Source organism: Flavobacterium plantiphilum (assembly GCF_046000495.1).
Classification (GTDB): domain Bacteria; phylum Bacteroidota; class Bacteroidia; order Flavobacteriales; family Flavobacteriaceae; genus Flavobacterium; species Flavobacterium plantiphilum.
On the sequence record NZ_JBELQA010000001.1, the window covers coordinates 576,716 to 634,386 of the forward strand.

Sequence of the window (57,671 nt, forward strand, 5' to 3'; positions counted from 1 at the left end):
AACAGTACTGCTGCTTACTTGAGCGCAAACTAGTTTTTTAGAAGTCACTAAGATTCTAAGTTATTAAGTATCTAAGCTTTTAACTTAAATCTAATCTTCCAAATTACAACTTATAAAAATTAAGTCAAAAGTTTCTAAGTTGCTAAGCCAATATGATTAGAAAACAATTATAAAAATCTTAGCAACTCAGAAACTTAGTAACTTATAAACTCAAAGAAAAATGTTAATAGAATTAAACGAAGATACATTAGCTAATTTAGTTAATGAAAATGAAAAAGTAGTTGTTCAATTTTCAGCTTCATGGTGTGGTAACTGCCGTATTATGAAACCAAAATTTAAAAAACTGGCTACCGAAAATGAAGCTATCACTTTTGCTCTTGTTGATGCTGAAAATTTTCCGGAATCAAGAAAACTGGCTAATGTAAGTAACTTACCAACCTTTGCTACTTTTGTAAACGGAAAACTGGTAAACGAAACACAAACCAACAAGCAAGAAGTACTAATTGATTTAGTAAACGAAATTGTATAATTTGGTAATTTGTTAATTCGGTTAATCGTTATAATTAACTTTCAAATATACGCATCAACAAATAACCAAATAAACAACTTAAAAATGAAGTTACCTGTAATAAAACACCTGACTCAGTTTATTGAAGAAAATGATCAGGATTATATTATCGAAACAATTGAAGTTCTGGAGGCTATGACCGAAATTTCATCTTTAAAAGATGAAGAGCTAGATGTTATAGGCGAATTAATTTCGAATATGTACGGTGCCCTTGAAGTACATAAACTGGTTAAAAACGGAACCGATAAAAAAGAAGCTCTTAATACTTTTATGAAAAGAGTAATGGGTTCCATTGATAAATAATTTTTATTTTTTTTATAGAAACACGCAAGTAAAATGCATCTCAAACAGTTGCATTTTTTTGCTTTTACAGCTCTTTGTATAAAAGAGAACCTCTTAAAAATAACACCCCTTTAACTTAAAATCTTAAAGCAGTAATCCTAATTCTTAAATAAATTTCATACTTTTGAAGCTCATTAAAAAAATTAAATATGGCTTCAATTACATTAGGAGGAAATCCAATAAACACTGCAGGAGAATTACCAAAAGTAGGTTCGAAACTTGCCGATTTTAAATTAGTAAAAAACGATCTTTCTGTTGCTTCTTTGAGCGATTTTAGCGGAAAAAAATTAGTTTTAAATATTTTTCCAAGTATCGATACAGGAACCTGTGCTACATCAGTAAGGAAATTCAATGAAGCTGCTGCCGGACTTGACAACACTGCTGTTTTATGTATTTCAAGAGATTTACCATTTGCTCAAAAACGCTTTTGTGGAGCTGAAGGAATCGAAAATGTAGTTAATTTATCTGACTTTCAGAATGGAAGTTTTGGAAAAGCAAACGGATTAGAAATTGTAGACGGACCATTAGCGGGACTGCATTCCAGAGCTTTAATTGTTACTGATGCTGAAGGAACAATTTTACACACTGAACAAGTAGGTGAAATTGCAAACGAACCAAATTATGAAGCTGCCTTAGCAGTACTTTAATTTCTTATTGAATGGCATTTCAAAAAGACAATACTTTTCTTACCGGAAGATTAAAAAGTGTTAGTTATGCTTTAAAAGGCTGTATCAAACTAATCACTACCGAACACAGTATAATGGTTCAGACTTCTCTGGGAGTTTTACTCACTATTGCTGGATTTTTAGTCGGGATTTCTCATACTGAATGGTTGTTTCAGACATTTGCAATTGGTTTAGTTTTAAGTATCGAAGGACTAAATACAGCAATTGAAAAAGTAGCCGATTTTATTCATCCGGATTATCATGAAAGAATTGGTTTTATAAAAGATATTGCCGCTGGTGCAGTATTTTTTGCTGCAATTACTGCAATAATTATTGGTTTAATCATATACGTACCTCATTTTATATAATAGAGGTTTAGTTACATTATAGAATGGCAAAAACAACAAAAAAAGAAACTTTAGAAAACAAAAACACCAAGGCTAAAGTTTTTAAATCATGGGAAATATCTAAACAGCAAAAAACTATTTTGGGCTGTTTGTTAGTATTATTTTCTATTGCTTTACTGGTTGCTTTTACATCTTTCTATATCCATGGACAAACAGATCAAAGTGCTGTTCTGGAATTATCTGACAGAACAGAAACAGTAAAAAATTGGCTGGGAAAGTTTGGAGCTTTCCTGGCCGATTTAATTATCTATAAAGGTTTTGGTCTGGCCTCTTTCCTATTTGTCCGGTTATTTTTCTTAAGTGGTATCTTTTTGGTACTTGGTATTTCTGGCCGGAAATTAAAAAATATCTGGTTTTGGGATTTATTTGTAATGATTAATTTATCTGTTTTGTTTGGCTTTTTTGCTACTTCATTACCCGAATTAGGCGGAATAATCGGTTACGAATTAAATCTATTTCTTCAGGATTATATTGGAAAAACAGGAACTTTATTGTTGCTTATATTCGGACTGATTGTTTATATTATTTTCAAATTAAAAATATCTCCTGAAAAGATTCAGTCTTTTTTTGAAAATACTAAAAAAGAAATTATTCCTGCCGAAAACAATGACGCCTTTTCAAAAACAGATAATGCCTATAATTTAGAAGAATTTGCCATTACAGAAGAAGAACCTGAATTAAAACAGACAACTGAATCTAAACCATCACAATTCGAAATTAACAAAGAAGCTTTAAAACCTACAATTAGTCATTCATCTGAGATTAATCTGGATCCGGTTTCTAAACCACTTTCCATTGAAAAAACTCCTGCTGTTGTTCCAACTGCAGCTAATGATGAATTTTTGATAGAAACGGCTCCCGAAGAAGAAATTTTAGAAGAAAACCTGGCTTCAAAATTAGTTGCTGACTTTGGATTATTTGATCCTACTTTGGATTTATCTAATTACAAATACCCAACCATTGATTTATTAAAAGAATATTCAACCGGAGGAATTACCATTAATCAGGAAGAATTAGAAGAAAATAAGAACCGCATTGTAGATACACTTCGCAATTATAAAATTGAAATTGCCCAGATTAAAGCAACCGTAGGACCATCGGTAACTTTATACGAAATTGTTCCGGAAGCAGGAATTCGAATTTCTAAAATTAAAAGCTTAGAAGACGATATTGCACTTTCTCTTTCGGCACTCGGAATTCGTATCATTGCACCTATTCCGGGAAAAGGAACTATTGGTATCGAGGTTCCTAACAAGAATCCTACTATGGTTTCAATGAAATCAGTTATAGGTTCTACTAAATTTCAGGAAGCAGAAATGGAATTGCCAATTGCTCTTGGAAAAACCATTTCAAACGAAACTTTTGTTGTTGATTTGGCCAAAATGCCTCACCTTTTAATGGCGGGAGCTACAGGTCAGGGAAAATCGGTGGGTTTAAATGCCGTTTTAACTTCGCTTTTATACAAAAAACATCCTGCAGAAGTCAAATTTGTACTGGTTGATCCTAAAAAAGTAGAACTTACTCTTTTTAATAAAATTGAAAGACATTATTTAGCCAAACTTCCGGATGTAGAAGATGCTATTATTACTGATAATGCTAAAGTAGTCAACACTTTGAATTCCCTTTGTGTAGAAATGGACAACCGTTATTCTTTATTAAAAGATGCAATGGTTCGTAACATTAAAGAATACAACGAAAAATTCAAATCCCGAAAACTGAATCCTGAAAACGGACATCGCTTTTTACCTTATATCATTCTGGTTGTCGATGAGTTTGCCGACTTGATTATGACTGCCGGAAAAGAAGTTGAAGTTCCTATTGCCCGTTTAGCGCAGTTAGCCCGTGCTATTGGTATCCACTTGATTATTGCTACCCAAAGACCTTCGGTAAACGTAATTACAGGTTTGATTAAAGCGAATTTCCCCGCCCGAATTGCTTTTAGAGTAACTTCTAAAATTGATTCCAGAACCATTTTGGATACTCAGGGAGCCGATCAGTTAATTGGTCGCGGAGATTTATTATATACTAACGGAAACGATGTGGTACGTGTACAATGTGCCTTTATAGACACTCCCGAAGTAGAAAAAATTACTGATTTTATAGGCTCACAAAAGGCTTATGCCACAGCGTATTTACTACCGGAATATGTGGGTGGAGAAGAAAATGGCATCAATCTTGATATGGATATTTCTGAAAGAGATACTCTGTTTAGAGAAGCGGCCGAAATTATTGTAAACGCTCAACAAGGTTCGGCATCCTTATTGCAACGCAAGTTAAAATTAGGTTACAACAGAGCTGGTAGATTAATTGACCAATTAGAAGCCGCAGGAATTGTAGGTCCTTTTGAAGGAAGTAAAGCCCGCAGTGTAAACATTCCGGACATGCATGCTCTTGATCAGTTTTTTAATAATGAAGAAAATAATTAACACAATGAAAAAGTTTATCCAAATTGCATTTATTTTATTAATCTCCTTTTCTGTTCAGGCTCAGGATAAAAAGGCAAAAAGCCTTTTGGATCAGGTGACAGCTAAAGTAAAAAGTTATAATAATATTGTAATCGATTTTAAATATTCACTTAATAATGCTAAAGAAAATATTAATCAGGACAGTAAAGGAAATGTAACCTTAAAAGGAAATCAATACGTATTGAATTTTATGGGTATCACAAAAATATATGATGGTAAAAAAACGTACACCATAATTCCTGAAGATGAAGAAATCAATATCTCTACAGTAAATGAAAAAGATGATAGCGCCATTACACCTTCAAAAATGCTGACATTCTTTAATAGTGGTTACAAATATTCGATGAATATTCTGCAAAATGTTAGAGGAAGAAAAATACAATATATCAAATTAATTCCTACAGATCCTAAAGATCAAAGAAAGGAAATATTGTTAGGAATTGATGTTCAGACCAAACACATATATAATTTGATTGAAACTGGCAAAAAAGGAACAAAAACAACTTTAACCGTTAATTCTTTTAAAACCAATCAACCTTTATCAAAAAATCAATTTACCTTTGTAGCTAATAAATATCCTAATTACTACATCAATAAATTAGATTAATTCAGTACGTGAAAATTCTCGATAAATACTTATTAAAAACATTCCTGATTACATTTACTACGGTATTTGTAATCTTGTTTTTTATATTCATACTTCAGACCATCTGGCTTTTTATTGCGGAGCTTGCAGGGAAAGATTTAGACTTGCCTTTAATAGTTAAGTTCCTGATGTTTTCTATGCCTAGGATTGTTCCATTAGTGCTTCCTTTATCGGTTTTACTGGCATCTATTATGACTTTTGGAAATCTTGCCGAAAATTATGAATTTGCTGCCATGAAATCCTCCGGTATTTCTTTACAAAGAGCCATGCGAAGTCTTACCGTATTTATCGTGTTGTTAAGTATTATAGCTTTCTTTTTTGCTAATAATGTGATTCCCTTTGCCGAGTACAAGTTTATTAACTTCAGAAAAAATATTGCACAATTAAAACCTGCAATGGCTATCACAGAAGGTCAGTTTAGCGAAGTAGGATATTACAATATTAAGGTAAATAAAAAATCAGGTGAAAACGGAAACAAATTAACCGGAATTACTATTCATAAAAAAGCTATGAATGGCGACGGAAGTAAAACAGTTATTAAAGCTAAAGACGGAGAACTTATAAGTAGTGAAGAATCAAGTATTTTACAGCTTGTTTTAAACAATGGTAATTATTACGAAGATATTACACCTAAAAAATATACAGATCGAAAAAAACTTCCATTTGCTAAAAGCGCTTTTAAAAAATATACTATAAATATTGACTTGTCACAATTAAATAATGTAGATGTTGATGATGAAAAAGTAAATAACTCTAATACCATGCTTACTGTAAATGAATTGAATTACACCTTAGATTCGCTCAGTAAAAATTACAAAACAGAACTTGCTTCTTATTCCGAAAATATAAACCAGAGAACTACAATAGAAGATAAAACTTTCAATGATGTGGGCGGCAAAGAAGTAGTTAATAAGCGAAAAAAACTTCCTCTGGATATTCTGTCTTTATATGATAAAAATAAAAAATCACAACTATTGAGTACTGCGAGCAGTAATCTAAGCAGTATTGGATACAGCATTGACGGAAGCAAAATCAACTTGCAGGTAAAGCAAAAAAACATCAATAATCACCTGCTGGCTTTGTATGATAAATTTGTTATAGCATATGCCTGCCTTATGATGTTTTTCATTGGGGCACCACTAGGCGCAATTATTAGAAAAGGCGGATTAGGATTACCTATTATTTTTGCTGTGTTAATTTTTATCACTTTTCACTTTATCAATACATTTGGAAAAAGATTTGCTCAGGAAAACGGAATGACTCCTTTTATGGGAGCATGGATGTCTTCGATTGTACTTACACCATTAGCTATATTGTTAACTTACCGTGCAACAAACGACATCGGATTAATCAATATGGATGTAATCCTGTCACCTATTCAAAAAACACTACAAAAACTACTATACAAAATTACACCTAACAAAAAAAATGCAACCGAAAATGGGCGAAAATAAAATAAAACTCAACACAATTGAAGAAGCTATAGAAGATATTCGTCAAGGAAAAATAATTTTAGTTGTTGATGATGAAAACAGAGAAAATGAAGGTGATTTTCTAGCTGCTGCAGAAAAAGCTACTCCAGAAATGATCAACTTTATGGCTACTCACGGACGCGGACTTATTTGTGCTCCCCTGACCGAGAGCCGTTGTAAAGAATTAGGATTAAACGTCATGGTAAATAATAATACCGATCCTATGGAAACAGCTTTTACTGTTTCGGTAGATTTAAGAGGAAAAGGAGTTACAACAGGAATATCAGCTTCTGACCGTGCACAAACTATTGTTGCTCTAACCGATCCTTCTACAAAACCACATGATTTAGCCAGACCGGGACATATTTTTCCTTTAATTGCAAAAGAAGGAGGTGTATTGAGAAGAACAGGTCATACCGAAGCTGCCATAGATTTTGCCCGATTAGCCGGTTTTAAACCCGCTGGTGTGATTGTAGAAGTAATGAATGAAGATGGTACTATGGCTCGCTTACCGGAATTAATCAAAATTGCGAAAAAATTCAATATAAAAACGGTTTCCATTGAAGCTCTTGTCGCTTACAGAATGCAGCATGACAGTATTATTGTAAAAAAAGAAGATTTTGACATTAATACCCGTTTTGGAACTTTCCGTTTAAGAGCTTATGAACAAATTACAAATAAGCAAATTCATATTGCATTAACCAAAGGAAACTGGAATTTAGGAGAACCTATCTTAACCCGGATCCACTCTTCTCAGGTCAATAATGACCTGTTAGGGACATTAACTAATAACGTAGACCAACAACTGGATGCTATGTTTAAAATAATTAATGAAAACGGACGTGGAGCAGTTATTTTCATCAATCAGGATATGTCAGCTGTAAACTTATTAAGCCGTATTACCGAATTAAAAGAATTACAATCCGAAGGAACTATGAAAGCACCTAAAGTAGTAATTGACACTAAAGATTACGGAATTGGGGCACAAATATTACACGATATCGATATTTCAAAAATCCGATTAGTATCCAATACAGAACAAACAAAACGTGTTGGAATGATTGGTTATGGCTTAGAAATAACCGAATATGTAAACTATTAATTATTTATTTAAAAAATATTTAATACGTAACTAACACATAATAAAACCATTAAATCAGCTATCAAAAAATAGCTGATTTTTTTTCTAAAATTGTTTGGATTTAAATAAAAAAAGGTTCTATATTTGCACTCGCAATCACGAATTGATAGAGACATACTGGAGAAATGGCAGAGCGGTCGAATGCGGCAGTCTTGAAAACTGTTGACTGTAACAGGTCCGGGGGTTCGAATCCCTCTTTCTCCGCCAGATGAAGTTTCAAAAGAAACTTTAAAAGTCAAAAAGCCTTTAAATACTAGTATTTAAAGGCTTTTTTGTTTTTTGCAATACGTCAAAAAACACATATTTTATCAAAGAACAGTGACCCTATTAGTGACCCTATTTTATTTTATGCCTTTTTTAGCAAAAATAGGGTCACTAAATCAGAAGAATTCCTCGGGAATTCCCTGTAAACACTGGACACTTTCAAAGTTTTTAAATCAATTTGAATATTAATTTAAAAACAAGAAGTCATGTTAAAAATTATCTTCTATCTTAAATCAGGAAAAGACAACAAAAAAGGAGAGTCTCCTATTTTTGCCCGCATTTCCTACAACCAAAAATCCACAACTATGGCTACTGGTAGATCAATCTTAAAAGAAAGATGGCAGTTCACCAATAACCTAAGAAACGTACTAAAAATTGAAAAGGAAAAAGTTATCAAGCATAGTCTGGATCTTTTTCAACTCAACATTGAAAAAAAATTCAACGAAATGATCAAAGAAGGTTTAGACATTTCATTGCAATTACTAAAAACCGAATTTACGGGTAAAACTGACCCAAAAATCAAGGAAGTAAGTATATTAGAAATTTTAGACAAACATAATAAATACTTTGAACGGAAAGTTAATGGAGATGAACGCTCTAAAGCGTCGCTCCAAAAATATGAACGCTCTAAAGAATTACTTATTACTTTCATGAAAAAACAATATAACATCTCAAACCTTCCATCAAATGAAATTTCCAGCGCTTTTATATATAATCTCGAATCATTCCTAAAATATGAAAGTGATTTTAAAGGCAGAATTGGCATCAAAAACAATTCTGTAGTCAAATACATGAGAATGTATAAAACCTGCTGTAATCACGCCGTCAAAATGGGGCTGATAGATAAAAATCCTTTTGATCTCTATACCGGAAAACTTAACATAAAAGATGCTGTATTTCTTAGCCAACAAGAGCTAGATTGCATTGAAAATAAAAAATTTTCTATTGAACGTCTGGAGAAGGTCAAAGATATATTCTTATTTAGCTGCTATACTGGATATGCGCCTGTAGATGCTTTAAATCTTACCTCAAGTAATATTTTCCAAGATAACAATGATAATTTTTGGATTATGACCAACAGAGCGAAAACAGCAATTAAGGCCAACGTACCTCTTCTGCCACCGGCTCTTAAAATAATAAACAAATACAAAAACCAACAGATTGGATTAATTCCTCAAATATCCAATCAAAAAATGAATGCTTATCTCAAAGAGATTGGCGATTTATGCGCAATAGACAAAAAACTGACCTGGTATGTTGCAAGACATACATTTGCGACTACCGTTACACTGGCAAATGGTGTCAGAATAGAAAATGTTTCATCAATGTTGGGGCATACCAATATTAAGCAAACTCAACATTATGCTAAAGTCTTAGATGAAAATGTAATGGAAGACATGTCAAGACTAAAACAAAAATATAGCTGATAAGCGTATTTACTAAGTAATTAATAAGCCTGCACTAGTGTTATACAAAAACAATTAGATGAAAAATGTTTGTTATTATGAACATAAATATTAATTTTGTTTATAATAACGAACATTTAATCAAAATGAACAGAAAAAAGCAAACCATTTTTCCTCAGTATCAAAAGACTTTAGAACAAATGGGAGAAAACATAAAGTTAGCCAGAAAAAGAAGAAAATTAACTACTATTCAAGTAGCTGAAAGAGCTGGCATTGTTAGGACTACTTTATATCAAATAGAAAAAGGAAATCCTAGCGTTGCTATTGGTGCTTATTTTAATGTTCTAAGAGTATTAGGGTTACAAGATGATTTTCTTAAACTCGCTTCAGATGATGAACTAGGAAGAAAACTGCAAGATCTTGAATTACTAAAATAACAGCTTGATGTGAAACGAAGTATACTCCCTAAATAATCCAATAATTTAAATTAGCTAAAATGTCCACCAACAAAACCAATATATACGTTTATGCACATTGGGAAGAAATGTCTGAACCAAAAATCATTGGCATCTTATCTGCACAACAGGCAAAAGGTAAAAAAGCATTCAGTTTTGAATACGATAAAGAGTGGCTTAAATCAGAACAAAAATTTATACTCGACCCAGATATTCAATTATACGGTGGTAAACAATATCCCAATCAAAAAGAAAATTTTGGTATATTTCTGGACAGCATGCCCGACACTTGGGGACGGACTTTAATGAAACGAAGAGAAGCCCAGCTTGCAAGGAAAAATAACAAAAAACCGAAAACGCTCTACGATATTGATTTTCTTTTAGGTGTGTATGACGAAAGCCGAATGGGTGCATTACGTTTTAAAACGGACCCTAATGGTGATTTTTTGGATAACAATCAAACCACACCGACCCCTCCTTGGTCCTCAATACGGGAATTACAAAATGCGGCATCTCTTTTCGAAAATGACAACGACAATGAAGAAGTCAGTAAATGGCTAACAATACTTATGGCTCCAGGTTCTTCATTAGGTGGAGCAAGACCTAAAGCTAACATTTTAGACAGTGATAAAAGCCTTTGGATTGCTAAATTTCCTTCTAAAACAGATACCATAGACAAAGCAGCCTGGGAATTTTTAGCTTATCAACTAGCTACCAATGCAGGAATTAACATGGCACCTAGCCGTATAGAAAAAATTATAGGCAACCATCATACTTTCTTTACCCAGCGTTTTGATAGAGAAAATGGAAAACGCATTCATTTTGCATCAGCAATGACCCTAACTGCGAATAATGAAGATACTATTCGAGATCATCAGGCAAGCTATTTAGACATTGCCGAGTTTATCAGTAATCATGGCGCAAATGTAGAAGCTAATCTCCACCAACTATGGCGTAGAATTGTTTTTAATATTGTAATTTCCAATACTGATGACCATTTAAGAAATCATGGTTTCGTACTAACTAAAGAAGGCTGGACACTATCACCAGCATATGATCTTAACCCATCAATTGACAAAGACGGCTTAGCTTTAAACATTGATATGGACAATAATGACCTTGATCTTGAACTGGTAAAAAGTGTAGGCGAATATTTCCGTTTAAACAAACAACAAATGGAAATTATTATACAGGAAGTTCTTCAAGCAACAAGTAACTGGAAAACCATAGCCAAAGGAATAGGGATTTCAAAAAGTGAGCAGGAGTTGATGAGTAAAGCCTTTTTTCAAATATAAGGCTAGCATTTTCTTTATGGCGAATATCCTTCGCAATCATACTCAATATTTATTGCTTATTTTCATTAAGTATTTTTTCTATAACAGCCGTATCATACAAATAAATATCTCCCAATTTAGTATATGGCAGCACTCCTGTTTGACGGTATTTAATAATAGTATTATTCGACAGTCCGAATATTTTCTTTAAGTCCTCATTCCTATAATATCGAACAGACCTTCTTAGATCCTGAGCTTTTATTTTAAAATCGATTTTTTCCAGTCGGACATACAATGGATCTAATAATTGCTTCATTGCAGTTATAGTAGAAATTTTATCTTTGTTCGTTTGTTTTGACATGATGAAAAGTTTTATCGTAATAAAAGTTAAAAATAATTCATTTTGAAATTTCAAGGCTAAAAGCTATCTAGCTGCTACGTTTTCTCTTCGTCTTTGAAATATCCCAATAATTTTATCCAAAAATCGTAATTGTTTTTCTCGGTAGGTAAAGCCCTTCGATTCAGAGAATTGTTTACTAATGGTCTCTATTTTAGTCTGCAAGCCCGCATCCCCACTATAGGTAAAATTCTCTTCGATAAACTGTTGCATTTTGCTTCTATTATACTTTTCTCTTTTATCGTCCCCAAAAAATAAAATATTCTCATCCATCAAAATATAAAAAAAATGTGCCAAATCGCTTTTGTTGAAACTCGAAGAGCATTGCTCTTTTACCAAATGATTCCGAGATCTATCATTATGTTTATGGATGTAAAAGTTCTTTTTTAGCAACAATTCGATCCACTCTATCTTCTCACCAAGTTTCAGTACTGCATCAGGTATTTCTTCATAGGTTAACTTTTTCATAGTTCTGTCACTTTACATATTAGACTTGCGATTGCTATAAAGGTGATTAAAAATAAATCTTACTTCTTTGATTATTTTTAAAAGATGGCTCATACCTGATATACCCATATTCACTTAACTCTTTCACACATTTATGATAGGTGTATGGTGCAGATATCTTAGCAATAGGCATGATTTCATAACTAAATGCCTCAATGGGATTAATAAACCCCTTATCAGTCCTAAACTGCAACAAAGCGGCATAGATACCAATATGCGTATTACTGATTCTATAATCGTTTTCAATTGCTGAAAAGAAATGAGATAAGGGGTTTAAAGTTTTCATCAGTGATTACATTGAATTAGATTGTTTTTTTCTTCTTTTTTTTTCTTGTGGTACTTCCGGGCTGTCGGTATCATCATTTTGACTTTGCCTTTTAGCCTCTTGTTTAGACGACTTAGTTTCTCCTTCAGTTTGTTTCTCCTCTTTTGACTGACGGTTATCGATCCGCTTCATATTGGCATCGTAAAGGTTGATTGTTTTGAATTGAGGATTCGCTTCTACGAATTGCTTGATTTCATTTCCGTCTTTCACTAAAGTAACTGATTGACGATTCCCTTTTCTTACAGAATCCATAAGGTCTTCTTTATACTTAGGAGTCTCAAGTTCTTTAATAGGGTGTTTGGATAAAGCATTTTCAAGATCGTATCCATAGTTTTGATGATACTGATTTAGCTTAAAATTGCCATTGGAATCGACTTCCTTAAAATCCATTTGGACCCAGGCATTATACAATTGCCCCTCTTTATTTGTGAGGTCTTTGTTAACCGCTCTGCCTTCCATTAAATTATAAGCTTCCTTCATCGTGATATTGTTGCCTTTGTTGATGTAAAAAGTTTGCTCTAAAGATTCCTTTGTATTTTCTTTAGAGAGATCCATTTTGTAAGAATTAAAAAAATACATATCGCTTTGCTCCGATTTCTTAAAATTGAGCGTAACGTTGGCAGTCGTGTCACCATAAGTAGCCTGATGCTTTAGTTTAAATTCAGGCTGCTGTTCCTTTAGGTTTTCTTTTAAGGCTCCTTCTAATCCCTCTCCAAAACCGCTGTACTTTACCTGATCTCTCAGGTATTCAAAATTTTTCTCGTTCATGACTATTGATTTTAAATGATTAAATATTTACAAAGCTGGCAATACCGCTAACTGCATTAATTTTTTGTTTTTCAGCTGAAGTTCTAAATGCCTTCCTCCCCGCTCTTCCATTAGCTGTATCGAAAGATATTTTTTATCTGGTATTGTAATTTTTGGTAAAGCAAATACCAGGCAAACCTCCGACTTCCCTTCTACTATTTCTATGTCATTATAAATGTATAATGGGTTAATTTCTATTTCCTGCGAGGCGGTACGTTTGGCTTTCCTCTGATCCCGAATAAAAAATCGCAACTGGCTGATTTCATAGCTAACATTTGAATTGTTTGCTATTTTTACCCTATAATACATTACTTTTTCATGTATAAATAATCCATTTAACTGAAGTTTTATATTGTATTGATTATCTTTTACATTGCGTAATTTTTCCTTTTCATAAAATACCACTTCTGAATACGATTTTAGTTCTGCTTCATTTTCTGCGTTTGTTGAACCTGGATGTTTTGAAATTGAAGTTTTCTGTCCCACTACCAAATTCAGTATTGGCTTCTGTTCATTATAACTCACCACAAAAGAATAGAGTTGACCATCAGCTGTAACCACTGTAAGATTGGTTTCTGTAAAATCATGTTGAGCAGCTTTTATCTGAAGAATATTTTCTACTCCTTTTGCTTTTTGGACTAATACATCACTGCTGCCTCTGTCCACACTTAGTATCGAATTTGGAAATACAATATTGGTTGTTTTAGAGTAAGCAATAACCAGTGAATCCTGTTTAATTATATAGGAATCATTCCTATTTACTTGCAGCTGTCCAAATACATGGGTAAAAAACAGTACAGCCATCATTACCATTACATTAGTCTTTTTCATATTTCTACTTTTTTAGTTGGTGCTTTTCTGTTTTTGGTTTTCATCATAAATAAGTACCTGATAACCCGCCTTTAATACAACTTTCACGAGCTTAACTTTTTTACTTAAAAAATTTTTGGCAGTTTCAATCCCCATTCCTGCCGCTTGAGCACCCCAGGAATCATCAAGCGAAGTAACTCCCAACGTTTGTATCGAACGATCTGCAGAAGCTTTTGCTACATCACGGCTAATTGCTCCCGGAATATAAACACCTTCTAAGCCATCCCGATCATAAACCGATAGATCAACTGGAAATATGGAATTTTTATATAGAAGACTGTTGATACTGATAGCCAACCTTTCCCCTTTTAATGAAGCAATACCAAAAAGGAAATGATCTTTAGGGATCAGTACCCCATTGATGAAGATTGCATTAGTTAGTCGTAACTGTATGGTTGAGCCATTTACCGCAGTTTGTGTTTCGTGAATCACCGCTTCAACTGCATTTTGAGTATTTTGAGTATTTTGAGTTTCTTCAAAAGAATAAAATACATTAGATTTTGGTTGCATCTCGTTGACAATTGATTTGTTGGTATTTTTTAGCAAAGTAACTGAGTCGTCCTTCTCTTTGGTACTTATCGAAAAAACTTGACCTCTGTTGGCTTCTGAAGCCTTTCGCAATTTTTCCTGCACACGGTCTGGATGTTGGATGTCCAATATATTTTCAAGCATTCCATTGAGTTTTTGCAATTCGGGATCTTCCACATCCGATTCATTCATGGCTTGCATCATTTGCTCCAATCGATCCACATCCTTTGAATTCATAGCTGAAACACCTGGTTCTCCATATTCAACATCATTTCTTTGTTGTTTTGGTATTTGTACCGGCTGGTTTATAACCTTTTGAAGTGCTGCCAATTTCGCATATACTTTTTCTTCATTTGGATCAAGGTAAACAACTGTATTTAAACCTGTTGTTCCCTTTTTTGAATTTTCATTACCTCCGCTAATTTCGTTTGCAAATTCAATTGAATCAGCTAAAAAGGAATGTCGTACATAATGGGGATCTTTCTTAATGAGTTCATCAAGTTTTACCGAATCTAACGCTGCTGCATCATAATAACTCATCTTATCTAAAGAGACAGTCTCTTCAAATTTAGGATTGGGAAGATGGATGTTAAATCCTTTTTCCGGGAGTGATTGCGTATCAGTGGCTTGCATTTTCCCTCCACCGAGTAACCAAAACAATATGGTAATAAAGGGCAAAGTCAATAAAGGGGCAACTAAAAACAACTTGCGCTGTCTGAGCATTTGTATTGTTTTTTTCTTATTTTCCATGGTAATCATTTTTAAAATTAGATTGATATTAGTTTTCTATCTCTGCAAGACTGTCTAACAATTCTGGATGTTTATCTGCCAAGCTATCTATTACTTTTTTAGCTGTTGGACTTCTGGCTAAACTATCCAAGTAAGCACTTAAGTAAATAGCTTGATTGAATTCATTTTTACTGATAGCATTGTTCTTATAGGATAGGGCATCATCAGCTTCAAAAGTCTTTACTGGTTTGACAATAGGTGTCACTGGTATTCTATTGGAATCAGTCCCTGAACAACTCATACAAATCAAATAAATACTGTAGCCACTAGCACAAATAATAAAGAGTGCAAAAACAGCCCGTTGGTTTTTAATCGATAATTTTGCCGTTTGCTTTGTCATCCACTCAGCCCATTTACTTTGCGCATACAAGTAACCTTTCTCCAGATAGATTGCCAGACTATTAAGGTTTAAAGCGTCATTCGATTCTGGTGTTTTATTTCTTCGTTTGAATAAAAATCGCATAATGTCCATTTTATCATTTTCTATTTTCAGTACTCAGATTTTTGTTCTCAATGGTATTCCAGCGTTCGATTAGAAAGCCATGTGGATTATTATCACTTCGGGATACATTGCGCAGACTCCCTTCTGTAATCAGACTTCGATGAACGATGCTTGTAGCCCTTACTATATTTTGAATAGCAAAACATCTAAAATGATAGGGATAAACATTGATATCAATTGTGATGCTATCCACCGCTATCGTCTGACTGATATTTCCTGAAATAATCCCTGCATAGTAACCATTTTCTTTTAAGTCATCATAGACTCTTTTGGCGCTGTCATCTGACAGATAAAGTGCCTTGGTCACATGATCCTTTATCACTTTATCATCTGGATCGAGTGTGAAAAAGTATTTATGGAAGGTTTTTACATGGTCTTTGGCTTCCACTGGAATATTATCCTTTCGATCTGACGAGTAGGCTTCCAATGCTTTACCGTTAGCAAGAATATAAATCTTGGACTGCATCTTAGAAACCAGATTAAAACTCTTGTAGACTGCAAAACAGCTTAGCATTATACATCCTACAATAACCAACATCGAAAAAAGGCGCAGTTGTCTAAAAGCAGTGTCTATATTTTTCATTTTCGTAAACATGATATTTTCATTTAATAGTTATTAGGAATTTCCTTTTAACTTCCCTCCCATATAACTGTCTTTCTCTTCAAAATAAGGGGATGAAGTTTGATTACCAGACATACTGTGAGACATACGTCCCGCAGCATTACCCATCACATCTGCTGCCATGCCTATTCCTGCTGATGTTGCACTAACTGCAGAACTGCTGGAACTACTAAAGAGGTTGGTTACTTTTTGGCTTAATGCACCACCTCCACCAGCGTGGACAATATAATTAGCTACTGAAGGCACTGTGAAATAGCCTACGATACCAATAATCATAAAAACGAGATAGGCCATGTCGGTTCTGCTAAAGAAAGTATCTCCCTGATCGTTAACTTGGGAGATATCGATTTGCAGCATTTTTTCCTGTATTTTTCCAATAATACTTCCAAAAATATTAGCAACCGGAAGCCACAGGTAGATATTAATGTAGCGCGCCAACCATACCGTGAGGGTATGCTGAAAGCCGTCGAATACTGCAATACCAAAAACCAACGGCCCCAGAACAGAGAGTACGACCAATTGAAAAGTTCTCAGGGTATCAATACAAAGTGAAGCTGCTTCAAAAAGCACTCTCAGAACTTCGCTCAGCCATTCTTTTACCGAATTGCGAAAGTTAAACGAAGCTTTAGCCATTGCGAACTTGATATCGTTGCCAATACCCTCAAACATGCCTTCATCTGATGAATCGGCATTATCATGTGTGTATTTATACCACCGTTCCTGATCTCCACTTCCTGACTCTCCAACATACATCTGCCAGGTATCGGTGCTTTTAATCGCCTGTTCTTTTTTTTGTAAAAGAACTGCAATGGCTTTATTGGATCCTTCCATCATCGATGCAGTAGCGGTGACAGTAGGTTTCATCACTCCGTTAATTAGACCCAGTACCGAAGGAAAAATCATAATACAGAAACCAATAACAAACGGACGGAAAAGAGGGTAAAAATCAATGGCTTCGGCACTGGCAATATGTCTCCATACTCTTGAACCGATATACCAGATAGCAGCAAAACCAGCGATCCCCTGACCTACACCCAATAAATTACTACACAAAGGCATCATCTCATCATAAAGGTGATCGAGTACAGCATGAAGACCATTCATTTCATCTGCGAGACTTTGAGCATTCGAAGTAAAAGACCCAAATAGAGTAACATTTATAACTATAATAATCCTGTTTATCTTTTTCATAGTATATGTTATCTAATTAATTACTTTATATAAATCGCGAAGAGCATTCACATCATTGTACTCCTTAGAACGCTGTATTGTTAGTACTGAAGTGTTCGCATTAAAGTTTCTTAGAAACACCAATTTATCTTGCATATCGGCATAAATTCTGTCAATAGATTCCAATCGTTCATCATCAGACATTCGGAGTTTATTAGCAGTAATAACCGTAGTGAGTTCATCCAGGTTACGCAGACTTTGCTTGAAAAGATTAGCATACACCTTTTCGATATACCTCATTTCTTTGTCGTCAAACAGGCTACTGCTTTTAAACCGTCTCAAGGCTCCCTTGTATTCCTTTACCAAAAGCATTTGATAATTGGCGATTTCTCCTATACGCTTGTATTTTCTCACATTAGGACTCACCTGCATTAGTCCATCCATAAAAGTTTGATGCAGACTAAAATTACCCTGTGACAAATCTTTTATCGTATTATACCCTCCATTGAGTATAACATAGCCTTTTTTCATATCCTGTAAAATCTGCTTAAACTGTGCAAGCTTTTCGATGTTCAACAACAACTGCTGCATTTCCTGCGCTTGTGCCAAATGCTTCGATGGTACAAGCATTGCTAAGAAAATGCCCCAAATAACTATTCTCTTTTTCATAATCCATCTTTTAAAATACCGTACAATACTAGACTGTTATGAGCTTCTTTATTCTCCTTGGCTCTGGATAAATGCAGCAACTTCGCTTGATTAGTGAAATTCTGGAAGAAACTGTAATTAGCCATCATCGTATAATAAAGCCGATCAATACGCTTTATTCGCTCATCATCTTTCATTTCAAGTTGCCCGTCCGTGGTGACGGTAATCAATTCATCTACGGTGTCATCACAATCAGCTATCAATCGACCATAAACCCTTTTGATATATGCCAGCTCATCACCATGAAACAAATCCCCTTCTCGTAAATAGGTATAAGTCCGACTATACCCTTTTATAATTTTTAATTGCAGGTCTATTATTTCAGCTACTTGGCTATACTTTTTAATTTTCGGATTTACCTTTTTTAAAGAGTTCAGATAATCAGTATGCAGCTTAAAGTCGCCCCTTTTCAAATCACCAATAGTATTCAAACCTTTTCTGGCAATGGAATACCCTTTTTGAGCAGCATCGATGTATACTTTTAAAGCGGCAATTTGTTGCAATAATACTTTTCGTTGCTTTCGCTGTGCTTGCATATCCTCCATTACTAAACCAGTAAAGAATATCAATAACAATAGCTTTTTCATGTTTTTTCTTTTTTATTTTGGAATAGCATAAAACCGCTTAACGGTCTCCACTTCATGCGCTGTCTTGGCTCTTTGTAAACTGAGAAGCACATTTTGTCTGTTAAACAGCATCAAATCATTGTAATTAACATCAATCTGATGGGCAGCGGCATTAATAATCTCCAATCTTTTAGCATCACTCATTTGGGTGGTGAAAGAATCCAGTATTAAAAATATCTGATCTATATTTTTTACACTCTCATCCAAAATACCCGAATACACTTTTTGCATATAATCCAATTCCGTTTCGTTAAAATGGCTGTCTTGTTGGAACAACTTCCATGCTCTTTCGTATTCATTTACAAGGCGTACCTGTTTTTGTGCCACATCTCTAATCAATTGATAATAGGTAATAATAGACTTCACTTTGGCCAGTTCTTCGTAATAGTCCCGATACAGATCCCGCTGCTTCTGGGTCCAGTCTGATATTTCATTCAGTTTGAGTTTTGAAAGGGTATTTTCTATTTTTTTCTGAGCATTCTGTAGCCAAATGGTTTTGTTCTGTAAGCGCTGTATTCTCAAATCCATCGCCTTTATCACTTTCTTAACCGCTGCTTTTATTAATCCGATAACTGGAAAGGCTACAACCGTTGTGGCTGATCTTGCGGGGGTACCCACCAATAATAAACACAATAGGTACACCATGATTTTTTTCTTCATTTCCATAATCTCCTTTTATTTTTGGTTTGCTGATCTCATATCAATAGCCAGTGCCGTAATCCCTTTTTTGATATCTCCATCAAATTTCTTAGCATACTGCTGTACTTTTAATTTCTCTGTCTCTTCAGTAGTATAAGCGAGGTATTCTTCCAGAGATACTTCCGTCCGGTATACTTTAGATTGCATACCTCCCAATGAGATAAATACTTCCTTGTATTTTTTGTCCGGATCATTGGCTTTATTGACCGAAAGCACCAATGCTTTTTCTTTTTCAGTTAGTCCCAAAAGTTCCTGAATCTGATCGAATTTATTCTGATATTTACTCTGATCTAACAGTATTTTACAGTCGCTATTATTGATAATAGCCTGCTTTACTACAGGAGATGAAATGATGTCTTCGACCTCCTGAGTGACGACAATAGCCTCTCCAAAAAACTTTCGTACCGTTTTAAACAAATACTTGATATACTCTGCCATACCTTCCTTAGCAATAGCTTTCCATGCTTCTTCAATTAAGATCATTTTACGAACTCCTTTGAGCTTACGCATCTTACTTATAAATACTTCCATGATGATGATGGTGACCACTGGAAAAAGGATGGGATGGTCTTTAATATTATCCAGTTCGAACACAATAAAGCGTTCTTTTAATAGCTCTAAATTTTCAGTAGCATTGAGCAAATAATCGAACTCTCCTCCCCTGTAATACGGACGCAGTACATACATGAAATTGTTGACATCAAAATCCTTTTCTTTTACCTTATCTCTTTCCAATACCTTTACAAAATCCTCTTTCAGGAAATCATAAAAACTATCAAAACAGGGAAACAGTTCTTTATTGGATTCCAGCTTTTCATAATACAATTGAAGTGCATTGGATAAAGCCACATACTCACTGCGGTTGAAGGTTTCGTTGTCTTTTTTCCATAAAGCAAGCAGCAGTGTTTTTATACTTTCTTTTTTCTCGGTATCCAGACTGTCTCCTGCTCCTATGTAAAATGGATTGAAGCGAATAGGATTCTTTTCATCGTAGGTAAAATAATAACCTCCTACCATATCACAGAGTCCTTTGTAACTATGTCCCACATCTACCAGCACAATATGCGTACCCTGTTCGTAATAACTGCGTACCATATGATTGGTAAAAAAAGATTTTCCGCTTCCTGAAGGCCCTAAGATAAATTTGTTCCGGTTGGTACAAATTCCCAATTGCACGGGTTCGTCACTAATATCCACATGAACGGGTTTACCAGTTAAACGATCCCCTAAACGGATGCCAAATGGACTTAACGAAGAACGGTAGCCAGTTTCCATATTGAAGAAGCAGACGGCTTGTTCGGCAAACGTATCAAAACTGTCATTCATCGGAAAGTCTGCTTCGTTACCCGGAATACCTGCCCAAAACAACTGTGCTGCCCCTGTCGTTTCCAGTTTGGCAGCTGCATCCATTTGTGCCAGGGCCGAAGAAACTTTATTTTTAATATCTTTCAATTCTTCTTTATTTTCAGTCCATGCCAGAACATTAAAATGTGCTTTTACTGCTAATCTTTGTTGACTCATAGCCTCGTTTAGGAAATCATTGGTGGCATCACGGGCTACACTATTCTCACGGCTGTAGGCAGATAGTGATTGCAATCGTAATCTTTTGCTTTCTAATTTTTGTAAGGTTTTCTGGGCATCTTCAATAAAAAGGTATTGATTGTATATGTGGTTGCACGATAAAAGCTGCCCCAATGTAGAGGCAAAACCAATACTGAATTTTGTCTGATCCGTGCAATAGCGGTCAAAATTAATACGGCTTCCACACAAGGCGGGTAGATCAGCGGAATCCCCTAAAGTATACATTTGGCAATGCTTATCTCCAACTTTAAGACCATCTTCAAATGAAATATCCTTAAAAAGAAAAGGATTTTCCTTTTCAGACAAAAAGCAATATTTTTCAATCAATCCTATTTTACGACTCTGGCTTCGCAGTTCATCATTCTCCAAGCGATGCAATTTAACAAAACCTCCATCTTCTAATATACGTTTAAACTGCCCGGCAACATCAGTGAAGTCCTGTAGTTTTGCTTTGTCAATAGCTTCCTGGGGAACTGGAGAACTTCTGATCAGATTCGAAAACAAAGAATTGGAAGCTTTTCTTCCTGAAGGTTTCTTAGTAAGCAGCAGGTAACAGGAATGATCTAAAAAAGGTCTTTCATTAAAAAAAAGCTCACTGCTGCGACTTAGAAAACTAGTATCTTCTTTAGTGAAGTCTGGTTCATATTTACGGTCTATAAACCAATCTTGTTTATGCAGGACGCTAAATTTGGGAAGTATCTTTACTGCCTTTAGCCAGGACTGATGAAAAGCTTCATATTCCTGATCCGATAAAGTAAATAACTCCGGTAATTCCACACCAAAAACCACCGTTACATCTCCCTGCTTAGATAGAATGCAGTCGTGCTGCACATCCATAATCGGTAAAATATCATCCATTCTTTTTTCCATCACCAGTCATTTTTACCTTAATTACCTATTCTCTACTCCATCCTGAAAACTTTTCTACTATAGGTTCGTACTGCTGTAGGCAGTTGCTTTTTGGACAACGCTTTCATGAGTCCGTATTCACCATATGTATTACTCATTCGATAAATTTTCATAACTAATAGTGCTCCAGAAACAGCAATAATTCCAACACATACAATAGAAGGTATACCTATGACATACAATATCGAAAACACAATCATCAATAAAACTACTCCTCCTCCCAAATACCATATATACTGTGCTTTAAGCCCTTTGAATTCAATACTTTGATTAATCCCCTTATTGATTTGATACACACTATTACCCATACTGTTTTTTTTTAAATTTTGAACAAATTATACTAGCTGAAGAACACCGACAGCTTTCAATTAAACTCCAAAAAATGATTGGATTACAGTAGTCACAACAACCAGAAAGACACAACTTCCAAACCAAGCCGCAGCAACTTTTCCAGTATCCGGATCTCCGGCATTCCATTTTTGATAGACCTTAACAGCTCCAATTAATCCTAATATAGCTCCAATGGCATACATCAGCTGAGTGCCTGCATCAAAATAACTTCTCACCTGCTGATTGGCTTCATTAATTCCCGCAATACCATCTTGGGCATAGATTCCCTCGTTCAGTAATAAAACAGTAAGAATAACTAATGTCTCAGGACTAAACTTCTTAAATTTCCAATTCCATTTTCTCATAACGCATGTTTTAAAGTTTGAAATAAGTTAGATTAAAAGCGGAGGATTTACCGCTGTAGTATCACCTTTTCCTCTTGTCACAAATAGCCATACCGCACCGGGACAAACAGGGGTATTCCTCCGCAATAGGTTTATTGCTTTTTTAATTCCAAAGGGAATCTACCTCTTGATGAGTCAAAAGAACAGAGTCTTGCTTTTCACATTCACCAACAATGAATTCATTTATAGAGGGACGAAAGGGAGAACTCCCTAATGAAGCATATTCTGTAAGAAGGATTTGTAAACGCACTTCAAACTCGCTTTTGATGAGTTTTTTTTGATGAGCATCACTTATAGTTATTTTTAGTTTAGCGGTCAAATCTTCCACCATGTTAAAATCGGGATCAACAGGTTCAAATGTAACGGGAGCATTTAAAACCTCTTCCGATAGATGGTCATCGAAATCATAATCTTTTTTTGAAATAGACTTCTCTGCTAAACTGCGGAACTGAAGTTTCCGCTTTCCGGTTATTACATCTTTGATAGTATCAAAATAATAGTATAACCCAACAAATAAATACCAAACTACTGATAGTAAAACAACCACAATTATGTAATTGTTCCATGAGATTCCTGATAACATACGCTTTCATTTTTCGTTCTACATTAGTTCCTTCGCTCTCAAAACGACCTTAATGCCGTTTCATCTTCAATACCTCACAAAGAAACAATGAGAAATTCCGTCATACAAGTACAACTGTAATGTTGTACCTAGCTGTACCTCTGTAATTTTAAGAATAGGACTGGGTTTCATTAAAAAAACAAGCCGCAGTACTACTTCCTTTCAGGAAAAAGTACTGCGGTCGTAAACGACAAGCTTGTTTAAGTCTACCTAAAATAATATTGTCGATTCCTCTTTTATTTCGGCTTCATATTATTACGCCTTCATAAAAGAAGAATGGGACTTTATTAACGCAGGATTAATATCAAAATAATAAAAATGTAATCTCTACTAATCGATAAACCTGTCAAATTCTCAATATAAAAAAAAGAGGTGTCAGATTTACTGGTACTATAAAGTCTAGGAAATTTTAATTTCGATAAGCAATGATTAAAAGTTTTTCCTTCAATTTTTATCAAGTAAATAGAGCTGTTACCCACAGTCATAAGGGTATCAAAGGCCGCTGGTATTCATGTCAAAAAATAACAAATGATTTCAAAAAATCTTATTAAATAAACTGGATAGTACTAAATTTTTGTAGTATTTAACTCAGTTTACACAAGCTGTCTGCTTTTAAATCAGGATACTTATCTATAAAGTGTTTTTTAAATTTGTCAAACTCACAAAATTGAGTTCTTTAATTATAAATTATTTTATTAGTAACCCAATGACCCTGTAAATGAAAAATTCTGTCCTGTATGTTTTTTTAATACTCTCATTTAGTCTACTTTCTTTTAAAATAGACCCGACAAAAGTAACGACCAAAGAAATCAAAGTCAAAGCACCATTTGGAACTACTAAGATTAAAACTCCTGATTTTAGTAAATGTGCCACATTCTTAATTACTGATTTTGGTGCTATCAAAGGAGAACAGGACAAAACTACCCAAGCCATTGCAAAAGCCATTGACCAGGCTAACAAAGCGGGAGGTGGAATTGTTGTTGTTCCTGAAGGAGAATGGCTTACCGGGAAAATCCACTTTAAAAGCAATGTCAATTTACATTTAAACAAAGGGGCTTTGCTTCTTTTCTCAGATAATCCAAATGATTATCTGCCAGCAGTGCATTCTAGCTGGGAAGGCTTAGAATGTTACAATTATTCGCCATTAATCTATGCTTACGAGTGTAAAAACATTGCTATTACTGGCGAAGGCGGGATTAAAGCAAAAATGGATTTTTGGAAAAAATGGGCTGGTCGCCCAGCTGGTCACATGAATAGTCTAAAAAGACTGTACAATTTATCGGGTCAAAATGTTCCTGTTGAACAACGAATAATGGTAAATGACACCGCAAATCTTCGTCCGCAATTTATTCAGTTTAACAGAAGTGAAAATATAGTATTAGATGGAATTTCGATAACTAATAGTCCGTTTTGGACTGTTCACATGTATCTTTCTAAAGATATTATTGTTCGAAATCTAAACATCTATGCTCATGGTCATAACAACGATGGTTTTGATCCTGAAATGAGCCAGAATATCTTAGTAGAAAACGTAACTTTCGATCAGGGTGACGATGCTATTGCAGCCAAATCCGGAAGAAATCCGGAAGGATGGCGCTCAAAAACACCAACAAAAAACTTAATTATTCGAAATTGCATCATTAAAAACGGACACCAATTATTAGCCGTGGGAAGTGAACTTTCTGGCGGAATAGAAAATGTTTTCATTGACAATTGCGAAGTTTTAGACGGAGCAAAAATGTTCAATTTGGTATTCATTAAAACCAATGAACGCATGGGCGGCTATGTAAAGAATATTTATGTTCAAAACATTAAAGGAAGCAAAATGGATTTTGGAGTACTGGGTATTGAAACCGATGTTTTGTACCAATGGAAGAATTTAGTTCCAACTGTAGAACGCAGATTGACTCCTATTTCTAATGTATTTCTGGAAAATGTTACGGCTAAAAACGTGAAATTTATTTCCAGAATTAAAGGAGAAAAAGAATTACCTATAAAAAATATTTCTCTTAAAAACGTTAGTGCTGAAACCATTCAGGGTGAGGAAAAACACATTAATGAAAACGTAATCAACTTTAAAGTGAAGTAATATAACAAAACTATTGTATTCGCCAAAAAACAACCAATCAACAAGTAATGAACCAAATAAAACAAACCTTATTGCTATTATTCTTTCTTTTTTCGGTAATTAAAATGAGTGCCGCAAACCCTAATGCTCCTTTTAATTTAAGAAGTTTCGACAAACAAAATCCCATTGGAACCAACAACAAAGCTTATTTTGGTTGGCATACAAGCGATAGTGATCCGAATGAAATTCAATCGGCTTACCAAATTATAGTTGCTTCAAGTCAAGCCAATCTTAATGCAAATAAAGCAGATGTTTGGAATAGTAGTAAAATCCACTCCAGAAAACAAAATTACGTATATCTCGACGGAGCTGACCTTAAAGCGGCAACTACATATTATTGGAAAGTCCGCAGCTGGGATAAAGATGGAAATGTGGGCCCTTATTCAGCAACAGCTACTTTTACAACAGGTTTATTAACGAATAAGGATTGGGCAACAGCGAAATGGATTAAAAGAGATTCTAAAGACAACGACGACTATACTTATTTTAGAAAAAAGACTAATCTGCCCAACAAAACCATAAAAAAAGCGATTACTTACATCGCTGCTTGTCACAGTTACGAGTTGTACATTAATGGAAAATTAGTTGGAAAAGGATTCAACAACCACTACCCGCAATACAGCTATTACAATGCCTGGGATATTACTGGTTTATTAAATAAAAATACTGAAAACACCTTAGCTTGCTTAACCCATTGGTATGGTGGCGGGCAAGGTCGCGCTACAGGAAGCCGTGGTATGATTTTAAAAACGATTATCGAATATAGTGATGGTTCGAAAACTACTATTGGAACCGATAAAACATGGAAACAAACGCAGGCTTCACAATGGATTCAAGGACAGCCTCAACGTGGTGGTGAAGGTGTAGGAAGAATCGAATTTGTGGACAGTAGAAAAGCTATTGCTAATTGGAATACCTCCAAATTAGACGATTCAACTTGGAACAATGCAATCGAAATTGGTTCACACCCTACTGCTCCATGGACAGGAACTTTACAATCTGATTTAACACGGGTTATTGAAAAAAAAATCAAACCTGCTGCGATAAAAAATCTGGGAAACGGTAAATATATTATTGATTTAGGCAAAATATATGCCGGTAGTTTTAAAATCAATTTTAACGAACGTATTGCCGGAGATACTATCAAAATGTTAGGCGGTTATCAATTAAATGAAGGTGGGACGGCTATAAATCCAAAAATGAATCAATCCACTAATCTGAGCTTTAAATACATCCCTAACGGAAACAATTCTGTTTTCAACCCTCACGTTTATTTTGGGATGCGATATTTACAAATTGACAATGCGCCAAACGACCTGAATCAAAACAATGTAAGTTTTATTAGTCGTCATTTTGAATTAGATGCTGCTCATTCTTCATTCGAATCTTCAAATGAGATGTTGAATAAAACCTGGGAATTAATGGCGCATACACTTATTCTGGGAGCACAGGAAGATTTTGTAGATACTCCAACCAGAGAAAAAGGTGCATTTTTATTAGACAGTTGGTCGCAAGCAGTTCCAGCTATGAGTGTCATGTACGACCGAACGATGAATATGCGTGCATTAAACCAATTTCTTCAATCTCAGGATCAATATTGGCCTGACGGACAATTAAATGCGGTTTATCCAAATGTAGATGGCGGAAGAGATATTCCTGATTTCACTCAATCTTTTTTAGTTTGGGTTTGGGATTATTACTCGCAAACAGCCAATATTGAATTTTTAAAATCCAATTATTCGCGTTTGAAAAAAATTGCCGATTATGTTGACACCTATAAAAATGAAAGCACCGGATTAATTCATAAGCTAAAAGGAGGAAAAGGCCCTTATGAATTTGGAATTATCGATTGGCCGGCAACCATGCGTTACGGTTACGATATGAGTACAGAATCCAGAACAGTTATTGCTGCTTATGCTTATGAAGATTTCAATATTATTTCTAAAATAGCAGCAATTTTAGGCAATGAAGCTGACAAAACTCTTTACGCCAACAAAGCCGAAGCCATCAAAAAGGCCATCAACACACATTTAATCAATCAAAGTGGTGTGTATATTGATGGAATAAAAAACGATAAAAAAGCGAGTACTCATGTTTCGCAACACGCCAATATTCTTCCTTATGCACTACATATTGTGCCTGATACCAATAAAAAACAAGTCATTGAGGAGATAAAAACACAAAAAATGAATGTGGGAATGGTATGTCTTCGCTGGTTACCAGAATCTCTGGGATTGGCTGATGAAGGAGAACATCTGATTGACTTATATACTAATTCTCAGTGGGATGGTTGGGCAAAAACAATTGCTCTTGGAGGAACTGCCACCTGGGAATCCTGGGATGCCAATACCACCAACCAAAGTATGTCACATCCCTGGGGAGCAGTTGGATTATTAGGTATGCAAAATTACATTTTAGGAATTACAACTTTAGCTCCACAACACGAAAAAATCCAAATAAAACCATTATGGTTTGGCAATAAACTAGCTTCTGCCAAAGGAACTTATGCAACTGATAAAGGCGCTGTTAAAGTAGATTGGAATTACACTAACGCTAAATATCATTTAAAAATTACTGTTCCTAATAACTGTTCTGCAAAAGTATATTTGCCAAAATGTGGTAAAACTGGAACCACAATTGAAGTAGATAACAAAGAAGTAATCGCTACCGAAGAAGGGAATTATCTTTATATTGATAATATTGGTTCTGGAGAACATCATTTTGAAAGATAATTCTAAGCAGAATAAAAAACTCTAATAAAATTATATGTCTATGTATGTCCAACAAATTAAATCCATCATCATACTATTATTTTTAAGTATTTCTTCTTTGGCAATAGCCCAAAAAGGAAAGACAGATGCCATTTATTCTGGAATCCCCTGGTTTGATAATAACGGAAAAACAGTTAGTGCTCATGGAGCTAATATGGTAAAAGACAATGGAAAATATTATCTTTTTGGAGAATTTAAATCAGATACCAGCAACGCTTTTAATGGTTTTAGCTGTTATTCTTCGAAAGATTTATACAACTGGACATTTGAAAAAATGGTATTGCCTGTACAAAAATCAGGAGCTTTAGGTCCTGATCGTGTTGGCGAAAGACCTAAAGTAATGAAATGCCCAAAAACTGGCGAATACATTATGTACATGCACGCCGATGATCTTAAATACAAAGACCAATATGTGGGCTATGCAACCGCTAAAACCATCAATGGCGAATATTCTTTTAAAGGTCCAATACTGTTTGATGGCAAACCGATTAAAAAATGGGATATGGGCACTTTTCAGGATACTGACGGCAGTGGTTACATTATTACGCATTCCGGAAATTTATACAAACTGAGCGATGATTACAAAAGTGTAACGGAACAAATTGTAAAAGACATGACTCCACATTGCGAAGCACCGGTAATTATTAAAAAAGACAATACTTATTTTTGGCTGGGTTCCGGTTTAACGTCCTGGGAACGAAATGACAATTATTATTTCAGTGCGCCTTCGTTACAAGGACCTTGGAAAGGACAGGGTGTTTTTGCACCAAAAGATTCTCTAACCTGGAATTCGCAAACAACATTTGTACTTCCTATAAGAGGTTCAAAAGACACAACCTATCTATTCATGGGAGATCGTTGGGCTTTTCCCCGTCAAAATTCAGCGGCAACTTATGTTTGGCAACCGCTTTTAATTTCAGGAACCTCTATTTCACTTCCAGATTACAAACAAAGCTGGCAAGTTGATTTGGGAACAGGAAGCTGGACTTCACACAAAATGAACTATACAGAAATTGAAAATACCAATACTAAAGCGATTCAATATTCTGACAATTGGTCGAATGATAATTCGTCTAAAATAAGTCAGTCTGATGCTAAAGGTGCTTCTTTTTCAGTTGATTTTAAAGGAACACAAGTTGGTTTTTACGGGACTTCAAAAGTTGATGGCGGTTATGCTACCATTGTTATCAAAAACAAAAAAGGAAAAACACTCGTATCTTCAACTATTGATATGTATTGCAAATACACCGAAAACTCCTTAAAATTCTTAAGTCCGATTTTACCTAAAGCAAATTATACTCTTACGGTTACCGTAGCGGGAGAACACGGAAACTGGTATAAAAAAGACGGAACAGAATTTGGAAGCAAAGGAAATTGTATTGCTTTGGATAAAATAATTATTAAAAACTAAGGTGCAAAAAGTTAAATTTTTTTGGATAATTGATATCCCAGCTTATTTTTAGGAATTTTTGATTAAAAATACCGAAGGCAGATTTATCAGTTTTTATTAATCCGAAGAGGATTCAAAAAAAAGTAAACCTAACCCAAAATTAAAAAGTTAAAGAAAAATATCCTACATAAAGTTAGCTCTTATTGTAATGCTTTATCTTATGAATCTTTTACAAGAAATGGAAAAAACCAATTCATACTTATAAGATGGCTAATAAGACCTAATTTTCTTTATGATCTTCTCCAATGTCTCAATGGCAATCTCTTTGTCTTTATCTTCTGCATTGTAAGACTTACTGCGGACGGACTGATAAGAAAGCTCCTTTTTAAATGGAGTGGACAGGTAAGGTACTATAATTTTGAATACCTGACTCATCGAACGGGCCTTCACTACCCGGGCTTCGTCTGCAGCTCTCAGAATCAGGGCTATCTGATCGGTCGAAAGATTGCATTCCATCTTAGTCTCCGGATTTACTCCAATATTTGGGAGCGACTTGTTGGGTTGTTCTCCAATTTTACTTGCTTTAGACTCCTGCGACTTCCAGTAGCGTCGTTCGTGTTCAAACCAGGTCCGCATCACAGCACTTAGCTGTGGTTCATGGGGATCGAAATATTTTTTAGCACTACAGTATAACTGCTCGAATTCTTTGGAATAAAACAGCAGTTGCTGTAATTTTTCCGCTGCATGAACATACTGATCCAGCTCTTTCCTGATCATCGCTTTCAGATAAACTACATAATTTCGACAATTAAAGTTAAAACCTATAACTACCTCATCAACAACCGAATAAAGAGCTGGATCGGTCTTGTCCTCTATACAATTATCAAGTGCCAAAATAAGTTCTTTACGATAAACCAGTTCGCGGTAGCTACTTTTTCGGAAAGTTTCTGCTGCCATAGTTTCCCGTAAAGACCGGATGACAATAGATATGGGATTAGAAGTGACAAATACTCTTTTAGACTTTTTTTCTAATTGTTCCATACGTTGTAACAGTTCTGTTTCAGTCCGTTGCTGATAGCCGCTAGATACCCGCTGATTCAGAGACAAATGACTGTAATATCGTACTTCGATGAAAGAGAGCAAACCTTCAACAATCTTCAATAAAGCCTGATCAATAACCACTAAAGAAACTTCATTTTCGCAATGACTCTTATGATTTTCTACAACACCATCCAAAAGATCTATAAATGAAGCATGATACATCCGAATTAAATGACGAACTTCACTTCTTTTTTTGGTGGTAAAAATTTGCTGTTTGATATGCAGTCTGATGCGCTGCGCTTCTTGATTGATATGGACAAGAAGCTGCCGGCTTTCTTCAATGCTAATAGAATGAATGGAACTATATTTCGGATTCAGTTGCTGTAGTATTAAAAAATCCAGCCATGCTATAGAGTAAGTGAGCTTCATAATGCAAATAGTTAAAGCGAATAAAAAAGGACTACACAGAATGTAAAAGTGTTAACACAACTGCTTCCGATATTGATTGGGTGAGAGACCTGTGTGTTTTTTAAAAAAGACACTAAAAGCAGAAGCTGATGAAAAACCTAAAGACTCCCCAATTTCAACTATGGTTTTATCACCATCCCCTAATGCGGTCTTTGCCTCTGTCACCAAAGCATATGCCAATAGCTTTTTTACATTTTTTCCGGTTACTGCCTTGACCACTTTATTCAGATGACCGGCGGTAACATACAGCGCACTGGAGTAAAAACTAATATGATGCTGCTGTTGGAAATGCAAGGCCACAAGGGATAGAAAACGAACAGTCAGATATTCATTTCTGCTGAAGTTCAAATGATAATCTGCAGCAAACTGCCCGTAGATATTTCGTAGTTCACTTAAAAACAAATGAAAACTAATTTGCTTAAGGGAACCGGGAGTAAGATGGGAGTCGTTATCAGAATAAAGCTGATACAATAACTTACAAATCAGTGATAGAATTAGAAAGGATTTCGTGTTCAAAGATACTTTTTGTTGATTTTTACCTATAAAAAAGTAAAAAGCATCCACTAATTCGCTCTTATGGCAATGTCTTAAAACAAAATCAGGGGTAAAAGAAACATAAAACAAATGCAAAGGATGTGTTATGGATACAATTCGATAAGCGTTGAACTTGGAAAGTACCAGTAAGTCCTTTGCATATAGTTCACAGATGGAGTCTTTATTTTCTATGGATACACTTCCCTCCTTTATTACTAAGACAGCGGTATTAATGGCAACAAACCAATCTTCACCACCCTTCTTAAACCTACAATCTTTGAGAATCTGAATATCAAATCCTCTTACCGGCAGCTGATCTAAATCAATATGTAATAATGTCCGAAGCATACGCATTACATTCTTAAAGTTTTTTTTAGCCAATCACCACATTTTTGCTGTTTTTTTATGCCAATAATGCCAGTAGACTAATATCAGCGATAATAGTTAAGAAAAAGACAGCAACGTGCTCAGCTAATTGAGTCACTATTAATTGCATCACTGGTTAAAACACCTGCCAATTGCTCATAGCTCAAAAGAACCTTTACATAATTAATGCCTGTAAAATGCAATACCACCAGCAAATAACATTTAAAACGCAAGCGATAGATAAATTCAGTCCCTTTAAAACGCAAAATGAATTAGTAATCCAGTATTTGAATAAAAGCAGTGAGCAAGACCATTTCAAAGCGGCTGGTTTTGATTCTCCTGCTCTTGTTGGCAGTTGCCAGTTCCCAGTCCCTGTCAATATGCCTACTAGCAACATACAAAGCATATCGGGTCACCGAAGTAGTTTCTAAAAGAAGCTGACTTTCATCCTCTAAAAGACTGTTATCGGCACTTATACTGGTTTCATAATCCACAATATAGTTGTACAAGACTGGATATTCTTCTTGCTGCTCGGCTATCAAATAAGTATAAAAGCTATGCAAATAAGACTTAGCAGCAACGGATATATTCTCCATATCCAGATAATGATGTAAACCTCCTTCGGGATCATCTACAAATTGTATGACAGCTTCAGGAGCATAAGTAATGGTGGTACGCTTCGTTACATCCGATGCATTTCTATTGGATGAATCAAAATCCATTTGACTTTCTACTTCTTCCTGTGCCAGCACAGCAGAGTTATTTTCATAATAGGCAGCGAGTGCTTTTCCATATTGGGCACCAACGGCATCATAAGGATTTGCTTTGTTCGCGGGAGGAATACTTAAAGATTTAAAATCCAAATTTGGATCAATAGCTGTGACTTCCTCAGAAGAACAACCATAAAACAATACACTAACAAAAATAGTAAGAACAGCATTTTTCATAATAAGTGAATTAAATGTGACCGAGAATAGATTCTCTGTTCATTTCACCCGGGAAAGCAGAACATCATTTTAGCACCTTGCTAAAGCTTTTGCTTTTGAATTCGAAGCAAATCTAGCACCTCCTTTAGAGCCAAACAAGCAACAACATTATGGTTTTCATAATTTTAACTGTTGATTTTCACGAAATCTACAACTGTTTTCCGTAAGAATTAGCATCATTTTTACAAAACTTCTTGGTAAATTTGGAGATGTCCTTACAACTGCTTATTATACCCCGCACCCCAACCGCAGCATAGCATAAAACGCAGGACATAGCCAACGCTACAGTTACTGATAATGCAAAAAAATATAATCATCTTCGTCCTTTTGTTCTACTGTTCGCTTCAGGCACAGCAGCCACTTCGTAATATCCCTGATTCTCTGAAAGGGAAATCTTTTGCCTATCTTGATGAGAGGCTCTATCACTTCAAAAAAGATAGTACTCTGGCAGCAGTCTATTTGTACAGCTATATTCTAAAAGCTAAAAATGAAGCTAATTACAAGGCACTACAGAAAGGTTACCAAAACATGTTGTACCAGTCCCCTGCGAAAATACAATTAAGGTACACCGACAGTATGGTTACAACTGCCGGGCGTATCAAAGATATAACTGCCTTGGGATCGGCTTATCTGACCAAAGGAATGGTATATTACCAACAAAAGAACTACCAAAAAGCTTTGGATTATTACCTGCTCGCCAATGAACAGCTTGTTACCTCCAATGATTCCTACCTCATTCATAAAGTCAAATACAACTTAGCCCAAATCAAAAGCTATCTGGGCTATTATCATGAAGCAGTGGCCTTGTTACAGGAATGCGTGTCCTATTATCAGAAAAGAAAGCCCCGCCCCTATTTGAACTCTTTACACGCCTTAGGTCTTTCCTATACTAAAATGGGAAATTATGGTCTTGCTAAGACTACGAACCGCCAGGGTATTACGGATTGCAAACGCTTAAAAGTTCCGGAGTTGCTTCCTTATTTTGAGCTCTCGCAAGGCATTACAGAATACTTTTTGAAAAATTATGGACTTTCCATAGACGGCATCAAAAAAACCATAGCTCCCATCCAGGCAGATGGAGATTTTGCTAACGAAGCCACCGCCGCCTTTTATCTGGGGAAAAGCTACTGGGCATTGGGAATGCCTGAAACAGCCATCCCTTACTTTGAAGCCGTAGATGCCATTTTTAAGCAAAAGAATTTTAGTCGTAAAGATTTTACAGAATTATATACTTTGTTAATTGGCTATTATCAGACTAAAAATAACAGCCAGCGCCAACTCTATTACATCAACCAACTTCTTAAAATAAATCAGCTTCTCTTTCAAGATTACCGCCTGATGTCCTCTAGCGTACACCAACACTATGATATCAAAAACTACCTGCTTGCCAAGAATAAAGTGGAACAACAACTTAAGCTGGAAAAAAAGCACAAGGGCTATTTCATTGGTTCCCTAAGCTTCCTTTTTTTAATTGTACTGCTGCTGAGCTATATTCAATACCAAACTAAAAAGCAATACCAGAAAAATTTTGAAGAACTGCAATTTAAAAAAGGAAATCCTGCCACAAAAGCAACAGTTCTTTCCCATAGTCCTATTGCTGATATGAGTCCGGCTATTGTTACCAATCTGGAAAGTCAATTAGAAAAATGGGAAAAAGATAAAAAATTCTTAGCTCCTGAAATTAGTTTAAGCAAGCTGGCGACACATTTCCATACGAATACCAAATACCTGTCACTAATCATTTTACATAGCAGGCACAAAAATTTTACTAGCTATATCAATGATCTGAAAATAGACTACCTCATGATGCGACTGGATCAGGATCGCCGATTACAACAATATACGCATCAGGCACTAGCTGAAGAAATAGGTTTCAGAAGTGTACAACGGTTGACCAGTGCTTTTCTTGCCCGGACTAAAGTACCGCTTTCCTATTACCTCAAAAAGATTCAGAATACCAACAATCGCAGCAGCTAAGATTATACTATTTTTCTATATTTGTACGTTCATTTTAAATACAAAGAACAATGCAAGATTTATTAGCTAAAATTAATGCTCAAATAGCCAATTTTACAACTGAGGCTACTGCACTGACTGAAAAAGGAATTAAAGCGGCTGGTCCCAGAGCCCGTAAAGCGACTTTAGAATTGGAAAAACTATTGAAAGAGTTTAGAAAAGTTTCTATTGAAGAAGCAAAAAAATAAGCTTCACTGAGTGTGCATAAAAGCCTTTCCTGCTGGGAGAGGCTTTTTTTTTTACTACGGATTTACTAAAGTCTCTTCACCAACGTTCGAGTTACTAACTTCTGCAAATTACTGGGCTTGATGATGGCATCTAAATCTTGGTTAGATATTTTATATTTCACTTTATCATAATTCGAAGCCTTACTATACCAGCGTTTTTTACTTATCTTTTTTATAAGTTGAACAATTTCTAATATCTTGAAAAATACTAAGTAAAAAAAAATATTTTTATCGAGTTTTATCTTATTAAAAATATTATTTTTAACATTTATTAGTAATACTATTAATACTTAAAAATAGTTTTATTCGCTGAAATCGCAACTTATAAGATTGAAACTTTATTAATCTAATTAATAAGTTTAAAAATATTTGTTTCACTATATAAACCAATCGTTATGAAGAAAATTTTACTGTTGCTCATTTTTACTACTTTAAATGGTTTTTCACAACAAACTTTTGATCTAATAAAAAGTTTAAATTCTGAAAAAAAAGCGGATATCATTTTTAAAATAAATATAATCAATACTTATGGTGTTGCCGGATATGTATATCCCAGTGAAAAAAAAATTATTAAAGATTTAGAAATATTTTTAAAAAATCCTTTTGATAAAAATATTTCTGATTTTTCCCTTTCTGAAGCATTAAAGGTCTTAGAAAAATTATATGCAGACAGACCTGTTTCAAGTGCGATGGAAGTTGGAGGTGGAGGAAAAAAAGGAATGACTGACATTTCATTGTATGAAGATAAAACCATTAAAGCATTAGCTGAGTTACCATCCACAATACCTACAGGCTATTCAGCCAGTACCCAAATAATTAATGCACTCTCCCAATTTTTAGTAGACAGAACCAAACAGGAACTAACATTAACTTTTTATGATAATTTCAAAGAAAAACTTGACACAGTAATCAATCTGCCTCTACAAGACGGAGAAATACTATCTATTAAATTGAAAGAAGTATTTAAAACTACTTATCGCCTTTTTGAAAGTAAGAATTACTTTGATTCTCCCTCTCTAGGTCAAACATGGATACTGGCTTTTAAAAAAGATCTAATAGAATTACCTATGGCTGTTAAAGAAATTATTCAACAAAATGAAAATCTATCAAAAACAAAAACAGGTCATTTTGCAATTGTTTCTTTTGATGCTATTAATAAAATAAAAAAAGGCCAACATCCTATTGAAATTATTGAAGAGTTAAATGATACTTATTATAAAAATTATAGTAACGAATATGAAATTGATCAGATTATAGGATTACTCCAGTTATTATCCAATAATGTAACAAGAGATGAAGAAAAAGAAGGTTATAAAGAAGTGAAATGGATAAGTACCAATGATTTAAAATCATTAGATGAAGAACAAAAAAAATATCTTGTGGGATTGATTTATCAAATGGGTAGAAACAATGGCTTGTTTACAAAACCATTGTTTGAAAATACTTCAATCATTATAGAAAATTATATCAATGAGAATAATTACAACTTATTGTATCTTTTAATTAAAAAAACAGTGAGTAACTATAACATAATTACGCAACAATTAAACGGTCTAAAGCAAAACAAACAAATAGAGGAAAAAAATAATGAGTTAAAAAATTACATCCATTTTTTAAATACTTTTTATAGTATATTCGATGAAACTATTGAAAGTTACTACTCGCTTATTAACAACAATCAATATTACCAATCAGACCATTATATCAAATACAAACCTATTTTTAACGACGTTACTAGTATAAATAGCGCTATTAGTGATTCTCAATATGCTGAATGTTTACTACTAACAAATCAACTTATAAATCATATATTTCCTAAGGTTTTAGCAGATAATGATATTTATAAAAGGATAACTTTTTATGGTAATTTTATGGTTGATGTCATCAATACCTCTGAAAATAAAGGAGACTTAAAACTCGTAATAGAAAAATATGCTATGCCTGTGAGTTCCTATAGGATTAAAAGAAAAATGAACTCTAGCTGGGATGTAAATGCGTATCCAGGTTTATACCTAGCTTATGAATCATCAGGTAGTAATAGTTTAAGTTATGGTATTACCGCTCCAATTGGTATTTCTTATTCTTTTAAAAACGGCAACAAATCATTAGCTAATGAAAAATCAAGTTCTTCTACCCTCTTTTTATCAGTGCTTGATATTGGTGCACCATTTAGTTATCGATTTAATAGAGATGAGGCTGAAGGCTTACCAGAAGACATAAAATGGGAACAAGTTTTTTCTCCAGGATTATTCTATATTTATGGTTTTAAAAATTCACCTCTATCAGTTGGCTTAAATGCTCAGTTCTCACCTTTATTAAGGAAAATTGAAGAAAACAATATTTTACAAACTAAAAATATTTTTAAAATTGGACTCACATTACTAATAGATATTCCATTATTCAATTTATACAATAAATAGAAAATATGCACTTACCGCAACATAAAGATTTACCCATTCAACAACTTGCTTCTGTATTCGGGAGTACTTCGGCAACCTATAAGTTTTATTGGTTGATAGCCTTAGTTGAACTAATTGAAGAAGGTGGAATTATAATCCCAAAACGGAAAATTTTCGCCAGAATGATTAGTAACTCCTGGTACATAATCAATTATTTTCATATTTCCTTTGGGAAACAGGATAACTTACAAATAGCTGTGGAAACGATTCTAAAAGTTGAAAATTTGACCATCGATGCGAAGCAATCCAACATCGAATTTTGTTTGGAAAATTCCACGAACAAAGAAACCTTATATGAGTTATTCCATTTTGATAAAAACGTTCCCCATTGGTTTTTATCTCCTTGGTTTCCCAAAAAAGAGAAGACAGCCATTTATCAGCTTTCTCAATCTTTTGAAAATCAATGTTTGTATGCTTTGTATAAAGATCATATTGAAGTAAACCCAGACTGGATTGCTTATTTGCAGTGTAACGCCAAGATCATCAAAGACTATTGTTATTGGAATTTAGCACTATTTCTTCAAGCCCGAAACCCCAATGTGCCTGATATTCCGAATAAATTAATCAAAGCCGCTGTTAGAACTAGTTTGACTAAACAAACCAATGAATATTGGAAACTGGTTTTTAAAGAATTGGGTGCTATTCATTGTATTTTCACCAATACGCCATTGTATTTTGATAAAAAGAATTATGCTTTAGACCATTTTATTCCGCATGCCTTTATTTCTCATGACTTGATTTGGAATTTAATCCCCATTGAAAAATCATTTAATGCTCGGAAAAGTGATCGTTTGCCGGTATTTGAAGAACACTTCCATAAATTTTACGACTTGCAAAAAATTGCTTTTGAAATTAACAAACATCATAATGCTAAAAGCAAATATATGGATGAATATTTGACGATATTTCCTAGTATTGCAAGCTTTGAAAAGGAATTGTTCTCCAACACAATTCAGCCTTTAATTACGATTGCTCATAATAATGGTTTTGGTATTTGACTGTATAAATTTAAAATTAGGTTTTGCTGAATTAGTATCTCTTTTATCAAAGCTTAATGCTACAGTTCTATTTCTAAATTTTCAGGATCAAAACAACGAATCGCAATACCCGTTTTGCGGAATAACAATATTTTAACCCTTTTTCTAACTAACTGATAGTTCGGATTAACTATTATGACTTCCTTAATTGTTTTACTTGCCTTGAATGCTCCACCTAGCAAAAGGTTTAATTCGGCATCCAAGGGATCGAGAGAAAGTCCATAAAGTATAATACTGTTGGCTTCTTTAAGTAACTTAAATGTTGCAAAGTGGGCATATCCTAGTCTCTCATTTTCGGCATCACTGCGGTAGTTTTCCATGGAAGTTTCCGAAGGTAGGTAGAGATGTTCGTGTGCCTCGATACTGCCATGAATATGAAACACTTTAGCACTTTCAATATCTAAATATTTATCTTTTACCCAACGGTCTGCTTCAGCATCGATTACAGTATCCCAGTTTGTAGTGACAAAACCAAATAAGTTATTGGGACTACATAAAACAAACTTATCTAACATTGTAGCAAACTCCTTCCTTGGTTTTAGTGTCCCATCTTTTTGGGCTAGCTTCAATGAATCACCAATAACTTCCTTCATTGAGCTGACCAATTCTTGTTCTTCTTTTAACTGCTTAGCCCTCTGAGGCAATTTAGAATACAGTCTCAAAGCACAAATAGATTTAGCAAATAAGAAGTTGGCACTATCCTGGTCAGTTTCATCACCATTTATCAATCGGAAAATATTCAGTATCGGCTTCCATGCATTTTCAACTGCTCCAGCTCCCACAAGGATAGTTACCTTGGCATTTATCGTTGCTGACATAGAAGTATAAAGTTTTTCAATTTTCCATAAATATAAAAAAGACGCCTCGCAGCATATTATCAGTTATCCTTTCTTCTTCGGTACTGGTGGCTTTAATGAAGGTGTATTGCCGGGTGTATCTTTATTGTCGCGTTGACGTCTGTCTGGTTTTCCTGTTGAATCCGCTATTCTTTTTGGTCCTGGTTTAAGTGCCATAATTTTAAGTTTTAATTGGTTGTATTCAAATGTAATAAAAAAAACATAACTAACACAGAATCTGTGACATATACACTATATAAAAAATATAATAGCTTACTATTTCTTTCTTCTCCTCGATTTATGCCTACTCCTCTCCTCACAAATCCTACCCATTAGATAAAGACCCACGACCCAAGCAACTATAAAACCTAAAATTCCATACCATTCCATCCTTTAAAAATAGAACAGAACTATTGGAGTGTTGGTGTTCCTAACGCAGTTATTCCCAAATTGACAAGTATAAAAAGAGGCGCGATAGCCATGAATAGTTCTTTATGCTGCTTTAAAAGATCACGAACACTATTCAAAACACTTAATTTATTAAGTAATATTTAGATATATAACTTCCATCGAGCATCTCAAGCAGAAACTTGATTTCATACAGATTTATTTTTTTCTGGGTTAATAATATTATAATGCTTTTATAAAATTACTATGCTTTTTAATTCCGGAAGCAAACATCCCTCCACATTCATCAAGCAGGTTACATTTATTACATTCATCGAAATAAATATTTTTCCAGTCAGAGATTGATTTTCGAGAATACCTCCAAAGGGATTCAGGAAGTGTACAAAGTTGTGCATTGTAAATTGAAACGTTCATTCCGAAATCGGCTAGATAAGTTACAGCTTGTGTAAGTTCCAATTGATATTCTACAGGGTCAATCCACAATTTTTCAATATTATATGCAGTGTAACCTTCATGCTCTAAACCCATAAAAGCAATATGCTCCACGAAAGGTAAATTCTTGTAAATAAATTTAGCAAGTTTAACCAATCTCTGAATTGTCAGCTTATGTAGTACTATCCGAATTTCTATTCTTTGGTTATATTTAGCCAGATTATATATTCCTTGAATTGTCTGATTAAATGCATCTTTTGCTTGGACAACGTAATCGTGGATATGATAAACGTCGGCATATAGGGGGATCGCTAGCATTAATCTTTTATTATCCATTTCTCCAACTTTTCTCGCCGCATTTTCCCAAGCAAAAGATCTTCCATTAGTTAGACAATGAATTTCAGTTTCAGGAAGTTCTTCTTTCATTTGATTTAAAAGTTTCAGAAATCTGTTTCCAAGAAGTGTAGGTTCGCCGCCAGTAATTCCGATTTCAAAACAATCTTTTGGTATTAAAGGGATGGCCTGTGAATATTGATTAAAAAAATAATCTGTATCATCTTTATCCTTTGGCGGTTGTGAGCACATTAAACAATTGCTGTTGCAGCGCTCTGTGAACAATAAAAAATTATGATTAGAGTTAATTCGATAAATAGTATTTACTACGCCATCGGTATTGATTATTACTATGTCACCTTCTTCCAGATGATCTAAGTTTTTAATTGAATGCACTACTGGAATTTCTAATGACGTATAAAGTTCTATTTCTGATAAAACAGCCTTAAAGCCATACCAGTCCCTTGAGAATCTATCCGGGGAAATTAAAATCTCAGAATTATTATTTTCGGGGTGTCTGGTTACCCTTCCAATTATGGGAGTTGTTATGTCAAATTGCCTTCCCTTTGCTTTTAGTATCATTCGCTATGCCCTGTTATCCAACTACGGAATATTTTTTCTATTGCTTTGTCTTCCATAAGTTCGAATAGATATCTTATTATTTCCATGTTCTTCTGACAGAAAACACTTGCAGGTCTATAACCATACATATTTCCTTGTGTTGCATGATTCAGTACGGGATCCGCACCGCAGTACTGCTGAAACGCACAATCCGAGCATCCTGCCAATGCCTCATTTGTCCATGTTTCCGCTATTTCCATAGCTTTATGTCCATAAAAAATGTCGTTGTAACTGGATTCTCCAAGAATTCCAAGTTGAAATGTAAAATCCTTCATTTCTGCCAACATCCTTGCCTCGTCGGAGGCATAAATTTTACCGTCGTAATTGAAGACAATTACATTATTAATCATTCCTGCTGGTGACTGGAGATCAACATATCCCACTGGGAAAGGTGTAAGTATCTTTTTTAATATTACTGTAGCGTAGTCTTCCCTGATAAAGTAACCTTTCCGATTATGGTCAAGAATCCGTTCAAATGCAGTCTTATAGAATTCTAAAAATTTTTCAGTTTGGTATTTATTCTTTTTCTCATTGTGAGTTGCAAAACCATAAGGACTGATGGGTCTTAGAAAAATATTTCTGAATTTTCTCTCTACATATTCATCTACAATTTCATGCGAATATTGTAAAGATAAATTTGTTGTAGTTAAGAGAGCTGAAATATTCTCCTCTCCAAGCTCTTTCCTGCATTTTTCAAGTCCTGCAATTGTTACTTCATAACTATTTTGCTGCGGTCTATGCCTATTTTTGTTATGCACATAATCCGGACCATCAAGTGAAGTAGAAATCATTATGTTATACTCCTTTAAGAAAGGTAGCATTTCATCTGTCAGAGGTGCCATATTTGTGCAAATTACAAATGTTATATGCTTCTGATTTTCAAGAGCAGCCTCTTTTGCAAGTCTTACTGCATATTTTATATTTTCAAATGCAAGTAGTGCTTCTCCACCCTGAAATTCCATTGTTACATGATTATTTGGTGACTTCATCATTATTTTAATACCCTCCTCTATATTTATTCTGGACATATCAAAAGCTTCCTTATCTTCGGTGACTCTAGAAACCTGACAATAATGACAAGTATGTTCGCATCGTAAGGATATAACGAAAATATGTAAGGCAGTAAAGTCCTCTAAGAAAGATTTCTTGGTTCGGTACCTTGCCTCAAGGACAGTGAGTAGAGTAGGAATACTTTCTTCTGAAATGAAAAAATTACTGATTAAATCGAAATATAGTTCTTCGTCATCTGTCCTAGAAATTTTTCTTTCAATAATCTTCTGTGCCGAACCAATAGGTAGCATAACAAAATCACCAACCTCATTGACTAGTACTTCCTTTTCGGAATTTATTTTATGGAATCGAAAAGGAAGTAAAAAATAATCTCCTATTATCTCTTTTTCATAATAAGACGAATCATTGAATTTCCTGCTCTTTTTGTTGATATTTGAAACAATTGCATTTTTCATCAAAATTCATTCGGGTTAAACCCTACAGGGTCGGAAACTTCACTAACTGGATTTTCTTCATTTTGAAAATGGGCAAACGCTTTTGCGGTTAGTAATTCCCTTATATTCTTTGTCTCCTTTGCTACTATATCACGTAACTTAAAATCAATCAGGTCTTGTCTTATTTTTATTTCAAGAGCATCATGATCTATATTCATCTCACTTTTTGATAATAGTTGGATATAATACCTATCTTTTTCCTTTGTTATGCTAACATCGTAATCGCCTCCGTACCAATAAAAACATTTATAAAGTACATTCTCTTCATAAAGTACATCTTCTAGAGTAAAACACAACTTGTCGACTAGTCTTTGAATATCATTCATTTCTTTTTTCCTATCATTTCCAATGTCTTTGCTCCAACACGTCCGTCGGGTTTCAATTCATTTGCCTTTTGAAACTGGATCACTGCCTTTTCTGTTTTTTCTCCAAAATATTCAGAAATGATAATATCATATCCAAGTGAGGAAAGCCACGTTTGAAGTTGTTCTACATCAGCACCCTGACAACCTTTGTATAATTCACGTTCTCCCAAAGTCTTTATAGTAGATGATGATTGATTGGAACTTGAACTATAAATTCCAGTAGTCTCATAGGAACTATTAACTTTTTTCCTTATTGTGGTTGTTGTCGTAGTACTAGGTATTGAAGTGGGAGTATATGTAGGAGCTGGCGTAACATATGAAGAACTTGATCCTGAAGAACCTGAATAATGTGAGGAATGCGACCTATGAGAACTATGGCTTCTGTGAGAACTATGACTACGATGCAAAAGCAGCATATGTCCATCCTCTGGATTTACCATATTTAATTTTAAAACCAATTTTGGCTTCAAGCTTTTGGAAGGGATTGATGATGTATAGTCGTCATCAATGTTGCTATTTTCAAAATTAAAATCAGTAGCGTGGATTGATTGTATTGAGGAAAGTGCTGCAACTGCAATTGATAGAGACTTACTCATCAAGTTTTTCAAACCTTTGAAATAACTCATATTTTATTTATTTACAATTGAAGAGATGAGGCAGTTCTCTTGAAGAATTTTCTTATGTTGCTAAATTATAATAAATTACTAATAAAACAATTATTTAAGACAGAAATAATCAATGTGTTAAAAATATTTTATCATCTTTATTTATAAATACGTTAGATAAAGCTCCACAACCCAAGCAACTATAAAATCTAAAATTCCATACCATTCCATCCTTCAAAAGTATTTGAAACATAAACTGACCGGAATTACTTCCGACCACTATTAATCATAGATTACCTTTTTTATTTTTTTGACAAAGGAAGGTATCTAGTCAGGGAATTTTATTGATTGTCGATTGTATTATGAGTGTGACACTTGCACCAAGCAGAGGCATTATACGAGAACACTTCGGACAGCGATTTTTACTTTAAATTATTAAATTCATATAAAGTAAAATCTGTCAAATAAATAACTGATTTAGTTATAAAATATAAAAATTGAAACATAAAAAAAACGAACAAAAAACGATACAATATTACTACAGAAACTTTAAAAGTTAACCAATAGTCAATAGCATCAAAATTAAAATCAACAGTTGATAAATGAAAGTTTAGTAAAGAAGTAAAAAAAGAACTTGCAATTACAAAAAATATACAAAGAATTGCAACAATAATCGAATATGACAATGTAAAAGAAAAATTTTTGAGATAATTGAACGTTCTATTGTTTAATGTATTAGTTTCTGTTCTAATCTTCAATTCAGAAATATTTTCGTTTTCTTTTTGCTTTATAGTTTCTAATTTAGATAATTTATCAGGAATTTTCAACAAAACACTATACATCAATCCTGAAAACAATGATAAAAGCATTGCTAAAATCTTTGAGTCTTCAATAAATTTTTCATTCTTGTAATAAACAAGAAAAATGCTGAGTCCGAACATTGTGAGATACACCAAAACCAATTCAAGTTTATTGGTAGTATTATCTTCGTTTTTACAAACACTCTGCATAGCGTTAATATAAATATTCCAAATCTTTTTTATCATTGTCTTTCTATTTTAGAATAATGACCTTCGATTAATTCACGTAATAAACTGTCACAAAAAGATTTTAACTCCGAAAAATTAGGAATACCGTTGTCGTCAAAATTGACTCTACCATTTAAATAAATTCGTGGCATAACATCATGAGTATCTAATTCAAATTTAGATGTTTTTTTTGTTGCTAAATTTTGTAGGACTACTTTTTTCTTTACCGAATCTGATAATCTAGCACTTTTCAATGCTAAACTAGAAAATATTCTATTCAAAACAGGAACTTTGTCAGGAGTGATAGTATTACTACCAGTTGGTTTTATACTAATTTCAATATGATATTTATCGCATAAATTCGAAAAAGCAGTTTCTTCTGTTAAAGATGAGGATAGCACATTTGTAATGTAATTCATCTCAATAATTTTACTATTGCCTTTAAATTCATCTCTGATACAATTCGGTAATATAGGGTGAGGGACTGCCTTATTGTATTTACCTGATATTTTAAATAAATCTGCAATATGCTGTATGAATTCTCCCCTAATACTAGCCCCTCCATAGATTTGAAAAAACAGATATCCTACATTACTCTCTAATGGAAAATGTAAGTAAAAAAAGTATTTATCATTAATAACAGTTCCTTCTAAATCTTCTTCTTCTTCCCTATTTGTGAGAGGTGATTTTGTTTTACCTGAGCCTTTAGAACCGCCTTTTAAAACACCCCAAACATTCTCATCAGTTGTATCAAAACCATACTCCGTTATATCTGTGGATAATGTAAAAGCTTTATTTCGTAATTCAGTATACCCTGAGTCGATATGGTTAATGAAAACTTGAACAAATTCACTAAATAGATTATTTGCGGGATTTATACCTGGAGTATTTAATAATACGTCTTTTAAAGTATTATTTAAATTATTGGATAATGGTTTTAAAGCGATAGTAAAAACTTCTAGTTTAACACTTTCTGGATTATTCATTTATTTTTAGTTTTATTTTTTTAATATTGATTACTACTTCTTACATTGTAAAGTACTTTTCCTTTAGACAGCTTTTGCTGATAGGAGAAGGATTAATATCTGTTTTATATCTGATAAATTAACGTTTTAAGCAGTATTACTACCAAATTCAACAGTAATACAATACTAAATTTCAAAACCACCCGCTATAATAAATTTTTGAAGCATATTATGCGTTTTTATATTTACTCTAAATGCTGGAATTGTTGTTGCTTCGATTTTTTCAAAATAGGCTTTTGCCTTACCTTTATCAATTGTATTTTTTAGTTCATCAAAACGACCGTATTCATTGATATTCATCTCATTTAGACCAGAGTCCATTAAGTTGCGAAGTTTTACTTCATCTAGACCAAATATACTAGCTATTTTTTTTATTTGATCATTCTTGGCGTTGTATCGGTACTCTGTGATGTATTCTCTAAATGTTTTACCACTTTCAATTACTATAACACCGCTTTGAACATCGTGTATGAAAATATTAGCATACTTCTGTTCTTCTTGTGTAAGTGAAGCAAAGGATTTATGCAGCTCATCAAGTGTATTTTGTAATTCTGTAGCATCTACACCTTCTTTTCTTAATACTTTTAAGTATTTATTGAAACGAGAGTTCATGTAATCGACATCTATTTTATCGGTATCTATTTCTGTCAAATACCCTTCAATTTCATAGGGTACTTCCGCGATTCCCATACCACCGCCTGCTCCGTTAAACAATTCTTTATAACGAAGTGCTAAAATCAAATAGGTCTTTTCGTCAAAATCTAATTTGATTTCGCGCTTTTCTTTTCCTTTGCCAAATTCGTATTGTAATTGACTCCATTTAAAACCCTGTATTTTTGCTGCTTCTAGAAATTGGTTCAATTTTTTAAATAGTTCCGCAAATCGACCTCGTTCTGGAATACTATCCGGTACTCTTTCGAAATTTTGAATTCCTGCCGAATTAAAAAGTTGTGCTATTTCATTATAAACATAATTTAATGAATTTAGATTTCGGTCTAATTTTTCTACAAACAAATCTACTGGCCTGTCTCCTGAATACAATTTTATAGCATCCTTAATATTGCGTTCCATAGTATGTGGAAATCGGTAATACCGTATGGTTCCAAATGGTTTTTCTGGACCAAAAAGACGATTGGTTCGAGAAAATGCCTGGATTATATTCTCATATTTTAGCATTTTATCTAAGTACAAGGTATTAATCCATTTAGAATCAAAACCTGTAAGCATTTGATCTACTACAATTAATAAATCAATTTGTTTTTCAGGACTATTTTCTATTCGTAAGTAAGGCTGTTTGTGTGCCAATCTCGAAGCAATATCTTTCTTGAATTTTGCATGGCTTGCCAAAGTGTAATCTCGCTCGTATCGTGCATTGTAATCTTCAAGTATTTCTACCAGTCCATCTTCTTTAAAACCTGCATTGCCCACATTATCAATATTGGGGTCAAAAAGCGCTGTTGTTTTTAAGGTTGGTTGTAGTCTTTTTATCAATCGGTAATAATCAATGGCTTCATTGATGCTACTGGTTGCAAAAATGGCATGAAATTTATTGTTCTGACTCAATACCAACCAATTTTCTATAATATCTTCCGCTACTTTTTCTTGATGTTCTATACGTTCGTATTGTGATGTGGGAACATAATCTTCTATGCCTTTAACATAATTCCCTGTAGTTTCGGTATAACCAGTCATTCTCACAACGGTCATAAATTTATTAAAGATTTCTCTTTTTTTGGGATCAGCTAGTGCTTCGGCTTCATCAACTGCTTTGGCTTTTTCTAAAGCTACTGCTTTTCGCAAATCACGGTCTTTGTAAGTCAACATTTTGTAGGGATCAAATCCCAAAACATTTTTATCTCTGATACCATCGGCTATGCTGTAACGGTGCAATTCATCACCAAAAACCGTCGAAGTGGTATTTAGTTTCTTTTTGTTTTCGTCTAAAATAGGCGTTCCAGTAAACCCAAAAAAGATAGCCGAAGTAAAGGTGTTTTTAATATCGATAAGCATATCCCCGAAAGTAGAACGATGTGCTTCATCTATAATGAAGACTAATCGTTTTTTATTGATTAACTCAATGTCTTCCGTATTTAAACCTTCTTCTTCATTCTTGATATTACTCATTTTTTGAATGGAAGTAACAATCAAGGTATTCGCTGGATCAATACTCTTTAATTTGCTTACTAAAACCCCTGTGTTTTCGGTAGCTTGTACATCTTCGTTTTCATCCGAAAAACCACGGTATTCTTTTAAGGATTGTGTACCCAACTCAATGCGATCCATCAAGAAAATCACTTTGTCTGCATCTTGAGAGTTGGCTATTAATTGTGCCGATTTGAAGCTGGTCATAGTTTTACCCGAACCCGTTGTGTGCCAAATATAACCACCTAAAGCGTGTTTGCTCTTCCAATCGGTTTTGGCTACTTTGTCGGAAATGGCATTTGAGGCATAGTATTGATAAGAACGCATTACTTTTAAAACCCCATCGGTATCATCTGGCACAGTATAAAATCCTATAAGCTGGTGCGCCATAGGAATAGACAGTAATTTAGAAGCAATTTGTGCCCATTGATTTATGGGTTCGTTGTTGAAATCCGCCCAATGAAAATAAAAATCTTTATTGAATTTTCCGTCGGGGCCTGGATTGGCAAAATAGACGGTTTCTTCGGGTAGCATGGCTACAAAAACCTGCACTAAAGCAAACAAGCCTGTAAAATTGCCCGAACGTGCATAATTTTCTATTTGGTGGCAGGCTTGGCTTACGGCTACGCCACTTCTTTTTAACTCGATATGAATTAAAGGCATGCCGTTTATTAATAACAATACATCGCCACGCCTGTCATTGAGTATTTTAGATTTGCTTTTAAATTGCGGTTGCTGTACAATTTGGTACCTGCTATTTCCACCTGCAATTTCGTGACGGTCGTATATTTTTAGACTTATTTCTTTACCAAAATGCAAAGTATCTGCTGGATTGTCGCGTTTTATAGCTACCGTTTTACCGTTTATAAAACCGTTTAGTTTAAGCGGTGTGCGAAGTGTGGTAATTTGCTCCAGAATTTGTTGCATTTCGCCCTCGGTAAGCGGTGTATCGTTTAAACGGTCAATGTCTCTATTATTCTCAAAAAGGATGTTTGCCCAATTTTGAAGCAAGTCGGCTTCCGTTGGGTTTTTTATCACTTGACTGTTCCAGCCCTTTTGGGAAGAAAGTGCCAGTATTAATGCTTCTTCAAAATCAGATTCTTTGGTAAATGTCATTTTTTATACTTTTTTAGCGACTTTATCATTTAGTCTTGTGCTACAAACATTTTGGTAAAACAGGCTTTTTTGATGTTGTTGAGTTTATCAAGTTGCGTTTTATGTAATGCAATTTGATTGTCAAGATTTTGAAAATAGGAACCTATTTTTTGTTGTTCAATTTTTGATGGAAATTTTATTGACATATTCAGAAACATAGGTAATCTCAACGATTTAACAGTAGAACCAACTGCTTGATCTAAAAAGTATTTCCTAAAAAGATGAATTTGATACTGTAAAAACCTGCCGTCAATATCTTTAGAATTCATTATAGCATAAGTTCTTTGATGTAAATCAAATTTGCCATTGAAATATTTTGGTGTAAAATCAGAACCTTCACCTGCAATTATTATAGCCTCACAATCAAATAAATAAATATCACTTCTTCTTATCTCTTCAGAACGGTCAAAAAATGTATATTCTCCCTCAAGATCAGAATCTTCACGATTTGATTTTCCAGTTGTAATTCTTGCAATTTTACCAAGCGTATCTTCCTCCCAATCCTCGGTAAACCCTTTAAATCGAATTTCTGGTACCAATGCACCCTTTTTAGGGAACATTTTTACCAACATTGCTTTTTTGAGGATAATAAGCTGATCGTGTTTTTTTTGTTGTAGCGCTATAAGGTTGTCTAAGTTTTGGAAGTATGCGCCTATTTGTTTTTGTTCATCTAATGAAGAAGAAAGTTCAACTTTTAACGATAATAGGTTTTCTGGTTTAACAGATTGCCGTTTTACTACTGTACCTTCTTCATATTGTAATGCTCTTAATTTGAATTTTTCACTTTTCACAATTAACTCCATAAAAGAAGGTTCTTCTTCTGTCGTAAAAGTTACATAAATTGGAGATATTACACCTCTTCCATGTTTGTTTCTGTCTATTGCTCCATATTTAAGATTAGAAGGATTATAAACAATGTCATTAAATTCGGTTAGTTTATAAACCTTATTTTCTTGGTCTAACGTTAAATGATCTCTGTTGTTTGATTTTCTTTCGCTTCTATCAATGACTCCTTGCCCTGAAGCAAATGCTAAAATAGGAGCATCTTCAGAAATTTTTTGCATTTCTTTACGCTCAGTTAAGAATTCGCCTAATTCTTGTTGTATCCAATCCTCCGTAAACCCTTTAAACCGAATTACTGGATTTTTATTCTCTTTATCCATGTAACAAAGCTTTAAATTCGTTTAATCCTTTCATATCAAAGTCATTGCCCTCTAACTCGCCTATTAATTGGGCTAAAGTAGTTTCGGCTTCGGTTATTTGGTTGGCAACGTCGGCGTAGGTCGTGCTGTATTTGTTTGCTAAGCTTTGTATTTTGGCAGTCAAATCATCTACCATCGTTTTGGGTAAATTGTTTAAAGAAGTGACTACAGGACTAATCCATTTTAGTTCGAGCAACTCATACACTTGTTCCTTGGTGAGTGCTTCAATAGTGGTTTTGGTTTGTAAGTGTAGTTTGACTTGTTCTTCCTTAACTGTTTTTTTAGTTTCTTTTTCTTCTGTAATTAAGGCCTCTACTTTTAGTATGTTGGCTTCGTACGAATCTTTTTCTACACTGCCGTTTTTCTTGCTATCGGCTTTAATTTGTTTGGCTAGTTTTATCACTTCGGCATTTACAAAACCGTCTTTGGCTTCGTTTACGGTGTCTTCTTCTTTGTCTTCTTCGGTTAATAATTCTAGAAGCTCCTCGAATTCTGGTGTAATTTCAACAAGTCTATTTTCTTTATGCTGTATAATTTGTAGTTCTTTTTTTAAGTACGTTTCCTGTACGAGTTCAAAAGGAATAATGCGTCCTTTCCAACCTTCTTGTATTTCTACCTCTTTACCGTCTTTCTTTTTCAGTACCATGTTTGGGTCTACAACTGTGGTAGCTTCAAAACCTTCGGTTTGTATGATTTCTAAATCTATTTTTATGGCTTCCCATTGGTTGTCCAGCAATTGGTAAGCTTCGTATTTATCTATTAGCGCAATGGGTTCTAATCTTTTAAACATGTTATTGCCTAATATCTCTTCTTGTCTAGGAACGTGTACGGTGAGCATATTGTCTAAAAGTTCTTTTTTTAAGAAAACATCAAAGTCAAGAAAGGACGCGGTGAATTTTTTTATAAAAGCGGTAACACTGGGATGTTCGTGAATTGCTTTACTGATGTTATCTACTTTTAAATTGGCATTTACCTCAGAAGTTTTAGCAAACAAGGTTTCTCGTAAATTTGGAAATGCTTGCCAATACTTTTCCAGTTCGTCTATTTCGTTTACTGGAATACCGCCAAACATTGACGCATAAATATCCCAACTTTCGGCATTTTCAGATGAATCAACATATCTTGGTATATTCAGGTTGTATTCGTTTTCCCTGATGGTATCACGTTCAACTACTTTGGAAAACTTTGGAATTGGTTTCCTATCGCGTATAGTATCAGCAATTCGTTTGATATCCGAAGCTCTTAACTTATTATTTTTTCCGTCTTTAATGAATCCTTTTGAGGCATCAATAATAAGAATATCAGTATTTTGTCGTACTTGTTTTAGTACAATAACCACCGTTGGAATACCAGTACCAAAGAAAATACTTGGTGGTAAACCAATAATGACATCGATATGATTGGCTTCAATTAGTTTTTTACGAATGGTTCCTTCTTCGCCACCCCGAAACAACACTCCGTGTGGCAATACAATGGTCATAATTCCGTCTGGCTTGATGTGAAATAAATCGTGAAGCAAGAAAGCGAAATCTGCTTTTGATTTTGGAGCCATTCCAAATCGCGCATAACGCGGGTCCGAATCTTTGTATGTAGGATCCCATTTTTGCGAATACGGCGGATTAGATACCACAGCATCTACATATAGCGCACTGTAGGAGTGGATCGCATCGTTTTCATCAAAATAAGGCCAATCGTCTTCTAGTGTGTCCCCATTACGCGTAACTATATTATTGACATTGATGTCTCGCATTATCAAGTTCATACGAGTCAAGTTGTAGGTATTCTTTTTTAATTCTTGGGCATAATACTTAATGTTGTTTTTATTATCCATGTGTTTGGCAACACTTGCCCCAATATTGATAAGCAAAGAGCCTGAGCCACTACAAGAATCATAAATTTGAATTTCTTTTCGATCCTTTAAATGATTGGAGATGATTTCGGACAATAAAACAGAAACTTCATGAGGTGTATAAAATTCACCCGCTTTTTTACCTGCATTAGCGGCAAATTTCTCAATAAGATACTCGTAGATAAAACCCAGTACATCATAGCCTTGATTTCCATCCATGGGAATGTCTTTGATCAAATGTAATAGATCGCTGATCGATTTAGTTTGTTTTGAAGAGCTATCTCCGAGTTTGCTTAATCCCGTTTCTAAGGTTTCAAAAATTCCGTCGAATAACTTTTTGTGCGCCGGACTAATTAAACGACTAAAAGCAGAAAGACCTTCTCTTACATTAGAAACATCAAAGTCTTTGCCTGACTTGATCCAAGTTGAGAATAAATTGTCATACGCAATAAAATAGCCAATATTTTGTTTGATGTGGTCAACTGCCTCCATATCATTTTCAGAAAGAACTTTTATATCACTTTCAGCAAAATCTTGATCTTTACAATATTGTAATTCTTTGTCTGATAGATATTTGTAGAAAATAAAACCTAAAATGTAATCTTTATATTCATTCGCCTCAATTTTAGATCGCATTTGGTTCGCTGATTCCCAAATTTTGGCTGCAAGCTGTTGTTTATTCATGTGTATTTTTTGTTTGGTACAAATGTTAGCTTCTATTAAAATTATATTAATATGCCCAAATTTTAATGTACAATAATACAAAAAAGCAAACAAAATAAAGGAGAGGAAAGTCATAAACAATTTAATGTTATTTAAAATAGTATTGCTTAGAAATGACAATTAACAAATTCATCATTCTATTTCTTCCTTCTTGTCTCCTAACTCCAATTAACTCCTCTCGTTCTCAGCCTCTAGTAAAACTTTTTCCTAAAATAAAAACCTAACAACCCGTATAATAATTACACTTAATATTTTATACCACTCTATAACTATAATTTTGATTAATAATCAAATCTATAATTTTATAGAGTAAGGAAAAATATTGTAGTATAACATTATGAATAATACAGTTAGTTTTAGTACATTAAATAAAAAAAGATGCCGAAGCATCTTTTTTCCAGTGGTATTGGGATTAAATTTATTATTCTTTATTTAAATCAATTTTATATTCAAGTAATTTTTTAGGATCAATTCCTAAACCCTTTGCTAACTCTAAAAAAGTAGTAAAAGCTAAATTCCTATTTCCATTCTCAATTTCACTAATATTACTTTTTGTCAAATTACTATTAGTTGCAACAAAATCTTGACTTAAGCCTAATTCTTTTCTAACACTTCTTAAGTGCTCTCCAAATTGAATCAACCTCTTGTCTTTTTCCTTACTCATTTTACAAAATGACTAAAAATATTTTTCAAAAAAGTTATAAGAACTTATAACAAAATCAATTTATTTGTTATATTTGTCTTAATTCAATAATCAATTATAAAATTGATTACTTGATAAATTTTAATATTTTTGCGACTCTTCAAAAAAAACATTGAAGCATTCGCTTTGAATTTCGTCTTAGAAAACTGGTAATTTTAAAGGAACGAAATGATAAGTAAGATGCTCACGCCATAGGCGTGGGCTCACTTATTGTTCCTCGGTATACCAGTACCTCTAAGGCAGTAAGCTGAGTTCCACGCTTTTTTTATACTCTAAACTCACTTAGCATTCTTAGCGGCACCTCTTCTCTTTTGTTTTCAAGTTTCGCATCATCAAATCGAACCTTCTAAACCAGTATGCCTATGCAATAAAAAAATCAATGTTCGTTACTCGACCGCTATTAACTATTCACACTTAGGAACCAATAAAAAAAAGCCCTCTAGACAGCGACCAAACTTCCTAGAGAGCCAGAACTAACAAAACCGAAGTTTCATTAAAACCATTTCAAAAGTATGAATAATTATTCATTTGTAAAGGGTTGGGCCAGCTATAGGCGGTCTTCCCTAGTCTTTTTATTGGTAGTCTGCTGGACGCCAATACTATCTGCTCAAAAGGTTTCAGTAAAAGGAATCGTCAACGATGCTTCCGGTGCTATGCCCGGGGTCACCATCACCATCAAGAACCATCCCCAGACAGGAACCATTTCCGATAGCAAAGGACATTATCAGCTGCTTGCCTCGCCTATGGATACCTTAGTGGTGTCTTTTGTAGGTTGTAAAACAGCCTATATCCCTATTCAGGGGCGTTCGGTTATCATGATTCATCTGGTGTTTGATACCACCAACTTGCAAGAGGTACGCGTGAATGCGGGGTATTATTCAGTTAAGGAAAAGGAACGCACCGGAAGTATTGCCCGCATTAGTGCCGCAGACATCGAAAACCAGCCTGTGACTAATGTACTGGCTACGATGCAGGGGCGTATGCCCGGGGTGAATATCGTCCAATCGACAGGAACTCCCGGTGGGGGCTTTGCGATCCAAATACGAGGACAAAACAGTCTGCGTCCCAATGCCAATAATCCACTTTACATTATCGACGGCGTACCTTATGCTTATGATCCTATTGGCTCCCCACAAACCTCTAGTGCGTATCCCTCCACCACCAGTCCCCTCAACAGCATCAACCCGAGTACCATTGAAAGTATTGAAGTCCTCAAAGATGCCGATGCTACGGCCATTTATGGTTCTCGTGGGGCTAATGGAGTCGTACTGATTACGACCAAAAAGGGAAAGGCTGGGAAAACACGTTTCACCGTCAACGCCTCCACGGGGGCTGCTAAGCTTACGCGATTTTTGTCGCTGTTGCATACCCAAGACTATCTGGCGATGCGCCGGCAGGCCTTTGTGAACGATGGAATCTCATATAGTGCCTGGGACTATGATGTGAATGGCACTTGGGATCCCAACCGCTATACCGACTGGCAAAAGGAACTCTTAGGAGGAACTGCCACCCAAAACAGCCTGCAGGCAAGCCTCTCAGGTGGTAGTGCGCAGACGCAGTTTTTGCTTAGTGGGAGTTACCACAACGAAGGCAGCGTTTTGCCTGGTTCTTTTCAGTATGTCAAAGGAGGCAGTCAGCTCAACATCAGTCACAGCTCTGAGGATCGGAAGTTCCAACTGACTTTTTCGGCTTCCTATACCAGTCAAAATAACGACCAGCCTGCCTTTGACTTTTCTTATGATGCGCGTTCCTTGCCTCCTAATGCGCCTGCACTCTATGATGCTCAAGGGAATCTGAACTGGGAGAATGGAACCTGGGACAATCCGCTGCGCTACCTGAACGCCGAATTCAAAGCTAAAACGGATGATTGGATTGCCAACAGCCTGCTCTCCTATGAAATCCTCGACGGCTTGTTGCTCAAAACCAGCTTGGGCTTTAGCCAGCTTTCCACGACCGAAACCCGTACCAATCCCTCCTCGATTTACAATCCAGCATATAATTTCACCAGTGCCAATTCTACTCTTTATAGCAACAACACCCGCCGCTCTTCCTGGATTATAGAACCCCAATTGAACTGGTCTAAAAGCTTTGGCAAAGGAAAATTGGATTGCTTGGTAGGGACTACGTTCCAGAGTCAACAGTCCAGCCTTTTGTACCAGTCGGCTACGGGATTTCCTTCGAACGCCCTTATTTATAATTTGGCTGCTGCCAAAACCATTAGTGTTTCCAGAAACGACCAAACCCAATACCGCTACCAAGCCCTTTTTGGACGGCTCAACTACCAATACCTCGAACGCTATATTGTGAACCTGACCGCCCGAAGGGATGGCTCCAGTCGTTTTGGCCCCGGGAATCAATTTGCCACTTTTGCTGCTGTGGGTGCCGCCTGGCTGTTTTCGAAGGAACGGCTCTTTGATGATGTCTCTTGGCTGAGTTTTGGGAAACTACGAGGGAGTTATGGTAGTAGCGGTAGTGACCAAATTGGGGATTATCAGTTTTTTGACAGCTACACTACCACAGGGATTAATTACAACGGCAGCATCGGACTGGAACCCAGCCAGCTCTATAATGCTAATTTTGGATGGGAGACCAATAAAAAATTGGAGCTAGCCTTAGAACTGGGCTTTTTTCAAGATCGCATTGTACCCTCTATCGCCTGGTACCGCAACCGTTCTTCCAATCAGTTGGTGGGCATCCCCTTACCGGGTACTACTGGTTTTGCTGTTTTACAGGATAATTTGGACGCCACGGTAGAAAACCAGGGACTGGAACTGAGCCTGAATACGATCAACTTTAAAAACCCGCATTTTAGTTGGACTACAGCCCTCAACCTGAGTTTTTCCAAAAATAAGTTGATGCGCTTCCCGGGCTTATCCAGTTCTACCTACAGTCAAAAATACCGCGTAGGTCAGCCGTTGAACATTGCGCTACGCTATGCGTATTTAGATGTTGATCCCCAAACCGGAGTGTTTCGTTTTGAAGATGTGAACGGTGACGGTACGATTAGTGCTCCTGAGGACAAACAAACGGTGGTGGATTTAAATCCTGCTTACTACGGAGGACTCTCCAATGCGCTGCGGTATAAAAAATGGCAACTTTCTTTTTTATTGCAGTTTGTCAAGCAACGAAATTATCGCTATCCGATGGGAGCCGCAGGCTTGATGAGCAATCAGTCCACTAGTGTGCGTGATAGTTGGCAACAAATAGGTGATGTGGCTTCCTACCAAAGATACACCACAGGAAGCAACTACCCTTTGCTGCTTTCTGATTATAATTATTCCGAAAGTACGGGTGCTATTACAGATGCTTCTTATTTGCGTTTGAAAAACATAGCGCTCTCTTATGAACTGCCGCTTCCCCATACTAGTACCCAGTGCAGGCTGAGCGTACAGGCACAAAATCTACTGACTTTTACGAAGTACCCCGATGGTGATCCTGAATTTAGTTCCTATGGCTTTTTGCCTCCGCTACGAGTGATTAGTGCCGGCGTTCAATTAACCTTTTAATAGCAGAAACATGAAAACATTAGACATGCTAAAAAAATACCTGCTGCCTTTGAGTAGCCTTCTTTTACTAGGAGCCAGTTGTGATTCCTTTGTGGCGGTGGATTTACCCGAATCGCAACTCAGCCGAAGAGCCGTTTTTGAAGACAAGGCGACTGCTACGGCTGCCCTTGCCGCTATTTATGCTAAGATACGAGATACAGGACTGCTTATTGGGGATGGAAGCGGTCTCTCCAGCCAACTGGGCTGTTATGCTGATGAGTTAGTCCCCTTTGGGAGTCCAACCAAAAACAGTTGGTTCTTTTATAACAA

At 34.9% G+C, this 57,671-nt stretch carries 51 protein-coding genes and 1 tRNA gene (2 of these 52 running past the window's edge); 22 read left to right on the plus strand and 30 right to left on the minus strand.

Annotation, left to right across the window (positions count from 1 at the left end; translation table 11 throughout):
* From ABS764_RS02415 to ABS764_RS02475, 13 genes are all read left to right on the plus strand, one after another.
* Positions 1-33: the final stretch of a peroxiredoxin gene (locus tag ABS764_RS02415; RefSeq protein ID WP_408079588.1), read on the plus strand. 606 nt of this gene lie to the left of the window's left edge; only the last 33 of its 639 coding nucleotides appear in the window; the start codon falls outside the window, past its left edge; the stop codon is at positions 31-33.
* Positions 34-220: 187 nt separating this feature from the next.
* Complete coding sequence (locus tag ABS764_RS02420; protein ID WP_408079590.1) at positions 221-529, plus strand: thioredoxin family protein; 309 nt, start codon at positions 221-223, stop codon at positions 527-529.
* Between the two features lie 84 nt (positions 530-613).
* Positions 614-871, plus strand: a complete 258-nt coding sequence (locus ABS764_RS02425) for a DUF6952 family protein (RefSeq protein ID WP_408079592.1) — start codon at positions 614-616, stop codon at positions 869-871.
* 188 nt (positions 872-1,059) lie between these two features.
* Positions 1,060-1,557 carry a thiol peroxidase gene (gene tpx / locus ABS764_RS02430; protein ID WP_408079594.1) on the plus strand — a complete coding sequence of 166 codons (498 nt, stop codon included), beginning with the start codon at positions 1,060-1,062 and terminating at the stop codon, positions 1,555-1,557.
* Positions 1,558-1,568: 11 nt separating this feature from the next.
* The gene (locus ABS764_RS02435; protein WP_408079596.1) at positions 1,569-1,943 is read left to right on the plus strand and encodes a diacylglycerol kinase family protein; all 375 of its coding nucleotides are present in this window, start codon (positions 1,569-1,571) and stop codon (positions 1,941-1,943) included.
* Positions 1,944-1,966: 23 nt separating this feature from the next.
* On the plus strand, positions 1,967-4,408 hold the full coding sequence (locus ABS764_RS02440) for a DNA translocase FtsK (protein WP_408079598.1): 2,442 nt from the start codon (positions 1,967-1,969) through the stop codon (positions 4,406-4,408).
* Positions 4,409-4,412: 4 nt separating this feature from the next.
* Positions 4,413-5,054: a LolA family protein gene (locus tag ABS764_RS02445; RefSeq protein WP_408079600.1), complete on the plus strand. Its 642-nt coding sequence runs from the start codon at positions 4,413-4,415 to the stop codon at positions 5,052-5,054.
* An 8-nt stretch (positions 5,055-5,062) separates the two neighbouring features.
* Complete coding sequence (locus ABS764_RS02450) at positions 5,063-6,547, plus strand: LptF/LptG family permease (RefSeq protein ID WP_408079602.1); 1,485 nt, start codon at positions 5,063-5,065, stop codon at positions 6,545-6,547.
* Positions 6,534-7,667 (plus strand): 3,4-dihydroxy-2-butanone-4-phosphate synthase, encoded by a 1,134-nt coding sequence (ribB, locus tag ABS764_RS02455; protein WP_408079604.1) that lies wholly within the window; start codon positions 6,534-6,536, stop codon positions 7,665-7,667. The genes ABS764_RS02450 and ribB overlap by 14 nt, the downstream gene beginning before the upstream one ends.
* Before the next feature lie 158 nt (positions 7,668-7,825).
* Positions 7,826-7,913: transfer RNA gene (locus ABS764_RS02460), tRNA-Ser, on the plus strand.
* A gap of 263 nt (positions 7,914-8,176) precedes the next feature.
* Positions 8,177-9,397, plus strand: coding sequence for a site-specific integrase (locus ABS764_RS02465; RefSeq protein WP_408079606.1), 1,221 nt, complete (start codon positions 8,177-8,179; stop codon positions 9,395-9,397).
* Positions 9,398-9,474: 77 nt separating this feature from the next.
* Entirely contained in the window at positions 9,475-9,813 is a 339-nt protein-coding gene (locus tag ABS764_RS02470; RefSeq protein ID WP_408079608.1) for a helix-turn-helix domain-containing protein, read from the plus strand.
* A 59-nt stretch (positions 9,814-9,872) separates the two neighbouring features.
* Positions 9,873-11,126 carry a type II toxin-antitoxin system HipA family toxin gene (locus ABS764_RS02475; protein ID WP_408079610.1) on the plus strand — a complete coding sequence of 418 codons (1,254 nt, stop codon included), beginning with the start codon at positions 9,873-9,875 and terminating at the stop codon, positions 11,124-11,126.
* A 49-nt stretch (positions 11,127-11,175) separates the two neighbouring features.
* Here the strand turns inward: ABS764_RS02475 and ABS764_RS02480 are convergent, their stop codons facing one another.
* The 16 genes from ABS764_RS02480 to ABS764_RS02555 form a co-directional block, all read right to left on the minus strand.
* Positions 11,176-11,466 (minus strand): helix-turn-helix domain-containing protein, encoded by a 291-nt coding sequence (locus ABS764_RS02480; protein ID WP_408079612.1) that lies wholly within the window; start codon positions 11,464-11,466, stop codon positions 11,176-11,178.
* Between the two features lie 63 nt (positions 11,467-11,529).
* A complete protein-coding gene (locus ABS764_RS02485; protein WP_408079614.1) occupies positions 11,530-11,970 on the minus strand; it encodes a hypothetical protein in 441 nt (146 codons plus the stop codon).
* A 46-nt stretch (positions 11,971-12,016) separates the two neighbouring features.
* Positions 12,017-12,295, minus strand: a complete 279-nt coding sequence (locus ABS764_RS02490; RefSeq protein WP_408079616.1) for a hypothetical protein — start codon at positions 12,293-12,295, stop codon at positions 12,017-12,019.
* A 6-nt stretch (positions 12,296-12,301) separates the two neighbouring features.
* Complete coding sequence (locus tag ABS764_RS02495; protein WP_408079618.1) at positions 12,302-13,102, minus strand: hypothetical protein; 801 nt, start codon at positions 13,100-13,102, stop codon at positions 12,302-12,304.
* A 27-nt stretch (positions 13,103-13,129) separates the two neighbouring features.
* Positions 13,130-13,972 (minus strand): conjugative transposon protein TraN, encoded by an 843-nt coding sequence (gene traN, locus ABS764_RS02500; protein ID WP_408079620.1) that lies wholly within the window; start codon positions 13,970-13,972, stop codon positions 13,130-13,132.
* A gap of 12 nt (positions 13,973-13,984) precedes the next feature.
* Complete coding sequence (traM, locus tag ABS764_RS02505) at positions 13,985-15,289, minus strand: conjugative transposon protein TraM (protein ID WP_408079622.1); 1,305 nt, start codon at positions 15,287-15,289, stop codon at positions 13,985-13,987.
* A gap of 28 nt (positions 15,290-15,317) precedes the next feature.
* Complete coding sequence (locus tag ABS764_RS02510) at positions 15,318-15,791, minus strand: hypothetical protein (RefSeq protein WP_408079624.1); 474 nt, start codon at positions 15,789-15,791, stop codon at positions 15,318-15,320.
* 13 nt (positions 15,792-15,804) lie between these two features.
* Complete coding sequence (gene traK / locus ABS764_RS02515) at positions 15,805-16,425, minus strand: conjugative transposon protein TraK (RefSeq protein WP_408079626.1); 621 nt, start codon at positions 16,423-16,425, stop codon at positions 15,805-15,807.
* Positions 16,426-16,446: 21 nt separating this feature from the next.
* Positions 16,447-17,643 (minus strand): conjugative transposon protein TraJ, encoded by a 1,197-nt coding sequence (gene traJ, locus ABS764_RS02520; protein WP_408079628.1) that lies wholly within the window; start codon positions 17,641-17,643, stop codon positions 16,447-16,449.
* A 12-nt stretch (positions 17,644-17,655) separates the two neighbouring features.
* On the minus strand, positions 17,656-18,291 hold the full coding sequence (locus tag ABS764_RS02525; RefSeq protein ID WP_408079630.1) for a TerB family tellurite resistance protein: 636 nt from the start codon (positions 18,289-18,291) through the stop codon (positions 17,656-17,658).
* Positions 18,288-18,917: a hypothetical protein gene (locus ABS764_RS02530; protein ID WP_408079632.1), complete on the minus strand. Its 630-nt coding sequence runs from the start codon at positions 18,915-18,917 to the stop codon at positions 18,288-18,290. The genes ABS764_RS02525 and ABS764_RS02530 overlap by 4 nt, the downstream gene beginning before the upstream one ends.
* A 12-nt stretch (positions 18,918-18,929) precedes the next feature.
* On the minus strand, positions 18,930-19,622 hold the full coding sequence (locus ABS764_RS02535) for a conjugal transfer protein TraI (RefSeq protein WP_456264499.1): 693 nt from the start codon (positions 19,620-19,622) through the stop codon (positions 18,930-18,932).
* A gap of 9 nt (positions 19,623-19,631) precedes the next feature.
* The gene (locus tag ABS764_RS02540; RefSeq protein WP_408079636.1) at positions 19,632-22,106 is read right to left on the minus strand and encodes a TraG family conjugative transposon ATPase; all 2,475 of its coding nucleotides are present in this window, start codon (positions 22,104-22,106) and stop codon (positions 19,632-19,634) included.
* A gap of 32 nt (positions 22,107-22,138) precedes the next feature.
* Complete coding sequence (locus tag ABS764_RS02545; protein ID WP_408079638.1) at positions 22,139-22,453, minus strand: DUF4133 domain-containing protein; 315 nt, start codon at positions 22,451-22,453, stop codon at positions 22,139-22,141.
* A gap of 60 nt (positions 22,454-22,513) precedes the next feature.
* The gene (locus ABS764_RS02550; protein ID WP_408079640.1) at positions 22,514-22,840 is read right to left on the minus strand and encodes a DUF4134 domain-containing protein; all 327 of its coding nucleotides are present in this window, start codon (positions 22,838-22,840) and stop codon (positions 22,514-22,516) included.
* A gap of 142 nt (positions 22,841-22,982) precedes the next feature.
* Complete coding sequence (locus tag ABS764_RS02555; protein WP_408079642.1) at positions 22,983-23,462, minus strand: hypothetical protein; 480 nt, start codon at positions 23,460-23,462, stop codon at positions 22,983-22,985.
* A gap of 757 nt (positions 23,463-24,219) precedes the next feature.
* Here ABS764_RS02555 and ABS764_RS02560 point away from each other — a divergent pair.
* The 3 genes from ABS764_RS02560 to ABS764_RS02570 are packed head-to-tail and all read left to right on the plus strand — an operon-like array spanning position 24,220 to position 29,811.
* Positions 24,220-25,590 (plus strand): glycoside hydrolase family 28 protein, encoded by a 1,371-nt coding sequence (locus ABS764_RS02560; RefSeq protein WP_408079644.1) that lies wholly within the window; start codon positions 24,220-24,222, stop codon positions 25,588-25,590.
* Positions 25,591-25,637: 47 nt separating this feature from the next.
* Complete coding sequence (locus tag ABS764_RS02565; RefSeq protein WP_408079646.1) at positions 25,638-28,361, plus strand: family 78 glycoside hydrolase catalytic domain; 2,724 nt, start codon at positions 25,638-25,640, stop codon at positions 28,359-28,361.
* A gap of 40 nt (positions 28,362-28,401) precedes the next feature.
* On the plus strand, positions 28,402-29,811 hold the full coding sequence (locus tag ABS764_RS02570; RefSeq protein WP_408079648.1) for a family 43 glycosylhydrolase: 1,410 nt from the start codon (positions 28,402-28,404) through the stop codon (positions 29,809-29,811).
* A 249-nt stretch (positions 29,812-30,060) separates the two neighbouring features.
* Here ABS764_RS02570 and ABS764_RS02575 read toward each other — a convergent pair whose 3' ends face one another.
* From ABS764_RS02575 to ABS764_RS02585, 3 genes are all read right to left on the minus strand, one after another.
* Positions 30,061-31,260 carry a hypothetical protein gene (locus ABS764_RS02575; RefSeq protein ID WP_408079650.1) on the minus strand — a complete coding sequence of 400 codons (1,200 nt, stop codon included), beginning with the start codon at positions 31,258-31,260 and terminating at the stop codon, positions 30,061-30,063.
* A gap of 51 nt (positions 31,261-31,311) precedes the next feature.
* Positions 31,312-32,187 (minus strand): helix-turn-helix domain-containing protein, encoded by an 876-nt coding sequence (locus ABS764_RS02580; RefSeq protein ID WP_408079652.1) that lies wholly within the window; start codon positions 32,185-32,187, stop codon positions 31,312-31,314.
* Between the two features lie 284 nt (positions 32,188-32,471).
* Positions 32,472-33,146 (minus strand): hypothetical protein, encoded by a 675-nt coding sequence (locus tag ABS764_RS02585; RefSeq protein WP_408079654.1) that lies wholly within the window; start codon positions 33,144-33,146, stop codon positions 32,472-32,474.
* A gap of 366 nt (positions 33,147-33,512) precedes the next feature.
* Between ABS764_RS02585 and ABS764_RS02590 the strand changes: the two genes are divergently transcribed.
* From ABS764_RS02590 to ABS764_RS02605, 4 genes are all read left to right on the plus strand, one after another.
* The gene (locus ABS764_RS02590; protein ID WP_408079656.1) at positions 33,513-35,162 is read left to right on the plus strand and encodes an AraC family transcriptional regulator; all 1,650 of its coding nucleotides are present in this window, start codon (positions 33,513-33,515) and stop codon (positions 35,160-35,162) included.
* A 50-nt stretch (positions 35,163-35,212) separates the two neighbouring features.
* Positions 35,213-35,389, plus strand: coding sequence for a histone H1 (locus tag ABS764_RS02595; protein WP_408079658.1), 177 nt, complete (start codon positions 35,213-35,215; stop codon positions 35,387-35,389).
* Between the two features lie 434 nt (positions 35,390-35,823).
* Complete coding sequence (locus ABS764_RS02600) at positions 35,824-37,848, plus strand: hypothetical protein (RefSeq protein ID WP_408079660.1); 2,025 nt, start codon at positions 35,824-35,826, stop codon at positions 37,846-37,848.
* A gap of 5 nt (positions 37,849-37,853) precedes the next feature.
* Positions 37,854-38,885, plus strand: coding sequence for an HNH endonuclease domain-containing protein (locus ABS764_RS02605; RefSeq protein WP_408079662.1), 1,032 nt, complete (start codon positions 37,854-37,856; stop codon positions 38,883-38,885).
* Positions 38,886-38,944: 59 nt separating this feature from the next.
* Here the strand turns inward: ABS764_RS02605 and ABS764_RS02610 are convergent, their stop codons facing one another.
* The 11 genes from ABS764_RS02610 to ABS764_RS02660 all read right to left on the minus strand — a co-directional run bounded on the left by ABS764_RS02610 (position 38,945) and on the right by ABS764_RS02660 (position 53,817).
* Positions 38,945-39,742 (minus strand): SIR2 family protein, encoded by a 798-nt coding sequence (locus tag ABS764_RS02610; RefSeq protein WP_408079664.1) that lies wholly within the window; start codon positions 39,740-39,742, stop codon positions 38,945-38,947.
* A gap of 648 nt (positions 39,743-40,390) precedes the next feature.
* Positions 40,391-41,515 carry a His-Xaa-Ser system radical SAM maturase HxsC gene (gene hxsC, locus ABS764_RS02615; protein WP_408079666.1) on the minus strand — a complete coding sequence of 375 codons (1,125 nt, stop codon included), beginning with the start codon at positions 41,513-41,515 and terminating at the stop codon, positions 40,391-40,393.
* Positions 41,512-43,020 carry a His-Xaa-Ser system radical SAM maturase HxsB gene (gene hxsB / locus ABS764_RS02620; RefSeq protein ID WP_408079668.1) on the minus strand — a complete coding sequence of 503 codons (1,509 nt, stop codon included), beginning with the start codon at positions 43,018-43,020 and terminating at the stop codon, positions 41,512-41,514. Before hxsB ends, hxsC begins: the two co-directional genes overlap by 4 nt.
* On the minus strand, positions 43,020-43,385 hold the full coding sequence (hxsD, locus tag ABS764_RS02625) for a His-Xaa-Ser system protein HxsD (protein ID WP_408079670.1): 366 nt from the start codon (positions 43,383-43,385) through the stop codon (positions 43,020-43,022). Before hxsD ends, hxsB begins: the two co-directional genes overlap by 1 nt.
* Positions 43,382-44,050, minus strand: coding sequence for a peptidoglycan-binding domain-containing protein (locus tag ABS764_RS02630; RefSeq protein WP_408079672.1), 669 nt, complete (start codon positions 44,048-44,050; stop codon positions 43,382-43,384). Before ABS764_RS02630 ends, hxsD begins: the two co-directional genes overlap by 4 nt.
* 401 nt (positions 44,051-44,451) lie before the next feature.
* Positions 44,452-45,075: a hypothetical protein gene (locus ABS764_RS02635; RefSeq protein ID WP_408079674.1), complete on the minus strand. Its 624-nt coding sequence runs from the start codon at positions 45,073-45,075 to the stop codon at positions 44,452-44,454.
* A complete protein-coding gene (locus ABS764_RS02640; RefSeq protein ID WP_408079676.1) occupies positions 45,072-46,043 on the minus strand; it encodes a hypothetical protein in 972 nt (323 codons plus the stop codon). The genes ABS764_RS02635 and ABS764_RS02640 overlap by 4 nt, the downstream gene beginning before the upstream one ends.
* A gap of 165 nt (positions 46,044-46,208) precedes the next feature.
* Positions 46,209-49,340: a type I restriction endonuclease subunit R gene (locus ABS764_RS02645; RefSeq protein ID WP_408079678.1), complete on the minus strand. Its 3,132-nt coding sequence runs from the start codon at positions 49,338-49,340 to the stop codon at positions 46,209-46,211.
* Between the two features lie 29 nt (positions 49,341-49,369).
* Entirely contained in the window at positions 49,370-50,542 is a 1,173-nt protein-coding gene (locus ABS764_RS02650) for a restriction endonuclease subunit S (protein WP_408079680.1), read from the minus strand.
* Positions 50,535-53,114 carry a type I restriction-modification system subunit M gene (locus ABS764_RS02655; RefSeq protein ID WP_408079682.1) on the minus strand — a complete coding sequence of 860 codons (2,580 nt, stop codon included), beginning with the start codon at positions 53,112-53,114 and terminating at the stop codon, positions 50,535-50,537. The genes ABS764_RS02650 and ABS764_RS02655 overlap by 8 nt, the downstream gene beginning before the upstream one ends.
* Before the next feature lie 460 nt (positions 53,115-53,574).
* Positions 53,575-53,817, minus strand: coding sequence for a helix-turn-helix domain-containing protein (locus tag ABS764_RS02660; RefSeq protein WP_408079684.1), 243 nt, complete (start codon positions 53,815-53,817; stop codon positions 53,575-53,577).
* 551 nt (positions 53,818-54,368) lie between these two features.
* Here ABS764_RS02660 and ABS764_RS02665 point away from each other — a divergent pair.
* Together ABS764_RS02665 and ABS764_RS02670 are read left to right on the plus strand one after the other, a co-directional pair.
* A complete protein-coding gene (locus tag ABS764_RS02665) occupies positions 54,369-57,362 on the plus strand; it encodes a SusC/RagA family TonB-linked outer membrane protein (RefSeq protein ID WP_408079686.1) in 2,994 nt (997 codons plus the stop codon).
* 10 nt (positions 57,363-57,372) lie between these two features.
* Positions 57,373-57,671: the beginning of a RagB/SusD family nutrient uptake outer membrane protein gene (locus ABS764_RS02670; RefSeq protein WP_408079688.1), read on the plus strand. Its footprint extends 1,090 nt past the window's final position; 299 of the gene's 1,389 nt are visible here — the first part of the coding sequence; the start codon lies at positions 57,373-57,375; the stop codon falls past the right edge of the window.

What these genes read in the sequence shown, in the direction of transcription:
- ABS764_RS02545 (WP_408079638.1), bottom strand. Translation starts at nt 22,453, where the DNA reads ATGGGTAATAGTGTGTATCAAATCAATAAGGGGATTAATCAAAGTATT.
- ABS764_RS02575 (WP_408079650.1), bottom strand. Translation starts at nt 31,260, where the DNA reads ATGAAGCTCACTTACTCTATAGCATGGCTGGATTTTTTAATACTACAG.
- ABS764_RS02525 (WP_408079630.1), bottom strand. Translation starts at nt 18,291, where the DNA reads ATGAAAAAGAGAATAGTTATTTGGGGCATTTTCTTAGCAATGCTTGTA.
- ABS764_RS02600 (WP_408079660.1), top strand. Translation starts at nt 35,824, where the DNA reads ATGAAGAAAATTTTACTGTTGCTCATTTTTACTACTTTAAATGGTTTT.
- ABS764_RS02535 (WP_456264499.1), bottom strand. Translation starts at nt 19,622, where the DNA reads ATGGAAATGAAGAAAAAAATCATGGTGTACCTATTGTGTTTATTATTG.
- tpx (WP_408079594.1), top strand. Translation starts at nt 1,060, where the DNA reads ATGGCTTCAATTACATTAGGAGGAAATCCAATAAACACTGCAGGAGAA.
- ABS764_RS02420 (WP_408079590.1), top strand. Translation starts at nt 221, where the DNA reads ATGTTAATAGAATTAAACGAAGATACATTAGCTAATTTAGTTAATGAA.
- ABS764_RS02480 (WP_408079612.1), bottom strand. Translation starts at nt 11,466, where the DNA reads ATGTCAAAACAAACGAACAAAGATAAAATTTCTACTATAACTGCAATG.
- ABS764_RS02555 (WP_408079642.1), bottom strand. Translation starts at nt 23,462, where the DNA reads ATGTTATCAGGAATCTCATGGAACAATTACATAATTGTGGTTGTTTTA.
- ABS764_RS02630 (WP_408079672.1), bottom strand. Translation starts at nt 44,050, where the DNA reads ATGAGTTATTTCAAAGGTTTGAAAAACTTGATGAGTAAGTCTCTATCA.
- traM (WP_408079622.1), bottom strand. Translation starts at nt 15,289, where the DNA reads ATGGAAAATAAGAAAAAAACAATACAAATGCTCAGACAGCGCAAGTTG.
- ABS764_RS02435 (WP_408079596.1), top strand. Translation starts at nt 1,569, where the DNA reads ATGGCATTTCAAAAAGACAATACTTTTCTTACCGGAAGATTAAAAAGT.
- ABS764_RS02440 (WP_408079598.1), top strand. Translation starts at nt 1,967, where the DNA reads ATGGCAAAAACAACAAAAAAAGAAACTTTAGAAAACAAAAACACCAAG.
- ABS764_RS02560 (WP_408079644.1), top strand. Translation starts at nt 24,220, where the DNA reads ATGAAAAATTCTGTCCTGTATGTTTTTTTAATACTCTCATTTAGTCTA.
- ABS764_RS02660 (WP_408079684.1), bottom strand. Translation starts at nt 53,817, where the DNA reads ATGAGTAAGGAAAAAGACAAGAGGTTGATTCAATTTGGAGAGCACTTA.
- hxsB (WP_408079668.1), bottom strand. Translation starts at nt 43,020, where the DNA reads ATGAAAAATGCAATTGTTTCAAATATCAACAAAAAGAGCAGGAAATTC.
- ABS764_RS02425 (WP_408079592.1), top strand. Translation starts at nt 614, where the DNA reads ATGAAGTTACCTGTAATAAAACACCTGACTCAGTTTATTGAAGAAAAT.
- ABS764_RS02510 (WP_408079624.1), bottom strand. Translation starts at nt 15,791, where the DNA reads ATGCGATTTTTATTCAAACGAAGAAATAAAACACCAGAATCGAATGAC.
- ABS764_RS02640 (WP_408079676.1), bottom strand. Translation starts at nt 46,043, where the DNA reads ATGAATAATCCAGAAAGTGTTAAACTAGAAGTTTTTACTATCGCTTTA.
- ABS764_RS02465 (WP_408079606.1), top strand. Translation starts at nt 8,177, where the DNA reads ATGTTAAAAATTATCTTCTATCTTAAATCAGGAAAAGACAACAAAAAA.
- ribB (WP_408079604.1), top strand. Translation starts at nt 6,534, where the DNA reads ATGGGCGAAAATAAAATAAAACTCAACACAATTGAAGAAGCTATAGAA.
- ABS764_RS02585 (WP_408079654.1), bottom strand. Translation starts at nt 33,146, where the DNA reads ATGAAAAATGCTGTTCTTACTATTTTTGTTAGTGTATTGTTTTATGGT.
- traJ (WP_408079628.1), bottom strand. Translation starts at nt 17,643, where the DNA reads ATGAAAAAGATAAACAGGATTATTATAGTTATAAATGTTACTCTATTT.
- ABS764_RS02580 (WP_408079652.1), bottom strand. Translation starts at nt 32,187, where the DNA reads ATGCGTATGCTTCGGACATTATTACATATTGATTTAGATCAGCTGCCG.
- traK (WP_408079626.1), bottom strand. Translation starts at nt 16,425, where the DNA reads ATGTTTACGAAAATGAAAAATATAGACACTGCTTTTAGACAACTGCGC.
- hxsD (WP_408079670.1), bottom strand. Translation starts at nt 43,385, where the DNA reads ATGAATGATATTCAAAGACTAGTCGACAAGTTGTGTTTTACTCTAGAA.
- ABS764_RS02475 (WP_408079610.1), top strand. Translation starts at nt 9,873, where the DNA reads ATGTCCACCAACAAAACCAATATATACGTTTATGCACATTGGGAAGAA.
- ABS764_RS02635 (WP_408079674.1), bottom strand. Translation starts at nt 45,075, where the DNA reads ATGATAAAAAAGATTTGGAATATTTATATTAACGCTATGCAGAGTGTT.
- traN (WP_408079620.1), bottom strand. Translation starts at nt 13,972, where the DNA reads ATGAAAAAGACTAATGTAATGGTAATGATGGCTGTACTGTTTTTTACC.
- ABS764_RS02610 (WP_408079664.1), bottom strand. Translation starts at nt 39,742, where the DNA reads ATGTCAGCAACGATAAATGCCAAGGTAACTATCCTTGTGGGAGCTGGA.
- ABS764_RS02495 (WP_408079618.1), bottom strand. Translation starts at nt 13,102, where the DNA reads ATGAACGAGAAAAATTTTGAATACCTGAGAGATCAGGTAAAGTACAGC.
- ABS764_RS02645 (WP_408079678.1), bottom strand. Translation starts at nt 49,340, where the DNA reads ATGACATTTACCAAAGAATCTGATTTTGAAGAAGCATTAATACTGGCA.
- ABS764_RS02665 (WP_408079686.1), top strand. Translation starts at nt 54,369, where the DNA reads ATGAATAATTATTCATTTGTAAAGGGTTGGGCCAGCTATAGGCGGTCT.
- ABS764_RS02540 (WP_408079636.1), bottom strand. Translation starts at nt 22,106, where the DNA reads ATGGAAAAAAGAATGGATGATATTTTACCGATTATGGATGTGCAGCAC.
- ABS764_RS02445 (WP_408079600.1), top strand. Translation starts at nt 4,413, where the DNA reads ATGAAAAAGTTTATCCAAATTGCATTTATTTTATTAATCTCCTTTTCT.
- ABS764_RS02470 (WP_408079608.1), top strand. Translation starts at nt 9,475, where the DNA reads ATGAACATAAATATTAATTTTGTTTATAATAACGAACATTTAATCAAA.
- ABS764_RS02595 (WP_408079658.1), top strand. Translation starts at nt 35,213, where the DNA reads ATGCAAGATTTATTAGCTAAAATTAATGCTCAAATAGCCAATTTTACA.
- ABS764_RS02530 (WP_408079632.1), bottom strand. Translation starts at nt 18,917, where the DNA reads ATGAAAAAGCTATTGTTATTGATATTCTTTACTGGTTTAGTAATGGAG.
- hxsC (WP_408079666.1), bottom strand. Translation starts at nt 41,515, where the DNA reads ATGATACTAAAAGCAAAGGGAAGGCAATTTGACATAACAACTCCCATA.
- ABS764_RS02565 (WP_408079646.1), top strand. Translation starts at nt 25,638, where the DNA reads ATGAACCAAATAAAACAAACCTTATTGCTATTATTCTTTCTTTTTTCG.
- ABS764_RS02485 (WP_408079614.1), bottom strand. Translation starts at nt 11,970, where the DNA reads ATGAAAAAGTTAACCTATGAAGAAATACCTGATGCAGTACTGAAACTT.
- ABS764_RS02605 (WP_408079662.1), top strand. Translation starts at nt 37,854, where the DNA reads ATGCACTTACCGCAACATAAAGATTTACCCATTCAACAACTTGCTTCT.
- ABS764_RS02550 (WP_408079640.1), bottom strand. Translation starts at nt 22,840, where the DNA reads ATGAGAAAATGGAATTGGAAATTTAAGAAGTTTAGTCCTGAGACATTA.
- ABS764_RS02650 (WP_408079680.1), bottom strand. Translation starts at nt 50,542, where the DNA reads ATGGATAAAGAGAATAAAAATCCAGTAATTCGGTTTAAAGGGTTTACG.
- ABS764_RS02570 (WP_408079648.1), top strand. Translation starts at nt 28,402, where the DNA reads ATGTATGTCCAACAAATTAAATCCATCATCATACTATTATTTTTAAGT.
- ABS764_RS02655 (WP_408079682.1), bottom strand. Translation starts at nt 53,114, where the DNA reads ATGAATAAACAACAGCTTGCAGCCAAAATTTGGGAATCAGCGAACCAA.
- ABS764_RS02490 (WP_408079616.1), bottom strand. Translation starts at nt 12,295, where the DNA reads ATGAAAACTTTAAACCCCTTATCTCATTTCTTTTCAGCAATTGAAAAC.